Consider the following 57,025-nt stretch of genomic DNA (forward strand, 5'->3'; position numbering starts at 1 on the left):
GTCCGATTCGCCGAGTGAGAAGGGCGTGGCATAGCGTAGCCAGAACTGATTGGCGTCTTCATCGCTCTCGGTCAGGTCCGGGATGTAATAATTCTGCAGATTGAATGCCGTCATGCTGGCCAGTGGATTGTTGGCCTGAGCCGCCGAACCGCCGCCGCCTTCCTGGGCCAGTACTGTGTGGCTGGCGATGGTGCCGCCAATCAGCATCGAGGTGGCGATAAATCGGGTCATGTGTTGCATTGTCATATCTCCTTTGCACTGTAGGTAGAGCCAATCCCTGCCCCTTGCCTGATGGATACGCCAGTGAGCGATAATCCGGGCATGGCCCTTGATCAGAAGTGGAACGAGTAAGCTAACAACGGACCTTCGTAGGTCACCTCATCCAGGTACTTGCTGTCGCTATCGAGCTGCCAGTTCATGTAGCGATAGCCTCCAGAAACTGTGTTGGGTCCCCAGCTGTAGCTGACTGCACCGTAGGCTTGCCAGGTGAGGTCGGAGCCACCGCCGCCGACGTCGACCAGGAAGGGGAAGGCCCAGTTCTGGTCAATCGTGTAGGCTCCACGCAACCCCACTATCACATCCGTCGGGTCCTCTTCGATATCCAGACGGTAGGAGACCCCCGCGTCATCCGCATCGGTCTTCAAGGTGGTATCGAAATTGGCATAGCGCAGGCCACCGGTACCATACAGCTCCCAGTTACGATTCTTCACCAGGCGATAGCCGGCGTAGCCTGAGAGCACGGTGGTGCTTGAATTGACATCGGTGTCAGCGGTTACCGAACCGCCGTCGATGGGAACATCGAGATTCTCGGACTTGCCGACATCGGCGTAGACAACATCGAAGCCATACAGCCAATTACCACGACGATGCTCGAGGTTGCCCTCGAAGGCGAAGTCGAGATTATCGAGCATCGTGCTGTTGTCGATATCGACCTCGGCACCGTTGGTCAGTTTTTCATTGACGTTGGTGACCCATAGATAGATGGACGCCGTGGTTTCCGGTTGCTGTGCAGAAGCTGAATTGGTAGCCAGCATCGCTCCACTGAGCAGTGTCAGATACAGGACAATACGGGAGTTGATAGGCACCGCACGATCTCGGGTTTTCATGGGGTCAAGTCCTTGTCTGCAGATGTCGGAATGACATGGTTGGCTATGCAAGAGTGACCACTACTGCAAGACAGCATTTCCCGTTCTGCGCGGGAATATCGGGAACTCAGGCGAGAATTCAGGTGTCTCAACCAGCGACGAACTCAGATAGCCAGCTATCTGTTGTGGCCATGCGCTCCAGAGAAACGGGAGCGGCGGCAGACTGTACTGATTCAGTACGCTGGATATATACATGGTTTGCCCGATCCGTAGCGGTGACCAATGTGGAGCTATAGCTCCTGCGGGGTAGAGAAATGGCTGAGTCTCCATAAGCCCTGAACTGTGCGTATAGCCGTATCTTGTGGGTGGGCGGCCACGATCCTTCACGCAATGTCATGGAAACTGGCAATACTCCGAGCGTTGCACGGACTCTCTTGCGTGTGACATTGCGGCGATGTTCGCTTGTTGGCTCACGGTCAAGCGCGCAGCGGGTGATCACTACCCCCTCCAGTGTAGACTCAGTTGCCACTTTTGTGCCGTATCGAGAGGTCGGCGACGATGCTGATCATTACCAATTGCTGATGTGTTTTTTATATCATTGATTTGGCAGGATAAAATCGGCTTTCGCGGTGTTTTTACCCGCTGCTGAAGATGGCTTCAGTGGCAGTTTATTGATCGAGAGAGATGCAATGAAAAAGACGATTTTGATGGGAACTGTACTGAGTGCCGCGGTGCTGGCCGGTTGTTCTTCCAGTGACGAGCTGCAGGCCAGCAGCGATGAGAGTGTTGGTATGCCGAACCCTGCCGCAGTGCACTGCGAAAGTAAGGGCGGCACCCACGAGATCCAGAAAACCAATGAAGGTGACATTGGTATCTGCCACCTACCCGACGGCACCTCTGTCGATGCCTGGCAGCTGTATCGTGATGATATGGGCGAAACTCAGCAGTGACCCGCGCCCCCTTCCGTCATGCTGTCGCGCCCTCCGGGCACGACAGCTAGCGGTTGACCACCCTGGTCGTCTTCTGCTGCCTGGTCCACTTCCCTTCCGCCTTGTCGATGTATTGAAAGTATTCGTTGGTAAATGTCCCCTGTATACAGGCTGCCTTGTTGGGGATCGCGGGTACCTCTTGCGGTGAAATAGCCTGGTTTATTGCGCCAGGACCGGTCATGTCGAAAACGCCATTAATCCTGTTTTCGCGAATATTTTTCACAACCTCGTCAATCGCCTTTCCGATATCCGAGTCATTTGGCTGGGCGGCCAGGAAGTAATTGGTCAACTTGCCGTTTCTGGCGAGTATGAACAGTTTCTCGTGGTGACCGGTGATTGCACTCAGCGGCCATACCGCATGGGCATCGATGTCCATATAGACCCCGCCTTCTCGATATAGCACCAGAAGCCGCCATAGATCTGCCTGAGCGGCACCAATCTGTAGCTGGCAATAGCAGTCAAATATTTCATTCGGGAAATGCTGCTTGATGTAGCGTGCTCTGGCTTCGGTCGTCATGAAGCGGTAGGTAAAGTCTCGGCTCATCAGCCTGTTGACCAGGTAGTTGAGATAGACCGGTAGAGTCACCTTGTCGGTGTAGTTGGTTTGCCAAAGTACCCGAGGAATCCCATGGGAGGTTGCTCCTGGCGGTGTCTTCAATATGGCATCAGCATGACCAGGGAGGTGGAATCTCATGTGTGGCAAGGCGAAGTGGAAGGCGTAGGAGAATGCCTTGCAGAGCGTGCCAATGAATCTAAGGATTCTGCCTGAGGTAATTCGGAGTGCGTTTTTCATGAAGTTTTTTCCGTCACCGCTGATCGGTTACGCGTCTACCTGCTTGCCGCATGGGATCGTCGGCCTCCTGGCCCCTGCCTGAGAGGCAGAGGCGGGCCAGCGACAGGTCTCGGAGTAAGGGATATCGCCACGTCAATCAACATCAGCAATAGACCGATGATATGCAGGCCAGATGAACGGCACATGAACAGGGGATTCATTGCAATGACAGTGCATGCTGTCAGCATCAGGACCTACGGAAGGCGTCAGAAGAGCTCGCTGCAGGCGCCCCTCGGCCACTGAAGGTGTCCTGGAGGCATGCCGAGTTGGTGGGCTCTACCGCCCAGTGGCGTTCATTCAAGCAACAGGACGACATATGCTGAAGCCAATGCAACACGCGGTAATGACCGGACTGACCCTTTGTATGTTGGGGGGTGTGGCCGTAGCCGAGGAAGACAGTGACACCTGGGGCTGGGTTGAGAAAGCGACGATCGAGCCGTCCTGGGGGCCTGAAGTCAAGGCCAAGCTCGATACCGGCGCACTGACATCTTCCATGCAGGCGGAGAATATCGAGGAATTCGAACGCGGCGATGAAGACTGGGTGCGTTTCGAGGTCGAAGTGGAAGATGAGGCCAGCGGCGATGTGGTGTCGAAGACCTTCGAGCGCGAAGTCGTGCGCAACCTGGTCCTCAGCGGCGCCGGAGGGGAAGATCGTCGGCCGGCAGTGCTTATGACGCTCTGTATGGGTAATGAGCTATATGAAGAACAGTTCAGCCTCCGTGACAGGGACGACCTTATCTATCCGGTGCTGTTGGGCAGAAGGGCCATCCAGGAACTGGGGGCTGTCGACGTCACCAGGACCTTCACTCACGATGCCGACTGTAACGATGACTCACCGCGACACAGCTATGAAGATAAAGAGTACGACGAGGATATCGGGGTGTAGCGAATACTCTGATCGAGCTACGAGCGCAGCATTGCATTTGTCGAGTGCCCAGACACTCGCCGGATCCTCAGGTACCAGAAAGCACCCTCTTGGGTGCTTTCTTCATGGATATTGGTGAAGTCGGCGGGGATCGAACCCTGGTTTTGCAGAGAGCGCCGACACTCGCCTGCTCTTGCCCCGACTTCGCGGCACAAGAAAGGCACCCTTGCGGATGCCTTCTTCGTAGATATTGGTGTAGGCGGCGGGGATCGAACCCTGGTTTTGCAGAGAGCGCCGACACTCGCAATCCTCAGGCACAAAAAAGGCACCCTTGCGGATGCCTTCTTCATGGATATTGGTGAAGTCGGCGGGGATCGATCCCTGGTTTTGCAGAGAGCGCCGACACTCGCCTGCTCTTGCCTCGACTTCGCGGCACAAGAAAAGCACCCTTGCGGATGCCTTCTTCGTAGATATTGGTGGAGGCGGCGGGGATTGAACCCTGGTTTTGCAGAGAGCGCCGACACTCGCCTGCTCTTGCCCCGACTTCGCGGCACAAGAAAAGCCCTCTTCTTGGCCTAACTTCGAGACACAAAAAAAGCACCCTTAGGTGATTGATTTGTATAGCGAATTGGTGGAGGCGGCGGGGATCGAACCCTGGTTTTGTAGAGAGCGCCGACACTTGCCTGCTCTTGCCCCGACTTCGCGGCACAAGAAAAGCCCTCTTCTTGGCCTAACTTCGAGACACAAAAAAAGCACCCTTAGGTGCTTGATTTGTATAGCGAATTGGTGGAGGCGGCGGGGATCGAACCCGCGTCCGCCGACACTCGCCCATCGGCTCTACATGCTTAGTTCCGTTGTTTGATTTAACACTCGGGACTCCAACGGGCAGGATTCCAAAGTGCGATTTCTCTAAAGTTTAACGTCTAGCGCGAGAACAGAACTAAACGCGATCCTGGCTATACGAGCTCATGTCCCATCGGCAACGACCAGGCGCGTTGCTTCCGGGTAGGGCACAGACAGTGTTTAAGCTGCCAGAGCGCCCTGAGCGTAGTTTTCGTCGTTTGCGACTATTCAATTGTGATGTGGTATTTACGAGATACATCACGCTCTCGGCATGCACCTAAGGGGTTGTCATCAGCGTCGAAGCCATGTCGCCCCCAATAACGCTTTTCCAGTGTACCAGACGTGTCGCGACAAGCGCTAGAGCCTGGGGTTGATGAAATGTCAGGAGCGGTTCTGGTCGCGCATGATACGGCCCTTCTGGCGTTGCCAGTCACGATCCTTCTCGGTAGCACGTTTGTCATGCTGCTTCTTGCCCGTTACCAGAGCCAGTTCGCATTTCACCAACGGACCTTTCCAGTACAGCTTGAGCGGCACACAAGTGTGGCCCTTATCCTGGGTACGCGAGAAGATCCTGGCGATTTCCTTGCGGTGCAACAGCAGCTTGCGCGTGCGTGTTGGATCAGCCAACTCATGCGTGCTGGCGGTGTTGAGTGGCGTAATGTGGCTACCCAGCAGCCAGGCTTCGCTGTTCTTGATCAGAATGTAGGTATCGGTCAACTGCGCCTTGCCGGCGCGTAGACTCTTGACCTCCCACCCGGACAAGGCAACGCCCGCCTCGAATACCTCATCGATGTGGTACTCGAAACGTGCCTTCTTGTTCTGGGCAATAACGTTACTGCTGGGACCTTTTCCCTTTTTATTGGCCATGGAACCTCTTGGTGTACAAACCCTGTTTTAGGCCTTGATCAGCGCTGTCCGTAATGCCATCGGAAACTCGGCTTGGCGTTGACGCAATGACCCGCGGCTGAGGGAGTGGCATTCCGTTGACTTTCCCCCGTCTGCAGTCAGTCGACTATTGCGTGCGCGGGATCAGTGCTGTGCTGGCGTCCACTTCGATATGGGGCGAAGCATGGTACCATTCAAGGCTGAAATAACCGCTCATGATACGCCCTGGGCCACGTGAAGTCAGCGGAGAGGTCAATGCCAACGGTCAATCGTTCCGCCATGGTGCGGCACACCCCGAAACAGATGTTCGATCTGGTCAACGATTTCGAACGTTACCCGGAATTCCTGCCAGGTTGCGTGCGGGCACGGTTGTTGGAGGAGGACTCGTCTCACCTTGTCGGTGAAATGACCCTCGGGCGAGCCGGAGTCGAACAGACCATTGCCACGCGCAACGACCTTCATGAGCCTGAGCTGATTGAGATGTCCCTGGTCCGAGGACCATTCAAGCGTATGACTGGGCGTTGGAAGTTTACGCCAATGGGCGAGAATGTGTGCAAGGTCAGTCTGGAAATGGACTTCGAGTTCTCCAGCCGTCTGCTGGGTATGGCTTTCGGCAAGGTGTTTCAGCAGATTGCCGGTCAGCAGGTTGATGCTTTCACCCGCCGGGCGGATCAGCTCTATGGTCGTTGATCAGCCATCTGGTTCTCTCCACATTGAAGTGGCGTATGCGCTGCCGGACAGGCAGCACATCGTCAGCCTCACTGTGTCGCCAGGTACCACTGCGACTCAAGCTGTCGCTATGTCACGTCTTGACCTGTTGTTTCCCGAGATACCGGCGGCGACGTTCAGCGAGGCGGCTATCGGTGTCTTCGGCAAGACGTTGCGCAACCCGCAACAGCATGTACTGCACGACGGGGATCGCGTCGAGGTCTATAGGCCACTGAAGATTGATCCCAAAGTCGCTCGCATTGCAAGAGCACGTAAAGGCCAGACGTGATTGTTGCCCCGACTCTCGTCATCGGGCACGACCGCGCACGTTCGGCTGAAAGCCATCCACAGCACTTCCGCCACCGCCTGTCAGCCGGTGGCACAAGTAGAGGCGCGATCTGTCTACCATCTGGCTCTACCAGATAGCGCCTCGCCTGGAGCGTTGTAGTTACCGGTTCAGTCTGGGGTCATCGATGGTGCGGTTGTAGATCGGTTCGATCTCACCGCTTTCGAGATCCGGGGCGCCGCCGCTGCTCGGGCCAACGCCTTCTTCATGGCGATCGGCAACCGGGGTCGTCGAGAAGCTGCCTTCACGCTGAATATTGGTCAGTTGGTCACCGGCGAAGGTCAGCGTCATACGGCGCTGCTTGATGTCGCCATAAGCCTCATCAACGCGATAGATGTAGTCCCACTGAGAAGCATTAAACGGTGCTTCCAGCAGTGGAGCGCCCATCACATCAATGACTTGCTGGCGAGACATGCCCGGATGCAACTGATCCGCCATGGCTGCCGTCACCAGGTTGCCCTGGGTAAGGTCGCGCTTGTAAACGCTGAAATAAGTACAGCCGCTGGTCAGGGCCAGGGCCAGTGAAAGGGTGACAATTCCAGTCAACTTTTGCATTTGCGCCTGTTCTTCACTATCGTGGGGTCGGTCGATCATACCCGACCCTACCTGATACTGCGAAGAGCAACCATGGCCGACAAGAACCATGAATTGCGCAAAGCCGGCCTGAAGGTCACGCTGCCGCGCGTAAAGATCCTGCAGATCCTGGAATCTGCCACCGATCAGCACCATCTCAGCGCCGAGGATGTCTACAAGACATTGCTCGAAGCTGGTGAAGATGTGGGGCTGGCGACAGTCTATCGAGTGTTGACTCAGTTTGAGTCAGCAGGCTTGGTGATCCGACATAATTTTGATGGCGGGCACGCAGTCTTCGAACTGTCCCAGGAAGAGCACCACGATCACATGGTGTGTCTGGAAAGCGGTGAGATCATCGAATTCTTTGACGACACCATCGAGCGGCGTCAGCAAGAGATAGCCAATGAACACGGCTTTGAACTTGTTGACCATGCATTGGTGCTGTATGTCCGCCCCAAGGGCTCCAAAGCGACTCGCCAGGAAGGCATCGCCAGGAAATAGTGCCCAGCCAGGCTTCTGGACCAGCGCCATTGCTGCTGGGTGGGTACGGTTTGCCTGGTGATGGCGGTGGTTCTGGCATTGCTACTGGTGCTGAAGTTTATATTGCTCCTGATAGTTGATGCAGGTGCGATGTCGAGAAAGGCCCCGAATCTCAAGATTCGGGGCCTTTCTGGTTTTCAGCTCGGTCTTTCGGCATGGAAGTTTCAAACCGAAGTGATGAAGTTGATCCTGGGTGGCGCTGATCGATGACGAAGCAAGTCAGTGGTGAGGTGACTGGCTTGCGTTGAGCATCTCCCGGGCATGGGCCAATGTCTGGTCAGACAGCTTCACACCGCCAAGCAGACGCGCAAGCTCGCCAACGCGGCCGGCTTCATCCAGCAGAGTCATGCGTGTCAGAGTGGTGTCGTTCTCGTCCTGTTTGTGGATATGCAGGTGATGATGGGCCTGAGCAGCAACCTGTGGCAGGTGGGTAACGGTCAATACCTGTCCTTTCTTGCCGAGTCGGCGCAACAACTGGCCGACTATCTCTGCTGTGGCTCCTGACACGCCGACATCGACTTCATCGAATACGAGGCTGGGGATGGTCGAGTGCTGTGTGGCAATTACCTGAATCGCAAGGCTGATCCGCGACAGTTCACCGCCTGAAGCGACCTTGGCCAGCGGTCTTGGAGGCTGTCCTGCGTTGGCGGCGATCAGGAAGCGTACGTAATCCATGCCTTCCGGTGCAGCACTGTCACGACGGCTGACTTCGACCTCGAAGGTGGCCTTGCCCATGGCGAGAAAGGCCAGCTGTTGCTGTACTTCTTCGGCAAAGCGGGTGGCCGCAGCCTGCCGAGCCTGGCTGACTGTCTCGGCGAGCTCGCGCCACTGTGCCTTGAGTGACTCTGCCTCTTCGGCAAGTGTCTCGAGGTCGTCTTCGTCATCTTCCAGGCTGGCCAGTTCTGTAGTGAGTCGCTGATGCAGGGCTGGGACTTCTTCCGGCATGACATGATGCTTGCGTGCGATGCGGTGAACTTCCGCGAGGCGCTGCTCGACCCAGGCCAGGCGTTCGGGGTCGAGCTCGACATCGCCCATCACCTGGCCGAGTTCGCGTGACGCTTCCTCAAGCTGGATACAGGCATCGCCAAGCAGACTGATGGCATTGGCCAGGCTTCCTTGTTCGCTGCCATGCAGTTCGCCAAGGCGCTGTACTGCCTGGTGCAGCAAGGGGAGGGCGCCGCCGTCTTCTCCATCGCAGCAGTCGATGGCGAACTGGGTCTCTGCCAGGCGAGTTTCGGCATGAGCGAGGCTTCCCTGTTCTTCCTCGAGACTGAGCAATTCATCCTCAACCAGCCCCAACTGATCAAGCTCTTCGACTTGATAGCGCAGGAGTTGCCGTCGGGCTCGCTGCTCATCTCCGTCATCCGCGATTCGCTTGAGTTTGCGCCTTGTGGTCTGCCATTGGCGATACAGTTCGCCGAGCTGGCTGACGCTTTCACGATGCCCGGCCAGGTCATCGAGTAGTCGTAGATGGGTTTCTTCGCGGAGCAAGGCCTGGTGGGCATGTTGGCCATGGATTTCGATCAGTGTCTCGCCGAGAGACTTGAGGTCGCCAATGGTCACAGGTTGCCCGTTGATCCAGGCCTTTGAACGACCGCTTTTGGTCACTACTCGACGCAGCAGGCAATCGTCGCTGGGTAATTCCCGGCAGGCCAACCAGTCGCGAGCTGCCGGTAGGGCGCTGATATCGAAACGTGCTGAAAGGTCGGCACGAGCCTGTCCGTGGCGGACGCTGCCGGCATCCGCACGCTCTCCGAGGCAAAGCCCCAGTGCGCCGAGCAGAATTGACTTGCCGGCCCCGGTTTCTCCGGTGATGGCGGTCATGCCGGTATCCAGCTCCAGCTCCAGCTGGTCGACAATGGCGAAATCAGAAATGGCGAGCTCGGTCAGCATTCAAGCCTCCTTGCGCCCTGCTTCTGGAACCTGGCGCGCGATGACAGAAAACACCGGATAGTTCATTCCCGGTCTGTGTGTTTATACAGTGGGTATGTGTGTTTATACAGTAGTCGGAGGTCCTGCTCAATGCACGTTCGAGAATGCTGAAAAACTACTACGTTCGACTGTGTGGCGTTGAGTCGAATTACAGCGGAGAAAACAACCGAGTGGCGAGCGCAGCGAATCACCCCTCCTGAAAACGCTCATGCCTGCCTTGTAAGCCACGATTTTTCCGTGAATTTCGCCAGGCCTGATCATCTCATGCTGAGCTTTTTGAGCTGCCTCGCTCTACGACTTTTGTACACCAATCTACCCGGCTTACCTGCTTCGGGCCTTGAGATTGTGACGGACATCCCCATATAGCCTCCAATCGCGCCGCGACGGGCGCTTGGATTTTTCCAGACAACCCCGGTTCCAGCACTCAGGAGGCTGATATGGCCAAAGATTCACAGACCCCGCTCGACGATGAACAGGCAGCTCAGCAGACGGCGGAAAACGCCGAGTCTGTCGAGACTGAGCTCGAAGGGGTGGTGGAGCAGACTGATGACGATGCGGTAACGCTCGAAACAGCAGATAACCCGGAGGCGGAAGTTCTCGCCGAGCGCGTTGCTGAGCTGGAACAGAGTGTTGCCGAGGCGAAAGACCAGGCCCTGCGTGCTGCTGCTGAGGCGCAGAACGTACGTCGTCGGGCTGAGGCCGAAGCGGAGAAGGCACGCAAGTTCGCTCTTGAGAAGTTTGTTAGGGAGCTGTTGCCGGTAGTCGATAGCCTGGAAAAGGCGCTCGAGGCTATGGGTGACGAAGCCTCTGAAGTACATCGTGAAGGTGTGGCGATGACACTCAAGATGCAGATGGATGTGCTTGGCAAGTTTGGGGTGGAAACCGTGGAGCCCCACGGCGAGCCCTTCGACCCCCAACACCACGAAGCCATGGCCATGGTGCCCAACCCTGAGGTCGATCCCAGCACGGTGATTGACGTTATGCAGAAGGGGTACCTGCTGAATGGACGCCTGGTGCGTCCGGCGATGGTGGTGGTGAGCCAGGCAGCAGGCTGACACGCCTGCGCCACCAACGGCATCTGGGCAGATCTGGTTGCTCGGGGCGTGCAGATCGGGACTTGAAAATGCTCGACAGGCCCCCCACATAGTTGGCAACCCCGCGGTGAAGGCCGCCAGAGTGACATCAGGCTTTTAACAGCAAAGTTTTGGCAAGATACTGAATTCGAGGATTTCCTATGGGACGCATCATTGGTATTGACCTTGGTACTACCAACTCCTGTGTGGCGGTACTGGACGGCGACAGCGCCAAAGTCATCGAGAACGCTGAAGGCGGTCGTACGACTCCTTCCATCATCGCCTATACCGACGATGGTGAAACGCTGGTGGGACAGTCGGCCAAGCGCCAGGCAGTGACCAATCCGGAAAACACCCTGTACGCCATCAAGCGTCTGATCGGTCGTCGCTTCAAGGACGATGTTGTCCAGAAGGACATCAAGATGGTGCCTTACACCATCACTGAGGCCGATAACGGTGATGCCTGGGTTGAGGTCAAGGGCAAGAAGCTGGCTCCGCCCCAGGTCAGCGCGGAAGTGCTGAAGAAGATGAAGAAGACTGCCGAAGATTATCTCGGCGAGACGGTCACCGAAGCGGTCATCACCGTGCCGGCCTACTTCAACGACAGTCAGCGCCAGGCGACCAAGGACGCAGGTCGTATTGCCGGCCTCGAGGTCAAGCGCATCATCAACGAGCCGACTGCTGCAGCGCTGGCCTATGGCATGGACAAGTCGCGTGGCGACAAGACCATCGCTGTGTATGACCTGGGTGGCGGTACCTTCGACATCTCGATCATCGAAGTGGCCGACGTCGATGGCGAGACTCAGTTCGAAGTACTGGCGACCAATGGTGATACTTTCCTCGGTGGTGAGGACTTCGACCTCAAGCTGATCAACTATCTCGTTGACCAGTTCAAGGCCGATAGCGGTATTGATCTGTCCGGTGACAACCTGGCCATGCAGCGTCTCAAGGAAGCTGCCGAGAAGGCCAAGATCGAACTGTCCAGCGCTCAGCAGACTGACGTCAACCTGCCGTACATCACTGCTGATAACACTGGTCCCAAGCACCTTAACGTCAAGGTGACCCGTGCCAAGCTGGAGTCGCTGGTTGAAGATCTGGTTGCACGCTCGCTGAACCCGTGCAAGACCGCACTGGCTGATGCCGGCCTGTCTGCTTCCGAGATCGACGATGTGATCCTGGTCGGTGGTCAGACGCGTATGCCGATGGTTCAGGCCAAGGCTGCCGAGTTCTTTGGCAAGGAAGCGCGCAAGGACGTCAACCCGGATGAAGCCGTGGCCGTCGGTGCTGCGATCCAGGGTGGCGTACTGGGCGGCGACGTCAAGGACGTGCTGCTGCTCGACGTAACTCCGCTGACCCTGGGTATCGAGACCATGGGTGGCGTGATGACCGCGCTGATCGAGAAGAACACCACGATTCCGACCAAGAAGACTCAGGTGTTCTCGACCGCTGACGACAACCAGACGGCCGTGACCATTCACGTGCTGCAGGGTGAGCGTAAGCAGTCCAGCGGCAACAAGTCGCTCGGTCGCTTCGACCTGTCCGACATTCCGCCGGCACCGCGTGGTGTGCCGCAGATCGAGGTTGCCTTCGATCTCGACGCCAACGGCATCCTGAATGTCTCGGCCAAGGACAAGGCTACCGGCAAGGAACAGTCGATCGTGATCAAGGCCTCCAGCGGTCTGTCGGATGATGAGATCGACCAGATGGTGCGTGACGCCGAGGCGCATGCCGACGAAGACAAGAAGTTCGAGGAACTGGTCCAGCTGCGCAACCAGGCCGATGGCATGATTCACGCCTCGCGCAAGACCGTCGAGGAAGCTGGCGACAAGGCGACCGATGAAGAGAAGCAGGCCATCGAGACCGCTGCCAGCGAGCTGGAAGAAGCCGTCAAGGGTGATGACAAGGATGCCATCCAGGCGAAGCTGGATGCGCTGACCGAAGCCTCTGGCGCACTGGCGCAGAAGATGTACGCCGAGCAGGCTGACGCTGCACAGCAGGCGGGTGGTGACGATGCCAACGCCAACGCTGGTGGCCGTCCGGAAGATGATGTGGTCGACGCCGAGTACGAAGAAGTCAACGACGACCAGAAGAAGTAATACATCACGATATCTGAACCTCGGTTGACGCCAACGCGGGAGCTGGACTCCCGCGTTGGTGTTCATGACAAGGCTCGATCCCCACTGGGACGGGTCTGGCCGAGGGGCGACGGAGGCGGACGGACACATGTCCAAAAGAGACTACTATGAGGTGCTGGGCGTAGAGCGCGGCGCTGACCAGAAAGACATCAAGAAGGCCTATCGCCGCCTGGCCCAGAAGTATCATCCAGACCGCAATCCCGGAGATGATACCTCCGCCGAGAAGTTCCGCGAGGTTTCCGAGGCATACGAAGTTCTTGCCGATGGTGAGAAGCGCGCAGCCTATGACCAGTTCGGGCATGCCGGTGTTGATGGCCAGGCAGGTGGTGGCTTCGGTGGTGCCGGTGCTGGTGGCTTCAGCGATATCTTCGGTGATGTGTTCGGCGATATTTTTGGCGGTGGCGGTGGTCGACGCAACCCCAATGCTCCGCAGCGTGGTAGTGACCTGCGCTACAACCTCGAGTTGGATCTCGAGAGTGCTGTAGCCGGAACCAGCGTCGATATTCGTGTGCCACGCCATATAGAGTGTGAGCGCTGCGATGGCGATGGTGCCGAGCCGGGATCGAGCAAGGAAACCTGCCCGACCTGTCATGGGCATGGTCAGGTGCGTATGCAGCAGGGCTTCTTCGCCGTGCAGCAGACTTGTCCGACCTGTCACGGCAGCGGCCAGCACATCAAGGTGCCTTGTCACAAGTGCAACGGCGAAGGCCGAGTGCGCGAGACGCGGACCCTGTCAGTGAAGATTCCGGCGGGTGTCGATAGCGGTGATCGCATTCGCCTCAATGGTGAGGGCGAAGCGGGTATCAACGGCGGACCCCAGGGCGATCTGTACGTACAGGTAGCGATCAAGCCGCACCATATCTTCGAGCGTGATGGTCGTCACCTGCAATGCGAAGTGCCAATCAACTTCGTGGATGCGGCGCTTGGCGGTGAGCTGGAAGTGCCGACCCTGGATGGTCGCGTCAAGCTCAAGATTCCGCCTGAAACCCAGACTGGCAAGCTGTTCCGTTTGCGTGGCAAGGGCGTAAAACCGGTGCGTGGCGGCCCTCCCGGTGATCTGTTGTGCCGTGTGGTGGTCGAGACTCCGGTCAAGCTTGATGAAGAACAGAAAGGTCTGTTGCGCCAGTTCCAGGATAGCCTGGGCGGCAGCAATAGCCAGCACTCACCGAAGAAGTCGAGCTTCTTCGACGGTGTGAAGAAGTTCTTCGAGGATATGAAGCTGTAAGGAGCTGCTTTCTCGGCAGCGCCTGTTGTTCTGCTGGCCACCGCTGAGCCGATGATTGCCACATCTGAATGTGGTGCCGTTGGCTTGGTGGTGGCCAGGCTGTGTTCGGACCACTGGTGTTCCACGCCATGCCCGTGCATGCCACGGCTGCGCCTCACGGCTCTCGTTACTCCGGCTTCTTTTCGTCGCATGCGTTATACCCGCTGTCTTGCCTCAGCCAGGTTTTCTCACTTCATATAAATCTTCTTGTACAAGAACAGGGAACGCTGCAATGACAGACAGCATGGATCGAACTGGCCTGGGCATCGCGCTGCGAGTACTGTCGGGGCTTTTGTTCACGGGTATGCTGCTGTGCGTGAAACTGCTCAGTGATGTGGTGCCCCTCGGGCAGATCGTTTTCTATCGTTCGCTGTTCGCCCTGTTGCCGATTGTGGTGTTCCTGATGTGGCGTCGCGAGTTTCCTGCCGGGCTGGCAACGCGACGCCCGCTGGGTCACCTGTTGCGTTCAGGACTGGGAGCGGCGGCGATGTTTGCTTCCTTTGCAGCGGTCGCGCGGCTGCCGGTGGCAGAAGCCACACTGTTGGCACAGCTTAGTCCGGTGATCATGGCGATAGGCGCTGTGTTGCTGCTGGGAGAACGTTTGACGCTGCATCGAGTGCTGGCGCTCGGACTGGCATTGTCTGGCGTGGTGGTGTTGGTGTTGCCGGGGTTGGGCGATGCCACCGGCCAGGCGTCGGGCTATCTGCTTGGCGTGTTGGCGGCGGTGCTTACCGCGGGCGCCTTGCTGACGGTACGTCGTATTTCGCGTACCGAGACACCCGGTGCGATTGCTTTCTACTTCGTGGTGGCCTCTGCAGTGGCGGGGCTCGCCACATTGCCGCTGGGCTGGGCTTCGGTGACCACCGAACAACTACTGTTGCTGATTCTGGCTGGCTTGTTCGGTGGCGCGGGCCACATTGCCATGACCCTGGCACTGCGTTTTTCCGAGGCTTCGCGACTGGCACCCTTCGAGTATGTGGCACTGATCTGGCCGGTGCTGGTCGATCTGTTGGTGTTTGGCCTGCCGTTGTCGGCAGGCTTCCTGATGGCACTGCCATTGATCGTCGCTGGTGCTGCGCTTGCCGCCCTGGAAGGGCGGCGCTTCAGACGGCAGCCTCGACAATGAGTTGTGGCTGTCCCCTTGAACAGGTCTCGACGCGAGCGATGACCTGGTAGACATCGCGCAGCATCCCGGCGGTGACCACCTGAGGAGTGGGGCCACAAGCGATGAAGCGTCCGTTGGCGATGATCAGTGCCTGGTCGGTGAAGCGCAACGCATGGCCGATATCGTGAATGGCAACGATGACCAGCATCTGGCGCTCCTTCGCCAGACGTTGAAGGATCGATAGCAGGTCAATCTGACGATGCAGATCGAGGGCCGAGGTGGGCTCGTCCAGCAGCAGGATTTCAGGGTCCTGCACCAATGCCTGAGCGGCCCCCACCATTTGTCGTTGGCCACCGCTTAGATCGCCGATATCCCTTTCGCCCAACGCCAGGATGCCAAGCTCACGCAGTGCGTGCTCGACGGCATCAAGGTCATCCTGCTGCACCTTCAAACTGCGCCCTTGCATGCGTGCCAGCAACACACTTTCGTAGACCGTAAGCACGGCGTTTACGCCGGTCTCCTGGGGCATATATGCCACAGGGCGGCTGGAGCAGGCGCCTTCAATGGTCACTTCCCCGGGCCCTTTCAGCAGGCCGAGAATGCGCCGAAACAGCGTCGACTTACCGGCGGCGTTGGGGCCGAGCAGGGCGACGACCTGTCCGCCTTCGAGGGTGGGGGTCGTGATGCCCGACAGGATCTGGCGGCGGCCATAGCTGGCACCGACTTCGTGGAGCTTGAGCGTTACCATGATGCCTTCCTGCGGCTGAGAATGAGGAACAGGAAGAAAGGGATGCCGACCAGCGAAGTGATGATGCCAATGGGAATCACCGTACCAGGCAGCACAATCTTCGAGATGACCGAGCCGATCGACAGGATCAGGGCACCGCATAACGCCGAAGCCGGTAGAAAGAAGCGTTGGTCTTCACCGACCAGCATGCGTGCAATGTGTGGGCCGACCAGGCCGATGAAGCCGATGGTGCCGACAAAGGCCACGGCCATGGCAGACAACAGCGATACCAGTATCAACACTTCAAGACGCAGGGCACGTGGTTTGACGCCGAGGCTCTCGGCCTTGGCCTCGCCTAGACGCATTGCGGTCAGTGCCCAGCCGTGGCGGGCCAGCAGGGGGATCACCACGCACAGAACGGCGAGCGACATCCACAGCTTGGGCCAGGTGGCCTTGGTCAGACTGCCCATGGTCCAGAAAACCACTGCCGCGACGGCCTGCTGACTGGCGAAGAACTGGATCAGTGCCATCAGTGAGTTGAAGATGAACACCATGGCAATGCCCAGCAGCACGATGGTCTCGATGGTGACGCCGCGCCGCATACTGAGAGCATGAATCAGGAACGAGGTCAGCATGGCCATCAGGAATGCATTCAGCGGAATCACATAGTCGATGGCAGCGGGAATCAAGGCCACACCGAAGGCCAGGGCCAGGGCCGCACCGAAGCCTGCACCGGCGGAAATGCCGAGAGTGAAAGGGCTAGCCAGAGGGTTGCTGAGGATGGTCTGCATCTGTGCACCGGCGATCGATAGACTGGCGCCGACCACCAGCGCCATCAGTGCCACCGGCATGCGAATTTCCCACAGGATCACGCGTATCTGATCACTCACTGCGTCGGGAGTGATCAGTGCGGTGACGACCTCACCGAGGCTGTAGCGCGCAGGGCCCAGTGCCAGGTCGACACACAGGCTTGTCAGCAACGCCACAAGCAGCGCGGCGAGGATCAGTTGGCGGCGCACCACCAGTGCGCGATAGAAATGTCGCTCACTGGCTGGAGAGGTAATGGCTGTCGTTTCTTCAGTCATGCAGAGACACCCAGTAGCCCGGTACATAGTCCACTGGCAGGAAGCGCTCATGAAGCTCGATCATGGTCGCTTCGGGATCGAGGTCGGCGAACAGTTCCGGGTGGAACCAGCGTGCCATCTGCTGAATGGCGACAAAGTAATAGGGGCTGTTGTAGAACTGATGCCAGATGGCATGCATGTTGCCATTCTTGACCGCGTCGATGCCGGTCATGGCGGTGCGTTCGGTCAGCGCTTCCAGCTTGTGACGTGCCTCGTCCATATCTGCTCCAGGCCCCACACCTACCCAGTTACCGCCGGGAACATAGGCCTCCCAGCTGCCGCCGGTGACCACCACCTGCTGCGGGTTGGCGGCAATGATCTGCTCCGGGTTCAGCGTGCCGAAGGTCGATGGAATGATGTCACGGGCAATATTGTTGCCGCCGGCCAGTTCCACGTACTCACCAAAGTTGCCGGGGCCGAAACTCATGCAGCAGTCATCGGAATAACCGCCGGCACGATCGATGAACACCTTGGGGCGCTCGATGTCCTCGGCCGCGAGCCGGTCGGTGACCTTGGCCATCTGTGCCTCGGAGAAAGAGATGAAGTCCTCGGCTGCCTGCTGTTCACCGAGCAGTTCGCCCATCAGGCGCATCGACGGTGTGGTGTGAGCGATCGGATCTTCACGGAAGTCGACGTAGACGATGGGAATATCCAACTCCGCCAGCTTGGCGTCATAGCCGGCATCCTCCGTGGCCGCTCGCGCTTCCAGATTCATCAGAATCACGTCGGGCTGCAGGGCCGCGGCCTGCTCGACATCGAAGGTGCCATCCTTGAAACCGCCGAAGGTAGGAATGTCCTCAAGCTCGGGAAACTTCTCGGCATAGAGCGCATAGTTATCCGGGTCTGCCTGGGAGAAGTCCTCGCGCCAGCCCACGACATGTTCAAACGGATCTTCCGGTTGCAGCGCACCAAGTAGATAGATCTGGCGGCCTTCACCGAGAATCATACGCTCGACAGGAGCGTCGACAGTGACTTCACGGCCGGCGACATCGGTAACGGTGATGTCTGCGGCTGCAGCGGCTCCGCTCAGCGCCAGGGCCGATCCAAGTGTGACGAATCTCATGACTGAGGGCATAAGTGAGGGCATATCGGAAGCCTTGATGATTCAGTTGTTGTGGGGCGCCTGGCTGTGTGAGCCTGCTGAAGCGAACGCCGCGTTGCGTATTCGGGACTGATCGAGGTTGGCATTATATGCGTATCATTAACATTTGTATTCATGAGGATTGGGTATGCACAACACCACTGCACAGGTGATGACCCCTTCAGGGCAGCGCTTGATCAACCGGCTCTGCAAGCACTGGGCGCACAAGCTTGAAGTCGATATTGAACAGGGGCGGGTGGTCTTCGAGGGCGGCGTTTGCCTGATGCGTGCCGATGACGCATCTCTGCAGGTGGACCTGCAGGCTGAGAATGCAGAGCTCCTTGAGCGACTCAAGGGTGTCGTCGCCAGCCACCTGGAGCGTATGGCTGGAAAGGAGACTTTGGTGATCAACTGGCAGTAGCCGCGACTTCGCGCCACGCGACGGGGCCTTGAACTGATCCGCTATCGAACGTCGCTGTGATGGTGGGTGAGCGTGCTTGCATGTATGGCTTCGAGCATATATCTTCAAGTAAAGATTCTTTTGCTCGAATCAAATGCTGGAAACGAGCTCTCGAAAATGAGCCGTTGCCGAAGGTGACCGTCATGTCTGTACCTCCGTTGGAGAAAGCAATGCCGCGCGATGCCATTGATCGCCTGATCGCGGAATGGAGTCGTGTCCTGCCGGATCGAGATTCCTCGGACATGGGCATCTTCACTCGGCTATATCGCGCTTTGAAGCATGTGGATCGTCGGGTAGCGGCGGTATTCCGGAGCTATGGGCTACGCGAGGGCGAGTTCGACTTGCTGGCGACGCTGTATCGTCGCGACTCTCCGCAGGGAATGACGCCCAATGCGCTGTGTGAGGCGGTGGTGTTGAGCTCGGGGGCGATGACCAATCGCCTGGACCGCCTGACAGAGCGTGGTCTTGTCGAGCGCGTTGCCAATCCCGAGGATCGCCGCAGTGTATTGGTCAGGCTGAGTGACAGTGGGCACGAGATGATGCCGGACCTGCTGGACGCCTATCTGGCAGAGTTGAAAGCCATGCGCAGTGCGCTGGGTGCTGACCAGGCTGAAGCGCTGACTACGGGATTGCGCGCCCTGTTACTGGCGCTGGAAGGAGAATCTCCGGGAGCTGATTCATGAACATCAGAACGGGGGGTGTCTGGGGGGCTCATCTCGGCATGCTGGTATGGGCGTTGCTGGTGGGACTATCGTTCCCGGCGGTGGGGCTGTTGAGCGAAGGGTTGCCGCCCTTGCTGTTGACGGCGATGCGTTTTGCCATCGCCGCCCTTGCGGTATTGCCACTGGTCTGGGGTGCGCCGGGTCTGGTACCCAGTCGTCCCGGCGCTTGGCTGTATGCCTTGATGGGACTATGCCTTGCAGGTTTCTTCGGTACCATGTTCTGGGCCGCGCATCGCACTACGGCGCTTTCCATGGCCACGCTCTACGTTAGTGTTCCACTGCTGGCTTATATGCTTGGACGCATGATACGTGTCGAACAGCGTGCCCTTGGGCTGTTGGCTTTGCTGCTGCTTGGCGCGCTGGGTGCCCTCGGGTTGGCCTGGGCGGAAGCGAAGGGGGATCTGAGTCGGATGCAGCTTGGGCCTGGAGAGGCAGGGTTCTTCGTCGGCTGCATGGCGTCGGCACTGTATCCGGTGTTGTCGAAGTTCGGGCTGGTGCGGGGTTGGTTGTCGCCACATGCCGGAGTCAGAACCTTGTGGAGTCTGGTGCTGGGTGGGGTGCTGATTGCGCTGTTGGGGCTGATCTTCAACAGCCCAGCAGCGATGGCTCGCATGACACTGAGTGACCTGCTGCTGGTCACTTACCTGGGAATGTTCTCGAGTGGTGTAACCTTCTGGTTGCAGCAACGAGCAACGGCGACGCTGACTCCGGCGGCGGTCACCGCCTATGGTTACCTGGTGCCTTTCGTCTCGATGCTGTTGTTGTTTATCCAGCAGCCACAGGCTCTGTCGCTGGTCTGGTTGCCTGGTGGTGTGATGGTGATGGCCGCCATTCTGTTGCTGCTGCGCCGTGATGTGCGGATGCGCAGCCCTGTGGCGATGAGTCACTGAGTCTCAGGACGCAGACAGGCCAGCAGCGAACGCTGCAGTCTGCTGAAATTGTTGTCACTGAGCATCAGGAAACTGCCGTCGGGTAATGCTGCCAGTCCTTCCATATTGTCGAGTCGCCAGCCATCGGCGCTGGAAAGGCTGGCGACAGTAGTGGTGTTGACATCAGGAGGGGCCAGCAGCTGTGTGCGCTTGAGGGTGATCACCAGCGGGTGGGGTGGTGCATAGGCACGCTCGAGGGTCAGCAGGGTGTCCGGAGTGTCCGGCCATGGCGCCATATCGGTCAGTGAGCTTCCGGTGGCGTCCGCCAATGGGTAACCCCACTGATGTCTGCCGTCGAGGCTGAACAGCCGCGTGACTTTCGCATCACTGCCCGGCGGTGGGGATTCCAGGCCGATGAGCACGCCCAGGTCGGGGAGTTGTGTCATGGCCTCCATTCCCCTGTTGTTTCCTGAACCGGTTTGCCCTGCTCTCTGAGCCTCGCTCGGGTGCAGGGCGTCGCCGTTGGGGTAGCCTTCGGTAGTGAATGACTGCAGGCGGTGGTCGCGTTCGAAGGCGATCAGTAGTGCGGTATTGCCGCGCTCGCCATCCTCGGCATTATCAAGCACCACGGCTTCGGCATCACCATCTCCACCTGTCAGAGGCTGTCCGCTGCTGTCCTTGAGGGTGTGGCTGGATATCACTGCCAGATCGATCAGTTGGCCATCATCGAATAGCGGCCGAGTTTGATGCAGGCGGCCACGATCCGAGATCAACCACAGGCTCTGTTCGTCATCATCCCAGGCCAGTGCTGATAGGCCGCCGAGCGGTTGCCCCGACGCCAGGCTGTCGGCGGGCCATTGGCTGGGTAGCTTCAGCGTGCCACATAGCTCGAGACCGGGAATGGTAGGTGTCTTTCCGTCAATGGCGTTGGCTCCGGCCAGGCTGGCGAGCTGTACATTGTGGGCACAACCGGGCAGTGACCACAGCAGGCCTGCCAGAGCGAGAGTGTGCAGAGGCTTGAGCATGGAAATTCCCTTTCGAGGCGAGAGTTGGACGCCGCCAACACACGATGATCGCATATTGCAGTGACAGAGGGATGGCATCTCTGATGCACAGACGACGCTATTTCGCACTGGTATACTGGGCGCTGTCTTGATGCTTGCCGTATCTCGACCTGAGGCCGCTTCCATCTGTTACCCGTTCCGCAGGACAAGGACTTTGCCGCATGACTTCTGCATCCCCCCGTATTGCCATTGTTGGTGCCGCTGGCCGAATGGGTCGTGTGTTGATCGCCGCTGTCAACCAGGACGCTGAATCGGAGCTGGCGGCAGCCACGGTGAGGCCGGGTAGCTCTCTGGCGGGCGCTGACCTGGGTGAACTGGCTGGCGTCGGGCGCCTGGGCATTGCTGCCGTGGATTCACTGGAAGCCGTGGTCGACGATATCGATGTGCTGATCGATTTCACTACGCCGCAGCTGACCCTGTCGAATCTGGCTTTTTGCGCGGAACACGGCAAGGCCATCGTGATCGGTACCACCGGGCTGAGCGACGCGGAACTTGATGAACTCGATAGTTATCGCGACCAGGTGCCGATGGTCTTCGCGCCGAACATGAGCGTTGGTGTCAATCTGACGCTCAAGTTGCTGGAGATCGCCGCGCGTACCCTCGGCGATGAAGGTTACGATATCGAAGTCATCGAGGCCCACCATCGTCACAAGGTCGACGCTCCTTCGGGGACAGCCCTGCGTATGGGGGAAGTCGTGGCCGCAGCGGTGGATCGTAACCTCAAGGAACATGGGGTATTCGAGCGAGTTGGCCAGTGTGGTCCACGTGATGCGAAGGAGATTGGTTTTGCCACGGTGCGTGCGGGCGACATTGTCGGCGAACATACCGTGATGTTTGCCACCGAAGGTGAGCGCATCGAGGTGACTCACAAGGCGTCCAGTCGCATGACCTTCGCTCGAGGTGCGGTGCGTGCGGCGCGCTGGGTCAGTGGTCGCAGTGCAGGTCGTTATGGCATGGATGATGTGTTGGGGCTGGAGGATATCAGCGGGGCATGATGCACCGCCCCCAGCACTTGCTCATAGGGGGTGGTCAGATCGGCGTATATCCTGTAACATCTCAAAAATTTTGGCCGGGCACGAACCGTTTATGACGCCTTGCGCAGCGCTTGTGACGTCCTGTTCATAAGCGAGTGAAGCGGCAGACATCGGCTCAGACATTCCGAGCGCAAGACAAGAAGCATAACAAGCGGGATGAAACCGGTCTTTATCGGGTTTCGTCCCGCTTTTTTACGGCCCGGCTCCTTGTGCCTTTCATGACGCAGAGAGCCGGGTCGATGCCGACTGGATGCAGCCGTTTCCGGTGGTAGGTGGTTTGAGTAGGCAAGTGGTAGTGGCAGTTACCTTGACGAGCATTGGGAGGACGTAGCGTTGAACAAACCCGCAATTCTGGCCCTGGAAGATGGCAGTGTGTTCCACGGCGTAGCCATTGGCGCAGATGGGCAGACCAGTGGTGAAGTGGTGTTCAATACGGCCATGACCGGCTATCAGGAAATTCTCACCGACCCTTCCTACTCCCGACAGATCGTCACACTCACCTATCCCCATATCGGCAACACCGGCATCAACCCTGAGGACGTGGAATCCTCCAGCATCGCTGCTGCTGGGCTCGTCATCCGCGATCTGCCGCTGGTTGCCAGCAACTTCCGCTCTACGCAAAGCCTGTCTGATTACCTGGCCTCCAGCAATGTGGTGGGTATCGCCGATATCGATACCCGTCGCCTGACTCGCATCCTGCGTGACAAGGGGTCGCAGAACGGTGCCATTCTTGCCGGTGCCGAGGCTGAAGGGGCGGATGCCGAAGCTCGCGCACTGGAAGCCGCACGTGCCTTCCCCGGACTCAAGGGCATGGATCTGGCCAAGGTGGTTTCCTGCACCGAGCAGTACGAGTGGAGTGAAGGTGAGTGGGCACTGGGCGAAGGTTATGCAGACGCCGCTGCTACTGAACGTCCGTTCCATGTGGTCGCCTACGACTACGGCGTCAAGTTCAATATTCTGCGTATGCTGGCCAGCCGCGGTTGCCGCCTGACGGTGGTGCCGGCCCAGACGTCTGCGGCCGAGGTGCTGGCGATGCAGCCGGACGGTATCTTCCTGTCCAATGGCCCCGGCGACCCCGAGCCCTGCGACTATGCGATCAAGGCGATCGGCGAGATTCTCGAAACAGATACGCCACTGTTCGGCATCTGTCTGGGCCACCAGTTGCTGGCGTTGGCCAGTGGCGCGAACACCGTCAAGATGGGCCATGGTCACCACGGTGCCAACCATCCGGTGCAGGACCTGGATACCGGCTATGTGATGATCACCAGTCAGAACCATGGCTTTGCTGCTGACGAAGCGACACTGCCGGAAACGCTGCGTGCCACACACCGTTCGCTGTTCGATGGCACCCTGCAGGGGATTGAACGTACCGATCGCCCCGCGTTCAGTTTCCAGGGCCATCCGGAAGCCAGCCCGGGGCCGCGGGATGTCGCCCCTCTGTTTGACCGCTTTATCGAGATGATGCGCAGCCGCCGTTAACGCGACTCCTGACGCGCCCCAGCGGATATACCCAACACGCTCACTTCGATTCATCGTCAAAATTTCAAGCGGGAAGCATCATGCCCAAGCGTACAGATCTCAAAAGCATACTCATCATCGGCGCCGGTCCTATTGTCATCGGTCAGGCGTGCGAATTCGATTATTCCGGTGCCCAGGCGTGCAAGGCTCTGCGTGAAGAGGGTTATCGCGTCATTCTGGTCAACTCCAATCCGGCCACGATCATGACCGACCCGGTAATGGCCGACGCTACCTACATCGAGCCGATTACCTGGCAAGCGGTGGAGAAAATCATCGAGGCCGAGCGCCCTGATGCGGTTCTGCCGACCATGGGCGGCCAGACTGCGCTGAACTGCGCCCTCGACCTGGACCGGTATGGCGTGCTCGACAAGTACGGCGTAGAAATGATCGGTGCCAATGCCGATACCATCGACAAGGCCGAGGATCGTGACCGTTTCGACAAGGCGATGAAGAACATCGGCCTGGCCTGTCCGCGGGCCAAGGTGGCCCACAGCATGGACGAGGCCTGGGAGATTCAGGCCGAGCTCGGCTTCCCGGCAATCATTCGTCCGTCCTTTACCATGGGCGGTTCCGGTGGTGGCGTGGCCTACAACAAGGAAGAGTTCAAGGAAATCTGCCACCGCGGATTTGAGCTCTCGCCGACTCGTGAACTGTTGATTGACGAGTCACTGTTGGGCTGGAAGGAATACGAGATGGAGGTCGTTCGTGACAAGAACGATAACTGCATCATCGTCTGTGCGATCGAAAACTTCGACCCGATGGGCGTGCATACCGGTGACTCGATTACCGTCGCCCCGGCGCAGACGCTGACTGACAAGGAATACCAGATCATGCGCGACGCCTCACTGGCGGTGTTGCGTGAGATCGGCGTCGAGACCGGTGGCTCCAATGTGCAGTTCGGTGTCGATCCGCAAACCGGGCGCATGGTGGTTATCGAAATGAACCCGCGGGTGTCGCGCTCCTCGGCGTTGGCGTCCAAGGCGACCGGCTTCCCGATTGCCAAGATCGCCGCCAAGCTGGCGGTGGGCTACACCCTCGACGAGCTGCAGAATGACATCACCGGGGGGCACACTCCAGCGTCCTTCGAGCCGTCGATCGACTATGTCGTGACCAAGATTCCGCGCTTCACCTTCGAGAAGTTCCCGCAGGCCAACGACCGCCTGACGACACAGATGAAGTCCGTCGGTGAGGTGATGGCTATTGGTCGCACCTTCCAGGAGTCGCTGCAGAAAGCGCTGCGCGGCATGGAAACCGGCAATGATGGTCTTGACCCCGTCGTCACTGAGTTCAGCGATGAGAACATGGCGCTGATCAAGGGTGAGCTGCAGGCTGCCGGCGCCGAGCGTATCTTCTACATCGCTGACGCGATGCGTTCGGGCATGAGTGTCGAGGATGTGTTCACGCTGACCAATATCGACCCGTGGTTCCTGGTGCAGCTCGAGGACCTGGTCAAGACCGAACAGCAACTGACCCAGCGTTCACTGTCTGAGCTGGATGCGCGCGAACTCTTCCGCCTCAAGCGCAAGGGCTTTGCGGATGCTCGACTGGCGAAGCTGCTGGGTGTGTCCGAGAAGGATTTCCGCAGTACCCGCCAGGCCGCCGGCATTCGTCCGGTCTACAAGCGTGTCGATACCTGTGCCGCCGAGTTCGCATCAGATACCGCCTACATGTACTCGACCTACGAGGAAGAGTGCGAGGCCGAGGTTTCCGATCGCCAGAAGATCATGGTGCTGGGTGGTGGTCCCAACCGTATCGGCCAGGGCATCGAGTTTGATTATTGCTGTGTGCATGCGGCCTTTGCCATGCACGATGATGGCTATGAAACCATCATGGTCAACTGCAACCCGGAAACCGTCTCTACCGATTACGATACCTCTGACCGGCTTTACTTCGAGCCGGTAACGCTGGAAGACGTGCTGGAAATCGCCGACAAGGAGAAGCCGGTCGGTGTGATCGTGCAGTTCGGTGGTCAGACGCCGCTCAAGCTGGCGCGTGATCTCGAGGCTGCCGGTGTGCCGATCATCGGTACCACCCCGGATGCCATCGATCGTGCTGAGGATCGTGAGCGCTTCCAGCAGATGATCGACAAGCTGGGTCTCAAGCAGCCGCCCAATGCCACCGCGCGCAGCTTCGAGGAAGCCTTCGCCAAGGCTGAGGTCATTGGCTACCCGCTGGTGGTGCGTCCGAGCTATGTGCTGGGTGGTCGGGCGATGGAAATCGTCTACGATGCCTCTGAGCTCGAAAACTACATGACCCACGCGGTCAAGGTCTCCAATGACTCGCCGGTGCTGCTGGACCACTTCCTGAATGCCGCTGTCGAGATCGATATCGATGCAGTTTCCGACGGTGAGCAGGTGGTCATCGGCGGCATCATGCAACATATCGAGCAGGCTGGCGTACACTCCGGTGACTCCGCCTGTGCGCTGCCGCCCTATTCTCTGCCGGCGGATGTGCAGGACGAGATGCGTGAGCAGGTCAAGCGCATGGCGGTGGAGCTGGGCGTCAAGGGCCTGATGAACGTGCAGCTGGCGTGGCAGGACGGTGAAATCTACGTCATCGAAGTCAATCCGCGCGCCTCGCGTACCGTGCCCTTCGTCTCCAAGTGCATCGGTATCTCGCTGGCTCAGATTGCGGCGCGTTGCATGGCGGGCAAGACGCTGGCCGAGCAGGGCTTCGAGAAGGAGATCGTGCCGCATTTCCACAGCGTCAAGGAAGCGGTGTTCCCGTTCAACAAGTTCCCTGGTGTCGATCCGATCCTGTCGCCGGAGATGAAATCTACCGGTGAGGTAATGGGCTCCGGTGAGACCTTCGCCGAAGCCTTCTACAAGGCGCAGCTGGGTGCCGGTGAGGCGATTCCTCCGTTGACGGGGGAGCGCAAGGCATTCCTGTCCGTTCGTGAGCCGGACAAGGCTGGTGTTATCGAAGTGGCACGTTCTCTGGTAACATTGGGTTTTACACTCTGCGCAACCCGTGGCACGGCGGCGGCACTGGAAAGTGCAGGCCTGTCGGTAGAGGTCGTCAACAAGGTTTATGAAGGCCGGCCACATATCGTCGATTCGATCAAGAACGACGAAATTGCCTATATCGTCAATACCACCGAGGGTCGTCAGGCGATCAATGATTCCTCGGTGATCCGTCGCACCGCGCTTGCCCACAAGGTTCCCTATGCCACGACTCTGGCAGGGGCCAGTGCTGTTTGTATGGCGCTGGAATACGGCAATACGATTACTGTGCGGCGGTTACAGGAACTGCATGCAGGAGCGAATAAATGAACAAGGTCCCGATGACCGTCGCTGGTGAGCAACGCCTGCGTGATGAGCTGGATCAGCTCAAGAGCGAGGCTCGCCCGAAGGTAATCGCTGATATTGCCGAGGCGCGTGAGCATGGCGATCTCAAGGAGAATGCCGAGTACCATGCGGCCCGCGAACAGCAGGGCTTCATCGAGGGGCGTATTCAGGAAATTGAAGGCAAGCTGTCCAATGCTCAGGTTATCGATGTCACCAGGCTGCCCAAGAGTGGCAAGGTGATTTTTGGGGTTACCGTTGAGCTGCTCAACCTCGAGACCGATGAGGAAGTCACCTACCGCATCGTCGGCGAGGATGAGGCGGACATCAAGCAGCGTCGTATTTCCGTTACTTCGCCTATCGCTCGCGCCTTGATCGGCAAGGAAGAAGGCGAGATCGTGGTCGTGCGTACGCCGGGCGGCGAAGTCGAATACGAGATCAGCTCCGTCGAGCATCTGTAGGCTACGAGCTACGAGCTACGAGCTACGAACAAGAACACCCCGCCGATTTTTTCGGCGGGGTGTTCTTGTTGGGGCCAAGGCCTGGGTAGGGCGCGGAAAGAATGAAAACCATCCACAGGGATGGCTGGCAGCGTGGTTGTGGATAACAGGGGTTGGGAAGGACAATCCTGCTGCGATTCCCGGATGGCGCTTGCTCTGGTCATGAAAAAACACCCCGGCAGCGGTGGCTGACGGGGTGTCTCGTTTCGGCTTACGACGCGAAGCGTGTTATTTCAGCGCTTAGTGCCTACCGTGGTGATCCTTGAAGCGACTCACGTTGGAGAGCTTGGGGTTTGCCTTGGGATTGTGGCGGTACAGCAGGGCAACCTTGCCGATCTTCTGGACAACCTCAGCGCCGCTGGCGTCTGCCAGCTCGTCGATGACGGCGGCACGGTCGTCGCGCTCGGTAAGAGCGAGCTTTACCTTGATCAGTTCGTGATCATTGAGCGCTCGCTCGAGCTCGGCCAGCAGGCCCTCGGAGATGCCGTTCTCGGAGGCAGTAACCACTGGATCGAGGTGATGGCCGATGCTGCGGAATGCTTTCTTTTGTGCCTGTGACAAGCTCATGGTATCTTGATTCTTCCCGAAAATGGCGCGCAATGGCACATGGTACGGCGAATCCGGCCAGCATGAAAGCGTGCTTCTCCATTGTCGCTTCATGGTTCATGGATGATGGCTCCAATGGATTGTGCTTCCATAAGTTGTTGCCCCATGAATTGTACCCCATATCCTGCGGTCAACCTTCGCTGAAGGAGCAACTCACCATCGGTGAGTCACGTGGCCCGCAGTCAGCGTTTCAGGTGATCTCGTGGCATCTTCCCGTTCTTCCCGGCCTTCCTCGTCTGCTGGCAAGCAAGCATCATCGGCCAACAAACGTGGCTCAGGCAGTGCCGGGGCCAGCAAGACCAGTGCCAGTTGGCTGAAGGAGCACTTCGATGATCGCTATGTTCAGCAGAGCTGGCAGGATGGCTATCGTTCACGTGCCAGCTATAAACTGATCGAGCTCGATGAAAAGGATCGCCTGTTCAAGCCGGGCATGACCGTCATCGACCTTGGTGCTGCGCCGGGCGGCTGGAGCCAGATTGCGGCCGAGCGAGTGGGTGATAATGGCGTGGTGATCGCTTCCGATATCCTGGAAATGGATGCATTGGCGGGCGTTGACTTCATTGCTGGCGATTTCACCGAGGAACAGGTGCTCGAGGAAATCCTCAGTGTGCTGAATAATCGTCCCGTGGACCTTGTGATGTCAGACATGGCCCCCAATATGAGTGGTATGGCTGCCATTGATCAGCCTCAAGCCATGTATCTGGTGGAATTGGCGCTGGACCTGGCGCGTCAGACGCTGCGCCCGGGCGGTCGCTTCCTGGCCAAGGTATTTCAAGGTGAGGGTTTTGATGCTTACCTGAAGGATCTACGAGGCAGTTTTCAGCGGGTAGTAACACGTAAACCGGATGCCTCGCGCGCTCGCTCGCGTGAAGTCTATCTGCTGGCAGAAGGATTCAAGGGTTGAGCCCCGACAGTTCGCTTGGGGGTAGCTCGGCATGACATCATGGGATCGGAGGCTGGTAGATAGTGCCTACCGACTCGATACGCGGACAATATCGTTAGAGTGTGACAGAGTGTAGGAAGCGGAGCCTGGCAGGTCTATACATAGAGTGAGAGGTAACGGGCTGCACTCGAGAAGCTGGCATGCAGCGCACGATCTGCGTGCTATTCCCGGGCTGGCTGAACAAGGCTTGCTCCTGTAGTGTCAGAGCTCCAGAGGCACCTGAAGCCGACAGATTTCTGTAATTGAGGGTAGTCCCTTGAATGACATGGCAAAGAACCTGATCCTGTGGTTGGTCATCGCAGCGGTGTTGCTGACGGTGTTCAACAACTTCAGCGTCGAGAATGCACCCAATACGACAAACTACTCCCAGTTTGTCCAGGAAGTGCAGAATGAGAAGGTGCGTAGTGTAACTATCGATGGCTACACCATTAACGGTGAGCGCAGTGATGGCAGCACCTTCCAGACCATACGCCCTTCGGCGGAAGACCCCAAGCTGATGGATGATCTGCTCTCCCACAATGTGACGGTGGTAGGCAAGAAGCCGGAGCAGCAGAGCCTGTGGATGAGGCTGTTGATTGCCAGCTTCCCGATTCTGTTGATTCTCGCCATCTTCATGTTTTTCATGCGGCAGATGCAGGGCGGCGGCGCAGGTAAGGGCGGGCCGATGAGTTTCGGCAAGTCCAAGGCCAAGCTGTTGTCTCAGGATCAGATCAAGACCACGTTTTCTGACGTGGCCGGCTGTGATGAAGCCAAGGAAGAAGTTGAGGAACTGGTCGATTTTCTGCGCGACCCAACGAAGTTTCAGCGTCTGGGCGGCACCATTCCGCGTGGTGTGTTGATGGTCGGACCTCCGGGAACTGGTAAAACGCTGCTGGCCAAGTCGATTGCCGGCGAGGCCAAGGTACCTTTCTTCTCGATTTCCGGCTCCGACTTTGTCGAGATGTTTGTTGGTGTGGGTGCGTCTCGTGTGCGTGACATGTTCGAGCAGGCCAAGAAGCAGGCTCCCTGCATCATCTTCATCGATGAGATTGATGCGGTGGGTCGTTCGCGTGGTGCTGGCATGGGCGGTGGTAACGACGAGCGTGAGCAGACACTGAACCAGTTGCTGGTGGAAATGGATGGCTTTGAGGCCAATGAAGGCATCATCGTCATCGCTGCTACCAACCGCCCTGACGTACTGGATCCGGCGCTGCTGCGTCCGGGCCGTTTTGATCGTCAGGTCGTAGTGCCGTTGCCCGATATCCGTGGTCGTGAACACATTCTGAATGTTCACCTGCGCAAGGTGCCGCTGGCCGACGACGTCAAGCCGTCCTTCATTGCTCGTGGTACGCCCGGTTTCTCTGGTGCCGACCTCGCCAACCTCGTTAACGAGGGGGCGCTGTTCGCAGCGCGTCGCAACAAGCGTCTGGTGGGTATGGAAGAGCTGGAGATGGCCAAGGACAAGATCATGATGGGCGCCGAGCGTCGTTCCATGGTCATGACCGAAAAGGAAAAGCTCAATACCGCCTATCATGAGGCGGGGCATGCGATCATTGGTCTGGTGATGCCTGAGCACGATCCCGTGTACAAGGTCACCATCATTCCGCGTGGTCGCGCTCTGGGTGTGACCATGTTCCTGCCCGAACAGGATCGCTATAGCCTGTCACGTCAACAGATCATCAGTCAGATCTGTTCGCTGTTCGGCGGTCGTATTGCCGAAGAGATGACGTTGGGGCCGAATGGTGTTACCACCGGGGCTTCCAACGATATCAAGCGGGCCACTGAGCTGGCGCACAATATGGTCGCCAAGTGGGGGCTGTCCGAGGAAATGGGCCCGATCATGTACGACGAGGACGAATCGCACCAATTCCTCGGTGGCGCGGGCCAGAGTGGCGGCAAGCTCAAATCCGGCGAGACCACCACGCGTCTCGACAAGGAAGTGCGCAAGATTATCGATGGCTGCTACGCCCAGGCGGAACAGATTCTCTCTGACAATCGCGACAAGCTGGACGCCATGGCTGAAGCCTTGATGCAGTATGAGACCATCGATGCCGACCAGCTCAAGGACATCATGGAAGGTCGCTCGCCTCGTCCGCCGAAGGATTGGGATGACCGTGGCTCCAATGGAGGGTCTCCGGTAAGCGGTACGCCGGCAGAGGAAGAGCCGGAGGCTAGCTCCAATGCGGACAGCGACGATGCCAGTGGCGGTGATGAAGAAGACGATGATGCGCCTGATCGTCGCCCCTCCGATCCTCTCGGCGGTCCCGCCGGAAGCTGACACATGATCAGCCCTGACGTCAGAGGCGCCCTGCGGGGCGCCTTTGGCGTGACGCAGCGTGGCTCTGTCATGCAACTTCCGATATCAGGACCTTTCTCAACATGGATTCGAGTGCTTCCTTGACCCTCGCCTGTGGCCGTCACCGGCTCGACCTTTCCTACCCGCGGATCATGGGCATTCTCAATGTTACCCCTGACTCGTTCTCTGACGGTGGTCGCCATCTGTCAATGGATGATGCGCTGAAGCGTGCCGAGCAGATGCTGGCAGAAGGTGCAGCGATCATTGATGTGGGCGGAGAGTCTACTCGCCCCGGAGCGGAGCCGGTCAGCGTGCAGCAGGAGCTGGACAGAGTGGTGCCGGTGGTTGAGGCATTGGTACGTGAGCTCGATGCGTTGGTGTCGGTAGATACATCGACACCAGAAGTCATACGTGCTGTCGGCCACGCTGGAGCAGGCATGATCAACGACGTGCGCAACTTGCGTCGTGAGGGAGCGCTTCAGGCAGCGTCGGGCACTGGTTTGCCGGTGGTGTTGATGCATATGCTCGGTGAGCCCGGAAACATGCAGGATGCGCCGCACTATGCAGAGGCTATCGAGGATGAGGTGCTGGGGTTTCTCGAGCAGCGCATAGCAGCTTGTGAAGCGGCTGGGTTGCGTCGTGACAGACTGCTGTTGGATCCGGGCTTTGGTTTTGCCAAGACCGTGGAACATAATCTGCGTCTTTTGCATCGTATGGAAAGGTTGCGTGAGCTGGAGTTGCCGTTGTTGGTGGGCATGTCACGCAAGAGTTTCATCGGCAAGGTCCTGGAGCGTCCCGTGGAAGAGCGCCTCGCGGGTGGTCTCGCATTGTCGGCGCTAGCGGTTGAGCGTGGTGCACGCATTCTGCGTGTCCACGATATTGCTCCCCATGTGGATGCCGTGAATATGGCCTGGGCGGTGTTTGAAGAGGGCGTTGAACAAGGAGAAAACCGTGGCTAGACGCTATTTTGGAACCGATGGGATTCGTGGAACCGTCGGGCAGGCACCGATCATGCCCGATTTCATGCTCAAGCTGGGCTGGGCTGCTGGACGTTGCATCGTGCCGCGTCGTCAGCGCGCTCGCGTGCTGATCGGTAAGGATACGCGCATCTCTGGCTACATGTTCGAGTCGGCGCTTGAAGCAGGGCTCTCCGCGGCTGGCGTCGATGTCATGCTGCTTGGCCCGATGCCGACGCCTGGAATTGCGTACCTGACGCGGACCTTCCGTGCCGATGCCGGTATCGTGATTTCCGCCTCGCACAATGCCTTTCAGGACAACGGCATCAAGTTCTTCTCCGCAGAGGGCGCCAAGCTGGGCGACGAAATCGAGGAGCGTATCGAGGCCGCGTTGGAAGACACTCTGACCACGGTGTCGCCTGATGAGTTGGGCAAGGCAACGCGTGTTGATGATGCGGCGGGTCGCTATATCGAATTCTGTAAGTCAACGATTCCGGAGCGGGTCAACCTCAACGGCCTCAGAATTGTTCTCGACTGTTCCCATGGTGCGACTTATCACATAGCTCCTAGTGTTTTCAAGGAGTTGGGTGCGAAAGTGTCGTTGATTGGAGCCGATCCTGACGGTCTGAACATCAACCATGAGGTCGGATCAACACATCCTGCAACGCTGCGGGCGGCCGTCATTCAGCAGGGCGCTGATCTTGGCATCGCCTTTGATGGTGATGGTGACCGAGTGTTGATGGTAGATGCCGACGGCCATGAGATCGATGGCGACGACATGCTCTATTTGATTGCCCGTGACCGCCATGCGCGTGGCGAGTTGGGCGGTGGCGTGGTCGGAACACTGATGAGCAATTTCGGCCTGGCTGCTGCGTTGGAAGGAATGGGAGTTCCTTTCGAGCGCGCCAAGGTTGGTGATCGCTATGTCATGGAGCGCCTGGCCGCCAACGGCTGGCAGCTGGGTGGTGAGTCATCCGGGCATATCGTTTGTGGCCATGTGCAGACCACCGGCGATGGTATCGTCTCGGCTCTGCAGGTGTTGTCGTATATGGTGCGTGAAGAAGCACCGATTTCACGTCTGCTGCATGGCTACGAGAAGGCGCCGCAATCACTGGTCAATGTACGCCTGAGCCCCGGCGCCGATGCCAAGGCGTTGATGAAGGACAAACGCCTCGCAGATGCGGTTGCTGCGGTTGAACAGCAGTTGGGTGAGGAAGGTCGAGTGCTGTTGCGTCCTTCCGGTACCGAGCCGTTGATCCGCGTTATGGTCGAAGGCCGTCCGCACCTGGATGTGGATGGTCTGGCCCGCAAGCTGGCGGATGATGTGCGCGAACTGCTGTAACGGCAGGTCACGAGTTACGAGTGTGGCGTATGCTGCTGGCTCGTAGCTCGTAGCTCGTAGCTCGTAGCTCGTAGCTAACCATTCGCTCAAAACTTGAGCAAACCTTGCCGCTCCTATAACATTTCGGCCCACCTTGGAAGAGGATGTCTCATGCGTGCCCCCCTGATCGCCGGCAACTGGAAGATGAACGGCTCCCTGGAGCTGGTCGCAACCTTTGCTGAAGAATTGTCGCAGACGGCGCTTCCCGATGGCGTGGATGCGGCGCTGATGGTGCCTTTTCCCTACTTGGGTATTGCGCGAAGTCGGTTGCCTGAAGCGATCAGTATTGGCGCCCAGACACTCAGTGATCAGCCGTCTGGCGCCTTCACCGGCGAGGTGAGCGGCACGATGCTCAACGACCTGGGCGTACAGATGGTGCTGGTGGGGCACTCGGAGCGACGCACGCTGTTCGGCGAGGATGACTCGGCGGTATTGGCGCGGGTACAGGCGGCTCTTGAGGCAGGCCTGGTGCCGGTGCTGTGCCTGGGTGAGACCCTTGAGGAGCGTGATGCTGAACGTACCGAAGCGGTGGTGCTTGGTCAGCTGGATGCGGTGCTGGATGCACTCTCCGCGGACCAGCGTCAGCGCCTGGTGTTGGCCTATGAGCCTGTCTGGGCCATTGGTACCGGCCGCACCGCTACTCCAGAGCAGGCGCAGCAGGTGCATGCGGCGATTCGTGCGCGGTTGGCGAGCTATGATTCTCAGCTGGCCGAAACCATGAAGGTGCTTTACGGAGGCAGCATGAAGCCGAGTAATGCGGCGGAGTTGCTGGCTCAACCCGATATCGACGGCGGCCTGATCGGCGGAGCATCGCTGCAGGTCGACGATTTTCTAGCCATTTGTCAGTCAGCAGGTTGAATACATGCACGTTGCGATTCTCATGATCCATGTGGCGATTGCCATCGCCCTGGTAGCGCTCATTCTGCTGCAGCAGGGCAAGGGCGCTGAAGCAGGGGCCGCCTTTGGTGGCGGTGCCTCCCAGACTGTGTTTGGTTCCCGTGGTAGCGGCACATTCCTGTACCGTGCGACCGCGCTGCTTGCCGTATGCTTCTTTGCTACATCATTGACGCTGGCCTGGTTTGCGTCTCAGGCAGGTGAAGCGACACCGGATATCGGTGTTCCCGATGCGGAAGTGATTGAACAGCAGCAGAATAATACCGCTCCGACTCTTGACGAGTCGCCCAGTGACGTGGATAATACTGCGCCAGTGCTGGAGGAAAGCGGTAACTGAACCTCTCAGCCTCCCCTAGCCGAAGTGGTGGAATTGGTAGACACGCTATCTTGAGGGGGTAGTGACCTAACGGTCGTGCGGGTTCAAGTCCCGCCTTCGGCACCATCGAAGTCTCGCGACATATGTATAGTCAGCGATCTTCTCGCAGGGTTGGCAGCATGGTGAATTGCTTGACGCGTTGGTACTGTCAGCATATACTCACCGGCCTAGATTGATGCGGGGTGGAGCAGTCTGGTAGCTCGTCGGGCTCATAACCCGAAGGTCATCGGTTCAAATCCGGTCCCCGCTACCATTTCACGGCAGGCAGCAAGTATCCTCAAGGGGCGTGCTGTTCTGCTGGTTTGGTAACAGGTTTCTTGTAAAAGCCCCTTCCAGTGAAGGGGCTTTTTGTTAGCAGCCCGCTGACCAACGTGCCAGCGGCGCGCATTGCCAATCAGCCACCTGACTCTCCTGTTCACTCCCGGCCAGGTGCTGATGCAACGGCTGTAGGAGTTTTCATTCGTGGCCATCAAGGATGCTGCGCTACAAGCGCTGATCGAACCGGTGGTAACAGCCATGGGGTTCGAACTCTGGGGCATCGATTACCTGTCTCAGGGCAAACACTCACGCCTGGTGATCTATATCGATCACGACAACGGCGTGAACGTCGATGACTGTGCCGATATCAGTCGGCAGGTCAGCGGTGTACTGGACGTCGAAGATCCTATTGTCGGCGAGTATCGGCTCGAGGTCTCCTCGCCGGGTATGGATCGACCCTTGTTTACTCTGGAACAATTTTCTCGCTATGCCGGACATCAGGTCAGCCTGAAGTTGCGTGCTCCTTATGAGGGGCGTCGCAAATATCAGGGCTTGCTGGCTGGAGTCGAGGGAGATGAGGTGTTGGTCCAGCTTGACGGCGAGGAATATTGCTTTCCCATTGACGGCATCGATCAAGCGCGGGTCATCCCGCAGTTCGGTGAGTGATGTCTCTGTGATCTGGTGTCTGTGAATGCGTGTCTGTGAATACAAGGACAGGTTATCTGGCGAGGCTTTAAGGCATGAGTAAAGAGATTCTGGCGGTCGTTGACGCGATCTCCAACGAAAAGGGGGTTCCCCGCGAGGTCATCTTCGACGCTGTTGAGGCGGCGTTGGCCAGTGCCTCACGCAAGCGTTTCGAAGACGTGGAAGCCAGCGTCCGTGTTCACATTGACCGCGTCACTGGCGAATACGAGACGTTTCGTCGCTGGGAAGTGATTGAGGATGATGACTTTGATGGCCCCGATGCGCAGATCAAGCTGACTTTTGCTCAGCGTCGTGATCCGCCGTTGGGCCTGGGTGATGTAGTCGAGGAGCAGATCGAGAATGCTGCCTTCGGCCGTATCGCGGCTCAGACTGCGAAGCAAGTCATTGTGCAGAAGGTCCGTGAGGCCGAGCGTGCTGAAGTGGTACGCCTGTATGCCGAGCGTGAAGGGGAACTGGTTGCCGGCATTGTCAAGAAGACGACACGTGACGGTCTGATCATTGACCTGGGCGACAACGCTGAAGCATTCCTGCCACGCAGTGAGATGATTCCCGGTGAACGCTATCGTCTCAATGAACGTGTTCGCGCCTTGCTGGTCAAGGTTGATGCAGAGGCGCGCGGCGCTCAGTTGATTCTGTCGCGTACCAATCCGCAGATGATCATCGAACTGTTCAAGATCGAGGTGCCGGAGATTGCCGAGCAGCTGATCGAGATCAAGGGCGCAGCGCGCGACCCAGGCTCGCGGGCCAAGATCGCAGTCAAGACCAATGATCGCCGTATCGATCCAGTCGGCGCCTGTGTCGGTATGCGCGGTTCGCGCGTACAGGCGGTGTCGTCTGAACTGCAGAATGAACGTGTCGATATCGTGCTGTGGGATGACAATCCCGCGCAGTTGGTGATCAACGCCATGGCGCCTGCCGATGTCGCTTCGATTCTCGTCGACGAGGACGCCCATGCGATGGACGTTGCCGTTGCCGAGGACAACCTGGCGCAAGCCATTGGCCGTAGTGGCCAGAACGTGCGTCTCGCTTCCGAGCTGACTGGTTGGCGTCTCAACGTCATGACCGAAGCGGATGCCGAGGCCAAGCGCGATCAGGAAATCGACAGCCTGGTCGAGCACTTCGTTCAGCATCTGGACATCGAGGATGATGTCGCTCGGCTGCTGGTCGAGGAGGGTTTCACCTCGATAGAGGAGGTGGCCTACGTACCGGTCGAGGAAATGCTGGAGATCGAAGATTTCGACGAGGATCTCGTTGAAGAGCTTCGTGCTCGTGCCAAAGACGAGCTCTTGAACCTGGCCATTGCCTCCGAGGAAGAACTGGATGGTGCCCAGCCGGCAGATGATCTGCTGGAGATGGACGGCATGGAACGTCATCTGGCGCTCATTCTGGCCAGCCGGGGAATCAGGACCATGGAGGACCTGGCGGAGCAGTCCGTCGATGACCTGGTGGACATCGAAGGGATGGACGAGGAGCGCGCTGCAGCACTGATCATGACTGCCCGTGCACCATGGTTCGAGAATGAACAGTAACAGGGTCACGGGCTGAGGAGGGTCGTAATGTCAGAGATGACCGTTAAGGATTTTGCAGCAAAGGTGGGGCGCGAAGTGCCACGCCTGCTGGAGCAGATGAAAGAAGCCGGACTCGAACACAAGTCCGAAGGTGATGCCGTATCCGAGGAAGACAAGCGCAAATTGCTTGACTTCCTTACCAGGAGTCACGGTGGAGGCACAGGTCCGGGAGCGCGTAATCGCATCACCCTGACCCGCAAGACACGCAGCAAGATCAAGACCAATGAGCGCGGCAAGACGATTGAGGTGCAGGTTCGCAAGAAGCGCACCTACGTCAAGCGCGATGAGGCTGAAGAGGAGCAATCGACTCCTGTTGAGGATCATGGCCCGCGTCAGTTGGTAGGCGATATGGCTGAGGCGGAAGCGCGTCGTGAGGCCGAGGCCGTTGAGCAGGCAGCACGCCAGGCGGCAGAGAAGGCCGAGCGCGATGCTACCGCTGAGGCTGAAAAAGCGGCGAAAGCTGCGGCCGACAAGAAGAAATCTACTGCTGAAGCAAAAGTGCCGGAAATTCCGGTGCCGGAGCTGGTTGTCAGTGAAGATTCTTCGGGTGATCAGCCTCCTGCTCCGCCCAAGGAAGGTCGTGGTGACGTCCGTCGTGCCGCCGTCAAGAAAGCCGTTGGTGGCAAGAAAGGCCGTGATAGTCGCGATGACGACGACCGCAGCGATCGTGAAGAGCGCCGTCGCGGTGGTGGCAAGAAGGCCAAGCGTGCCGAGCGCCGTGGCAGCCGTCGTGGCTCCAGTCAGGGCGGTGGCAAGCACGGCTTCCAGAAGCCAACACAGCCTATTGTCCGTGAGGTTTCGATCCCCGAGTCAATCTCGGTGGCGGAACTCGCCGACAAGATGTCGATCAAGGCCAACGAAGTCATCAAGGCCATGTTCACCATGGGCGCCGCGGTGACCATCAACCAGACCATCGACCAGGACACCGCGGCGATCGTCGTCGAGGAAATGGGCCACAAGCCCAAGCTGGTCAAGGACGATGCGCTGGAAACTGCGGTGCTCGAGGCGATCTCCTACGAAGGTGAGGAAATCACTCGTTCGCCGGTCGTTACCGTCATGGGTCACGTTGACCATGGTAAGACCTCGTTGCTCGATTATATTCGTCGTGCCAAGGTCGCCACTGGTGAGGCCGGGGGTATTACCCAGCACATCGGTGCCTACCACGTCGAAGACGACAACAACGGTGTGACCTTCCTCGATACGCCTGGACACGCGGCCTTTACCGCCATGCGTGCCCGTGGTGCCAAGGCGACTGATGTCGTTATCCTGGTGGTTGCCGCTGATGATGGCGTGATGCCGCAGACCATCGAAGCCGTGGAGCACTCCAAGGCCGCGGAAGTCCCGATGGTGGTGGCGGTCAACAAGATGGACAAGCCGGACGCCGATCCCGATCGCGTCAAGAATGAGCTGTCTCAGCACGGCGTCATTTCTGAAGAATGGGGCGGCGATACCCAGTTCGTTCACGTATCGGCCAAGACCGGTGATGGTATCGAGACGCTACTCGAAGCCGTTCACCTGGTATCCGAAGTGCTCGAGCTCAAGGCCGTGCCGTCTGCGCCGGGTAAAGGCGTGGTGGTCGAGTCGCGTCTCGACAAGGGTCGTGGTCCGGTTGCTACTGTATTAGTCCAGAACGGTACCTTGAAGAAGGGCGATATCGTGCTGGCTGGCCTGCACTACGGCCGCGTGCGTGCACTGACCAACGAACTCGGCCAGCAGGTCGATGCCGTGGGTCCGGCCATGCCGGTCGAGATCCAGGGTCTCGATGGTACGCCGGAAGCCGGTGATGACTTCATGGTCGTGGCCGACGACAAGAAGGCACGTGAAGTTGCCAACTTCCGTCAGGGCAAGTACCGCGAAGTGCGCCTGGCGCGTCAACAGAAGGCCAAGCTGGAGAACATGTTCTCGCAGATGGGCCAGGACGTTGCCGCCAAGCTCAACATCGTGCTCAAGGCCGACGTACAGGGTTCACTGGAAGCCATCAAGGGTGCACTGGAAGAGCTGTCCACCGATGAGGTGCAGGTCTCCGTGGTGTCCTCGGGTGTTGGTGGTATCACCGGTACCGACGCCAACCTGGCACTGGCCAGTGACGCCATCCTGATCGGCTTCAATGTCCGTGCCGATGCCGCCGCGCGCGAGATCATCGAGCGTGAAGTGCTGGAGCTGCGCTACTACAGCGTCATCTACCAGCTGATCGACGAGGTCAAGCAGGCGATGAGCGGTATGCTCGAGCCTGAGTGGAAGGAAGAAATCGTCGGTGTGGCAGAAGTGCGTGATGTCTTCCGTGCGCCCAAGATCGGTGCGGTTGCCGGTTGTATGGTTGTCGAGGGTAGCGTCTTCCGTAACAAGAAGATCCGCGTGCTGCGCGACAACGTCGTGATCTATGAAGGTGAGCTGGAATCTCTGCGCCGCTTCAAGGACGATGTCCAGGAAGTTCGCAATGGCATGGAGTGCGGCATCGGGGTGAAGAACTACAACGATGTCCAGGTCAACGACAAGATCGAAGTCTTTGATCAGGTCAAGGTCGAGCGCACGCTGTAAGCGTTCGAGGAGCCGTTACCATGCGCGAGTTCAAGCGTACCGACCGAGTCGCCGACCAGCTCCAGAAGGAGCTGGCGGTACTCATCCAGCGCGAGGTCAAGGATCCGCGTCTGGGGATGGTCACCGTCAGTGGCGTGTCTGTCAGTCGAGATCTGGGTTATGCCGATGTGCATATCACCCTACTGGGCGAGCAGACGCCGGAGCGTATCAAGGAAAACCTCGGTGTGCTCAAGCGCGCCTCGGGGTTTCTGCGTTCGCAGATCGGTCGCCGCATCAAGTTACGCCACGTTCCGGAACTGCGTTTCCACTACGATGAAAGCGTGGTACGTGGTCAGCATCTGTCGTCATTGATCGAGGAGGCCGTTGCAACGGACCGCTCGCGAAATGCCGATGATGATACTGACGACGAGGATGGGGCGAAGGACTGATGGGGCGTCGCCGTCGGGGATTACCGATTGATGGCGTAGTGTTGCTGGACAAGCCGCAGGGCATGTCCAGCAATCACGCCCTGCAGCGCGTCCGTCGTCTGTTTCAGGCTCAGAAGGCTGGTCATACCGGCACTCTGGACCCCATGGCGACCGGGCTATTGCCGGTGCTGTTGGGCGAGGCCACCAAGTTTTCTCAGCATCTGTTGGATGCCGACAAGGTCTATCGCACCCGGGTTGAACTAGGCGCGAGCACTGACACCGGCGATGCTGAAGGCGAAGTGGTTGCCAGGTCGGCAGTCCCGACGCTGGAGGAGTCTGATCTTCGTACCATGATGGCGGGCTTTATCGGTGAGCAGCAGCAGACGCCACCGATGTATTCAGCGTTGAAACTCAATGGCCGCAAACTCTACGAACTGGCCCGTGAGGGCAAGAGCGTGGAACGTGCAAGTCGCGCGATTAGGGTGTATGATGCGCGGCTACTTTCGGCCAGCCTGCACGGCGTGTCGCCGAGTTTCGATATCGAAGTTCGGGTCAGCAAGGGCACTTATGTGCGAACGCTTGCTGAAGACATGGCCAAAGCACTGGGTTGCGAAGGACATATATCGCAGCTTCGACGTCTCGAGACGGGTCCCTTCGATGCCAGTGGCATGGTGACCATCGAGATGCTTGAATCCTTGCCGGATCAGAGCGAACGAGAGGCGCAACTGGCGCCGATCGACAGCCTGCTCCAGCACCTTCCCGCCCACCAGTTGAGCGAGAGAGGGGCTCGGGCGCTGACCTTTGGTCAACCCGCACGACAGGAATGGGATTTCTCCAGGGCAGTCGATGCCGGCGAGAATCCGATTCGACTCTACCGCGACGATGCCTTTGTCGGTCTCGGTGTGGTGGAGACGGAGGGGGATATCATCCCTCGCCGATTGCTGAGTTCGTTTGTCGCGGGCTCGGCACAGGACTAGTCGCCCATCAGGGCACGCAAGATGGAGACTGCAAATATGCGTGGTCTCCGACATTCATTATCTAGGCATATTGCTTACTGGAGAGACAGATGGCACTTACCGCCGAACAGAAGGCCGAAATCGTCAAGGAATACGCTCGCGGTGATAGCGATACCGGTTCCCCTGAAGTTCAGGTAGCTCTGCTGAGCGCCAACATCAACGGCCTGCAGGATCACTTCAAGACCAACAAGCAGGATCACCACTCTCGTCGTGGCCTGATCCGCATGGTCAACCAGCGCCGTAAGCTGCTGGACTACCTGAAGCGCAAGGACCTGGGGCGTTACCAGTCTCTGATCCAGCGTCTGGGTCTCCGTCGCTAAGGAAAGGCATTTCGCGCTGGGCTTCAATACCAGCAATGCGAAATGGTTTCGGCCTTGCCAATTGGCATAGCGTCGAGTGGTACTGAAACGGGCAGCCTTCGGGCTGCCCGTTTTGCTTTGTATTGATCGTAGGGAGAAGCACGCTTGTGCGGATATCCGCACAGTACCTGCAGTTGCTCTGTGCGGGTTTACATCCAGAATTGCTGATTGGTCTTGCGACTTTCGTTGCAGTAAAACTTTTTAATTGCATGAAAGATAAGAGCAAAATAGAAAGAGGAATGCGTATTGCTCCTTCTGGGTGGTGCTGAGGTTTCCTGATGCGAATACCACAGTCCCTCACAACACAGCCCCTGGACGGAGATAATATCAATGAAAGTGTCCCTTGCCGGTTTCGGCGTCTTCAGCCTGTTGGCCCTGCTTCCAACATCAGCAATGGCGGATATCGCACCTGAAGTCGTTGCCCTTGAGCATCCCGATCCGCAACAGTTGCTCTATGTCGGCAACAGTTATCAGTATTACAACAACAGCCTGCACAATTACGTCAAACGTATGGTTGCAGCGGCCCATCCCGAGCTCGCTGAACAGCTCAACAGCAAATCCGCGACCATCTCCGGCGCTTACCTGTCGCAGCATGAAGTGAAGAGCTATCTCTATCCGGGAGCGCTGGGGCTGTCTGATCCCTTTGATGCTGTCGTGCTCCAGGGCCACAGCGCTGCCGCTCTGAGTGACGAGAATCAGCAGGGATTTCGTGATGCGGTCATCAGGCATCATCAGGCCATCCAGGCAACCGGTGCGCAAACCGTGCTCTACATGACGCCCGCCTACAGCGAGGATCATGACAATTATGATCCCACCATGATCGACAAGGTCGATGATCTCTACACCGAGGTCGGTAATGAGATTGGAGCGCTGGTGATCCCGGTGGGCCTTGCCTTCCAGAAATCCTACGAGCAACGTCCCGAGCTGGCATTACACGTCGATTACGACGGCAGCCATCCCACTCCGGAAGGTACTTACCTGGCAGCGGCGACCGTCTTCGCTGCGCTCTACGACACATCGGTGGTGGGCAACCCCTACACCTATTACGGACGTATTGATGACGACACCGCCGCCTGGCTGCAACAGGTTGCGGAGGACACAGTCGAGGAATATTACGGCAGATAGGTCGCTTCCATCTCATGCCAGACTCAGGCCGGTCGTTTCAGCCGCTGGTCGAGTCTGGATATGTCTGAACCTGAATAACTCCAATAAAAGAGGCAACGCCGATGCGAATCTGGTTCGCAATGATGCTGCTGTGCCTACCTCTGGCAGTAGAGGGGGCTGATGAGCACACGAGTCTTGTACAAGGTGCGGGGCATTACCTATTTCACGACCCTGTCACTCAGCAGTCGGTCACGGTCTATTACTACCAGCCACATAACTACAGTGCAGAGACGCCGGTTGTTCTCGTGCTGCATGGTCTCCGTCGCGATGCCAGAGAATACCGCGATAGCTGGGCGGAGTATGCCGAGCGTGAAGGCTTGATGGTGCTGGCTCCACGCTTCAGTGCGGAGGTCTATCCGGGAGGCAATGGGTACAATCTGGGGAATGTCTTTCAGGCCACGTCGACACAAGAGATTCGCGGTCGCACAAGGCCGCAGGAGATCAACCCACCTGAAAATTGGGCATTCACGCTCGTCGAACGACTTTTTACTGATTTCCGTATGCACAGTCCGCAAGGCCCTACGACCTATTACCTGTATGGGCATGGTGCTGGTGCACAGTTTGCCCATCGCTTTGCCATGTTCATGCCTGATTCACAGGCACAAGAGATAATCGTTGCTGCAGCGGGGTGGTACACGATGCCGGACCCATCCATCGAGTGGCCTTATGGGACTGGTGGTGTGCCGATGATGGACCCTGAAGCGATCAAGTCTTTCCTGGCTCAACCTCTTCTACTGCTGGCGGGCGGGGCGGACACGACAACGTTGCATACCGTCATGCGCCAGACCCCCGAAGCCAATGCCCAGGGAGTGAACCGGGTCGAGCGAACTCGGAACTATTACGCCTTTGCCGAGCGTCAGGCGCGAGATGCCAAACTCGAGTTCAACTGGCGGCAATGGGTTATGCCAGGCGTGACGCATAGCCCTGAGCAGATGACCCCCTTTGCTGCCCGCTATATCGCCTTGCAGGCGCGTTGATCGTGTGCTGTTGGACCAGATTTATGCGTAAGGCTCCCAACCAGAAACGGAAATCGACCCTCAAGGAACAGGGGAAAATCATGCCGAAACAGATTACTACAGGCGGTGTTGCCGTCCTGTCAGCCACTGCTATTGGGTTGATGCCACTACCCGGTGTCAGCGGCATGGCAGTGGCCAGCGAAGTGACCGCCGCTGAGCTTGCTGAACTGGTAGAGCAACAGTCCGAGATGCTGGAGCGCCAGGCCCAGCAGCTTGAGGCGCTGCAGGCACGTCTGACGCAGTTGGAGTCGCAGACGAGTTCCGGCGAAGCGACGGAGACAATTGCCTCGAGCGCTGCTGGTGGCTCGGTGATGCCAGAGGAGGCTTCCATGTCATCCAGCAATGACCAGACCACAGTGGAAGACAGAGAGTCGATCGAGGAATTACAGAGTCAGGTGGCGTTACTCGAGGCTGCCCAGTCAGATCAGTCACGTATCGATTGGTCGGATGGCGGCCCTGAGTTCATCAGTGCCGATGGCACTCGTCGCCTGCAGATAGGTGGGCGCCTGCAGTATGACGCCTCGACCACCAGCGGTTCCCGATATGATGACTCCAGTGATGAGCGCAATATAAGTGGTAGCGAGGCAAGGCGCTTGAGGTTGGATATCTCCGGACAGTTGTCCGAACGAATCGGTTACAAGCTGGGCTATGACCTGGCGGGAAATGATGCGAGTGTCCGCGACGCCTATATCTCGAGTCGATTCGAGTGGGGCGATGAGGATGTGATGCTTTACGTGGGTAACAAGTACGACGACCGCTCGTTGGATGGCGCGACCTCCTCCAACAACACCTGGTTTATGGAGCGTAATTTCGTCAGTAGTGCTGTTGGTCCAGACCGTGGTTCCTATGGCCTCGGCGTGAAGGGCAAGATCTACGGCGATAGCCGTGATTGGCATACCTCGTTTGCGGTGACCAACGGACGACTCGGGGCTGATACTGACCATTCCGATACCACCACCTACATGACTCGGGCGCACTGGAATCCCTGGCATGATGGCACGGACATGGTGCATCTGGGGGGCTGGGGCTTCTACGAGGATTTTGATCGCAGTGATGATGCGGTCTTCAAGAACATCAATGCTGCCGATCACTTCAACGACAACGTGACGATTCGTAGTCGCAAGCTCAGCGACCCCGAATCGAGTACTGCCTATGGTCTTGAACTGGCAACGTCGCTGGGGTCGTTCGCTGCAGCAGCCGAATACGGGCAGCGTAGCGTGGATCAGCGTGATTCCACCGGCAGCGAGAGCATGAGCTATGACGCCTGGAGTGTACAGGCCAGTTACTTCCTGACCGGTGAGTACCATGCATACTCACGAAAATCTGGAGTCTGGCGCCTGCCGGAGATCAATGATCCGGTCGCGACCGGTGGTCCAGGTGCCTTCCAGCTTGCTGCTCGTTACCAGGAGCTCGACTTCAATGATGCGCCAGACTATCCCGGAGGCAATGGTGACGCGACTACTGTCGGACTGAACTGGTATCCAAATGACTGGTCACGGGTCATGCTCGATTACACGCTCTGGGATACCAACAATCGCAGTGGTGATTTCGAGGGGCCGGATGATGGTAATACGCTGTCTGCTCGAGTGCAGGTAGTGTTCTGATGCCGCACGGTCACAGGTGACTTCGGGTGCCAGCATAGTGGCAAGAGGAAAGGTGGGCCAGCACAGGTAGCTTGCGGGCTAGCTGTGTTGCGTCAGCTTGTCGGCTATCGCGGGAGTCTTGTGTTGGCTTATTTGCGGCAAAAATAGCCTAACTGGTGGCTCTATGCCGCTTGAGCCCCTAAAATGTTGGCCGAGTCAAAAGACCCAAACATTGAAAAGTAAAGGAAGTCACCGTGAATCCGGTCAAGAAGACATTTCAGTACGGTCGTAGCACCGTAACCCTGGAAACTGGGCGTATCGCCCGCCAGGCCACTGGCGCTGTGTTGGTTACCATGGACGACACTGTGGTGCTGTGCACCGTGGTGGCCCGGAAGGAGGCGAATCCGGCACAGCCCTTCTTCCCCCTGTCTGTCCACTACCAGGAAAAGACCTATGCCGTTGGCAAGATTCCCGGTGGCTTCTTCAAGCGTGAAGGACGCCCGACCGAGAAGGAAACCCTGACTTCGCGTCTGATCGATCGCCCGATCCGTCCGCTGTTCCCGAAGGGCTTCATGAACGAAGTGCAGGTCGTCTGTACCGTGCTGTCCACCGATCGCAACCATGATCCGGATATCGCAGCGTTGATTGGCACCTCTGCTGCGCTGGCGATCTCCGGCGTGCCGTTCGGTGGCCCAATCGGTGCTGCTCGTGTGGCTTTCAACGAGGAGCGTGGATATTTCCTCAACCCCACCGTCGAGGAGCTGCAGGGTTCCGAGCTGAACATGGTGGTGGCAGGTACCGAGAAAGCCGTGCTGATGGTCGAGTCCGAAGCCGAGGAACTGCTCGAGGACGAGATGCTGGGTGCGGTGTTGTTTGGTCACCAGGAAATGCAGACCGCCATCAAGGCCATCAACGAGCTGGTTGCCGAAGCAGGCAAGCCGAAGTGGGACTGGCAGCCGGCCGCCGAGAACACCGCGCTCAAGCAAGCACTGGCCAGTGGTTTTGAAGCCAGAGTGGGTGAGGCATATCGTGTTACTGACAAGATGCAGCGTCAGGATGCACTGGCCGCGCTCAAGGCGGAAGCTGTCGAGCAGTTGGCGGGTGAAGGTGAAGGCAAATTCGATGCCTCCGACGTTGAAGGTGCTTTTGCCGGTCTCGAGAAGCGTGTTGTGCGTTCACGCGTGGTCAAGGGTGAGCCGCGTATCGATGGTCGTGATCTCAAGACCGTGCGTCCGCTCGACATCGCCGTTGGTGTGCTGCCCAAGACTCATGGTTCAGCAGTGTTCACTCGTGGCGAGACCCAGGCGATAGTCGTGGCAACCCTTGGCACGTTGCGTGATTCGCAGTTGATCGAGTCGCTCGAAGGTGAGCGCAAGGATCGCTTCATGCTGCACTACAACTTCCCTCCCTATTCCGTGGGTGAGGCAGGTTTCATGGGTGGTCCCAAGCGTCGCGAGATTGGCCATGGCCGTCTGGCTCGCCGCGGTATTCAGGCAATGTTGCCTGCCGAAGATGCGTTCCCCTACACCATTCGTGTGGTCTCTGAAATCACTGAGTCCAACGGCTCCAGCTCCATGGCCTCGGTGTGCGGTTCCTCACTGGCGTTGATGGATGCCGGTGTACCGATCAAGGCACCGGTGGCGGGTATCGCCATGGGTCTGGTCAAGGATGACGATGGTTTTGCCGTGCTGACCGATATCCTTGGTGACGAGGACCACCTCGGTGACATGGACTTCAAGGTGGCAGGTTCTGCTGAAGGCGTCACCGCGCTGCAGATGGATATCAAGATCGAGGGTATCGACGAGCAGATCATGGAAGCGGCATTGACCCAGGCCCATGAAGCTCGTCTGAACATTCTTGATCAGATGAACACCGTCATTGCCGAGAGCCGTGCCGAACTGTCTGATAACGCGCCGTCGATGGGAACCATCAAGATTGATCCGGACAAGATCCGTGACGTCATCGGTAAGGGTGGTGCGACCATTCGCAAGATCTGCGAAGACACCGGTGCCTCCATCGACCTCGACGACGATGGCACCGTGCGTATCTACGCTGAGGACAAGCAGTCGGCGAAGAAGGCTATCGACACCGTTCTGGCAATTACCGCTGAAGCCGAGATCGGCAAACTGTACAACGGTAAGGTGGTGCGCATCGCCGACTTTGGCGCCTTCATCAACATCATGCCTGGTACCGACGGTCTGGTGCACATCTCCCAGATCGTCCCCGAGCGTGTCAACGACGTGCGTGACTTCCTCAATGAGGGCGACGAGGTCGTGGTCAAGGTGCTCGACATCGACAACCGTAACCGCGTCAAGCTGACCCTCAAGGAAATTACCGAAGAGGAAAAGGCAGCGTTCGCAGCCGAGGCGGCAGAAACCGAAAGCTGATTTTCGGTTTTACCCCGCTTGCAACGCCCCCGTCGCTTACGCCTCGGGGGCGTTTTTTTCACTTGGCTGAAGTGGCCGAAGCGGTCGAGAGTTGACGCACTGGGTTTCGGAAGTATGTTTCAGACAGAATGTTTCAGGAAGAACGATGACAGAAGGGACAGGATACCCACCCCGACAGACCACTGAACGACGCGACTGGTGGGGTGTGGTGGCGGTGATGGTAGGGATATTTCTATTGGTTACCGCCGAACAGCTGCCCATCGGGCTGCTGTCGCAAGTGTCCACGGCACTTGAAGTATCTCCCGGCATTGCCGGCTTGATGATCACCGTACCCGGGGTGGTGGCGGCTTTTTCCGCGCCGTTGTTGCCGGTAGCGGTGGGGCGTCTGGATCGACGCTGGATGCTGACGGTATTGATGGCACTGATGACACTTGCCAGCGCCCTGGGCGCGATGGTGGACAGTTTCACGCTGCTGTTGGCCACGCGCATACTGGTGGGCGTGTGCATCGGTGGCTTCTGGGCGATTGCCGGTGGTTTGGCCTCGCGGTTGGTCGCTCTGCCTCAGGTACCGAAGGCGATGGCCGTTATCTTCAGTGGGGTGGCGGGTGCGTCGGTACTGGGTGTTCCTGCGGGTACCTGGTTGGGCGAGCAGACCAATTGGCGCGTGGCCTTTGCAGCCATGTCCGCCGGTAGTGCTGTAGTGACAATAGCGCTGTGGTGGTTGCTGCCGCCACTTCCCGCCAACCAGCCGGTGCGGCTGAGTAATCTATTCGGACAGTTCTCCAGCCGGGGCGTGCGTGTGGGCGTATATGCCACGGCCTTGATCGTAGTCGGCCACTTTGCCGCCTATACCTTCATCAGCCCGATTCTGCAGCAGATCGCAGGCGTTCCGTTGGCCAACGTCAGCACGCTGTTGTTGCTTTATGGTGGCGCGGGTCTGATGGGCAATTTCATTGCCGGAACTGCAGCAGGGCGCAATCCCTGGCGCACGGTGCTGGTGATTCCGATGCTGCTGGCGGTGGCTACGCTGAGTTTTCCGTGGTTTGCGGGACCAGGAATCGCCGGGACACTATTGCTGATGCTGTGGGGCGCGGTGTTCGGCAGCATCTCGGTCAGCCTGCAGACCTGGATTCTGCGAGCAGCGCCCAATGCCGAGGCAGCGACGGCGTTGATGGCCTTTGTCTTCAATATTTCCATCGGCATCGGCGCCATGGCGGGAGGTCAGGTGGTGGATGGCTTTGGTCTGAGTACGGTGCTCTACACCTCGGGCATGCTGTTTATGCTGGCGGCGCTGGTCGTTCTGTGCACGCCAGCATCAGCTGTCGCGGCGACGAATTCCGGGTCACGCTGAACAGCGGCTATGCTGATCAGGCTGAGGTGAACTTTTGCAGGAGGTGGCCGATGCAATGGCGAGCGTTGAAGTACTTCGATACCGTGGCGCGATGCCGTTCGCTGCGCCAGGCTGCTGCGCGTCTGCATGTGGCGCCGACGGCGCTTTCGCGACAGATCGACCAACTCGAGCATCAACTGGGTGCGGAGTTGCTGGAACGCACCCATGAGGGTGTACGACTGACTCCTGCGGGGGAATTGCTCGCCGAGCAGGCCAGCCAGACGCTGCGTGACCTCGAGCGTGTCGAGGCGCGTATCGCCGATCTCCAGGGACGCTGCACCGGGCGAGTGGTGATCCAGGTGTCCGAGGGCGTGGTACCTCAAGTACTGGCACCAGCGCTTGCCAGCCTGCAGACTGAGTTTCCGCAACTCGAGTTCAGTATCAGCATCGCCAGCGCTGGTGGTGTGATCGAGGCATTGCGTACCGGCGAAGCCGATATTGGTCTGGCCTACTTTCTGCCCCAACGTGACGACGTGGTCCGGGTAGTAACGGCGGAGCTGGAGCATTATGCAGTGATGACTCCCGACCATCCTCTGTCCTGGGCAGCACCACTGGCGCTCTCGGATATTGCCGGTTACCCGCTGGCTGTTCCGGATGACACCTTCGGTGTACGTCAGGCATTGGATCGTGCCGCCCGCGACCGGGGCTTGAGTATGCAGATCGCTTTTACCACCCAGTCGTTGGAAACTCAGAAGGCGCTGGCCAGAGAGGGGGCGGCAGTACTGTTGCTGCCGATGATCGCTGTTGCTCGGGAATGTGAGGCTGGTCAGTTGGTTGCGGTAGGACTGCATGCTGGCGAACTGGAGCAGACGCGGGTTGATCTCTGTATCTACCGTCACCGCTCTCCCAGTCTGGCGGTCAGAACGTGCCTGCAGCGGCTGGAGGAAGCCCTCGCTGCACTTTCGCCCTGCGGGTGACCAGTGAACACAATATGTGTGCACGGTGGGAGAGTAATTGCATTGGCTGTAACTGTTGCCGCCTTCCATGCTGATCAGTGATCACAAGGAAAGGAACAACAACAATGCCCGATGTTCTTGGCTGGACAGCTGCGCAGTTGCTGGAGGCCTATCGCTCTCGACAGCTTTCGCCGACAGAATATGCTGACACCCTGATTACCCACGTTGAGCGTCACCAGGGGCAGATCAATGCCCTCTATGACTACGACCCCGAACGCTTTCTCGCCGCTGCAAGAGCCTCGACCGAGCGCTGGACGAAGCAGACTCCCTGTGGACCGCTGGATGGGGTGCCTGTCACGCTGAAGGAACTGATTGCCACGCGCGGAACGCCGGTGCCGCACGGCACCCGTGCCGGAGAACATCCTCCTGCCGATGAGGATGCACCTGCGGCGATGCGCCTCGCCGAAGACGGTGCGCTGTTGCTGGCCAAGACCACCTGTCCCGATTACGGCATGCTGTCATCCGGTCGTTCGTCCTTTCATGGACTGACGCGTAACCCATGGAACCTGGAATATAATCCCGGTGGCTCCAGTTCGGGAGCCGGTGCTGCGGCTGCCGCGGGGTTCGGTACCCTGCATCTGGGCACCGATATCGGTGGCTCGATTCGCTTACCCGCGGCCTGGTGTGGGGTGGTTGGCTTCAAGCCGACCCTCGGCCGGGTGCCCATCGATCCCTATTACGTCGGCCGCTGTGCCGGACCCATGACACGCACGGTGGCCGATGCCGCGCTGATGATGCAATCGATTGCGCGCACGGATCGCCGCGATGCCATGCGCCTGCCGCCGGAGCTGATCGACTGGTCGGCACTGGACATTGACGTGCGCGGGATGCGCATCGGCGTCATGGCTGAGGCAGGCTGCGGACTCCCGGTCGATGAGCAGGTACAGCGGTGCCTCGCGGATGCAGTAAGGCTGTTTGAGCAGGCCGGTGCCAAGGTTATCCCGCTGGAACCGGTACTGACTCGCGAGATGCTGGATGGCCTCAATGACTTCTGGCGGGCACGCCAGTGGAGCGCGTTGATGGAACTGACGACTGAACAGCGCGAATTGATGCTGCCGGAAATTCTCGCCTGGGCGGATGAAGGTCGCAGGCTGGATGCGACCCGAGTGGTACGCGGCTTTGAACAGACGCTGGCCATGCGCCGTTCCACCGAAGCCGCTCTCGCAGAGGTAGATGCAGTGATCTCACCTGTGTCGCCCAATGTTGAGTTTTCTGCCGACTGGCCATCGCCGACCAATGACCCTTCGCGACCCTTCGAGCATATCGTCTTTACTGTCCCCTGGAACATGGGCGAGCAGCCGGCGATTGCGGTCAATGCCGGTTTCAGTCGTAATGGCATGCCGATAGGTGTGCAGATCGTGACCCCGAAATTTGCCGACCTGCGTGCTCTGCAACTGGCGGCGGCGTTCGAGAAGTGGCAGGGTACGCCGTCAAATTGGCCCTGTCAGACCTGAAGCAATATGTAGCGTGTGACGACTACGATAATGGATCTCCACAATCGACAGGATCGGTGACGGGACTGCGGTCACCGATGGATAAGGACACTTCCGATGCGTTCAACCTTCGTACGCCCCTCCAGTTGGAAAGGGTGGCTGATGTTGGTGGCCTTCATCAGCGTAATAGTGGCAGGAATCTGGCCAGTGGTCGGTTGGGTCAACCAGGCGGTGTTGGTGCTCGGCCTGCCGAAGCTTCTGGTCTGGAGTTACATCGTACTGATGTGCTGCACCCTCGTGATGTGGCTGGGCAATATGCTGGTCGGGGAGGGAGAGCATGACTAGCTTGCTTCCGCTGTGGATCACACTGAGCTATATCGTCATCGCCATGCTCATCGGGCTCGCTGCACGTGGCGGCCGAGCCATGAACTCTCTCGAGGAGTGGGGCGTGGCCGGGCGCAGCATGGGGCCGGTGACTCTCTACCTGTTGATTGCCGCGGGCAGCGTCAGTGCCTACACCTTCATGGGAGCGCCGGGCTGGGCCTACGCCAAGGGCGTACCAGTGCTGTATGTGGTGATCTATCTCGGATACCTGGCATTGGTGGCCTGGTATTTCGGTCCCAAGGTGTGGGCATTTGGGGCGAAATTTGGTCATGTCACCCAGGCCAGTGCCATTGCCGACCGTTATCAGAGCCCGGCGCTGGGAGCGCTGGCATCACTGGTGATGTCGGTGGGTTCGATTGCCTATGCGGTACTGCAGACCATCGGCTCGGCCTATATTCTGCTGGTCATGAGCGGTGGCGCGATTCCGGTGTGGGCTGGAGTGCTGCTGGTGCTGGTGGCGATTGCCATCTATCTGTACGTCAGTGGCCAGCGAGCCATCGGCAAGACCAACGTCTTCCAGGGCATTCTGATGTTTGCCGTGGCCTGGATCATTGGACTCGGTGCTGCGCACCATGCAACCGGTGAATGGAGCTTCGCTGCGGTGTTCGCCGAGGTCCAGCAGCGCAACCCCGAGTTTCTGGTGTTGCCCGGTGGCGGCGGTGACATGAGCTTTGCCTTCTGGACAACCTCAATCATCGTCTCGATGTTGTCCTTCATGCCACCGGTGTGGACGCAATGGATGAGCGCCACCTCGGCACGTACCATTCGCCGTAGTGCCACCCTTTTACCGACCTACTACCTGGTGATTCTGCCGATGATCGTGGTCGGCTTCATCGGCATCTACTCGCTGCCGAACCTGGAGCGGGCGGATACGGTAGTTCTGGAATACGCCATGGCCAACCTGCCGGTGGTGCTGGTGGGGTTGCTGGGGGCGGGTACTCTGGCGGCATCCATGTCGTCATCCGAGCCTTTCATTCACTCGGTGGCATTGTCGTGGAGCAAGGATGTGCTGCAGCCTGCGCTCAAGCTCTCCGATGGCAAGGCGGGGCAACTGGCCCGCTGGCTGATCGTGCCGATCATGGCCTTTATCATCGCACCTCTGGCGATTGCCGAGCCCGGTAACCTGGTGATGATTCTACTGATCGGTCTTGGCTTTGCCTCTCAGGTGCTGCCGGCCTTCATTGGTATGTTCTTCTGGACCGGAGCCACAGCGAAAGGCGTGTTTGCCGGCATCGTCACAGGGTTTCTGGTGACCGTGGCGCTTATTACGCTGTGGCCCCATCCGCTGGGCATTCACGGCGGCTTCTGGGGACTGATGATCAACCTGCCGGTGTTCGTGATTGTCTCGCGCCTGACGGCGCCGGTGCCTGCGGATGTCGTGGAGCGCTTCTTCCGTATCGCTGCGCCTTGGCAGCTCTCTTCCCACAAGGCCGAAGGAAGCCCAGTCGCTGTGCATCCAGGCAAGTGATTCGCGGTTCTGAAAAGAAAACCCGCGCCATTCGGCGCGGGTTCGGTGTTGCCTTCCTTCAGTACGTTCGAGTGTTGATCAGCGCTCGATTGCCAGTGCCACACCTTGACCACCACCGATACACAGCGTCGCCAGGCCTTTCTTCGCATCGCGGCGGATCATTTCATGGAGCAGGCTGACGAAGATACGACAGCCGGAAGCACCGATCGGGTGGCCAAGGGCGATGGCGCCGCCATTGACGTTGATCTTCTCGACATCCCAACCGAGTTCCTTGTTGACCGCCAGCGCCTGGGCGGCAAAGGCTTCATTGGCCTCGATCAGGTCGAGATCATCGATGCTCCAGCCGGCCTTCTCCAGGCAACGACGTGTAGCCGGTGCCGGGCCAATGCCCATGATCGCCGGATCGACACCCGCGTTGGCGTAGGCCTTGATGCGTGCCAATGGCTCCAGACCCAGCTCCTTCGCTTTCTCGGCAGAGCACAGCATGACGACTGCAGCGCCATCATTGATCGAAGAGGCGTTGCCGGCCGTTACGGAACCGTCCTTCTTGAAGGCCGGGCGCATGGTACCGAGTTTGTCGGCGCTGACTTCGCGGGGGTTCTCGTCGGTATCAAAGACGACCGGGTCCCCTTTACGCTGAGGGATCTCGATGGGAACGATCTGACCCTTGAAACGACCTTCCTTGATTGCGGCAGCGGCCTTCTGCTGGGAAGCTGCGGCGAAGGCATCCATCTCCTCTCGGGTAATGCCGTATTTCTCGGCCAGATTCTCGGCAGTGATACCCATGTGATAGTTGTTGAAAGAGTCCCACAGGCCATCATGGATCATGGTATCGATGGCCTTCCAGTCACCCATGCGCTGGCCGTTGCGTGAGTTGGGCAACACGTGCGGGGACAGTGACATGTTTTCCTGACCACCGGCGATGATCAGGTCAGCATCGCCGAGGATGATGGCCTGAGCAGCCAGGTGCAGGGCCTTGAGGCCGGAACCACATACCTTGTTGATGGTCATGGCAGGAACCGTATCAGGCAGCCCAGCCTTGATGACGGCCTGACGGGCGGGGTTCTGGCCGGTTCCCGCAGTCAACACCTGTCCGAGCAATACTTCATCAACCTGCTCCGGAGCGACTCCGGTCTGGGTCATCACGTCCTTGATTACAGCGGCGCCAAGGTCGCTGGCCGGAACGCCGGCAAGCGAGCCACCGAAGGAACCTACTGCGGTACGGCGGGCGGCAACAATCACCACTTCTTGCATGGAGAGTCTCCTGAAAATTAGGGGCCTGTCACGTCAGAATAGGGAGCATTGTGCAGTGCGGCAACCCCCCGAAACGTCGATCAGGCGGGGGTATCAGTATAGCGGCTTCGGGCAACTACAAGCGGCACTTGACGAAAAATGCATAGTTTTCCGATGCTTCTCGCCCGCTGAACCCCGGCGACTGCCCGGCTAGAGGATGGCGTCAGATAGCGTAATGGACAGTTTTTCAGCCATCTGCGGGATGAGCTCGGCCAGTTGCTGGGCATGAGTGATGCCGATAGCGCCATCCGGCGTACTTTCCTGATCGGCAAAATGGTTGAGATGGATAACCTGCATTCCGGCCTCGAGTCCGGCCTGGACACCCACCGCGGCATCATCGATGACCACACAGCGTTCGGCGGGATAGCCCATGGCTTCGGCAGCCGCCAGATAGAGCCCGGGATCGGGTTTCCATACCTGCAGTTCATACGCACTGAACAGATTTTCACCGAAATGGTGGGCCAGTCCTGTGGCAGCCATGGCGCACCGGATCTTGGCCAGCGGGCCGTTGGAGACAACGGACTTGGGGAAGTCTCTGAGCGTGGCCAGTGCCTCTGGTATCCCGGCTATAGGCTGTAGCTCGGCGGTCATGCGTTGTTCCATGCGCTGACGCATCAACGCTTCCAACTCACTGCGCCTGGCATCCGTGAGGGGCGTCACGCGCTGCTCGATGGTCAGTACGATATCGAGAAAGCGCACACCTCGGAATTCTTCCATGTATTGCTGTGCGGAGAACGGAAGGCCGAACTCAGGAAGCGTTTCCCCCATCACCTCGGCGAGCAGGATTTCGCTGTCGACAAGGGTTCCGTCGGAATCAAACAGCAGACACAGGGGCGCAGTGATTTCGGGCATGAGGACCTCGACTCGATAGTGATGGTTGGCAGAGACGCTGCCCCAGTGTAGCGGAGATCGCATGGTCTGAGGCGGCTTCTTGCAGGTTGGAGGTATCAATGCCCGGCGGCGCGCTGACGAATCTCCTCGAGGCTCCACTCCCTGGTGACTCGGCCGTTGCGGAATACGGTTACCAGAGCGTTGGAGCGCCCGTCGAGTTCATCCTCGCGCACTGTTCGATAGCCCTGGTCGTCATCGACAAGGGCAAGGCGTCCGCGTTTGGAGCGCTTGCCGGGGGCGGTCACCGGATCCTTGTAGACGTCTCGCCACTGTTCATCAACGCAGATCGCCGAAGCCTTCATGGCGAATTCATGGGTGTCTCGATGGACCTTCTGCATCAGAGCGCCACCCATGCCGAAGGTGATATTGTCGGCACTCAGTTCGCGTTCCTTCATGGCAGCGAGGATCGCTGCGATGGATTGGGCATTGATACCATCACCCTGAATCAGACGAATGCAGTCTGGTAGTACTCGATACCCCTTGCTGTTGGTGCGATATCCGAAGCGAGCCATCAGGCGTTCGATGGCTTCCGGTACCACCTCGACCGGCTCGCCGGAATCCGGGCGCACCACCAGTGTGCCACCGGATGTTTCAATACGTGACTTCAGCTCATCGCCCCACAGGTTGTCGATCGCATTCCACAGGTCCCAGGAATCACTCACTACCGCCAGTATGCGCCCGTCGCCGGAGAACTGGTCGAGCATATTGGTGTAGGCGGCGAGCTCGCCATCCCGCCCCCAACTGGTGATGGTGCTGTGCTCAGCCGCGGGAATGGAAAAGCCCGCCATGTCGGCGGAATAGTAGCGGCGTGCCGCAAGAATGCCGGATAGGGTATCGGTGCCCATGAAGTTGACCAGGTGAGCGGCACCACCCAGCGCAGCACTTTCCTCGGAGCTGGCACCGCGCGCACCGAAGTCATGCAGTTTGAAAGCCAGATTGTCCGTGGTGTCGGAGGTTTGTTCCAGGTAACGCTGGATGATATCGCGGCAGGAGCGGGAGACAGTGGCCACGCTGGTGGGGTACCACACTGCTCGCAGTAGTCCGGTCTCGACATAGCTGGTCAGCCAGGCGCACGCTGGATCGGTGTTCATTACCTGCACCAGGACGTTGCCGGTGGCGATGATCGAGCCTTCGGGCACCGCCTGGATCTCCAGCGGTAGATAGCCGTCATGAGTCTGTAGAATATATTCCCAGCCCTCGCGATTGAACGGCACACCATG

Annotated in this window: 51 protein-coding genes, 2 tRNA genes and 1 other RNA gene (2 of these 54 only partly in view); 39 read left to right on the forward strand and 15 right to left on the reverse strand. The window is 58.5% G+C overall.

The window, feature by feature from the left end; translation table 11 throughout:
- Positions 1–240 carry the beginning of a hypothetical protein gene (locus AR456_RS01085; RefSeq protein ID WP_021819123.1) on the reverse strand. It extends 561 nt beyond the left edge of the window, so 240 of the gene's 801 nt are visible here — the first part of the coding sequence; the start codon lies at positions 238–240; the stop codon falls past the left edge of the window.
- A gap of 92 nt (positions 241–332) precedes the next feature.
- Positions 333–1,106, reverse strand: coding sequence for a hypothetical protein (locus tag AR456_RS01090; RefSeq protein WP_021819122.1), 774 nt, complete (start codon positions 1,104–1,106; stop codon positions 333–335).
- A gap of 668 nt (positions 1,107–1,774) precedes the next feature.
- Between AR456_RS01090 and AR456_RS01095 the strand changes: the two genes are divergently transcribed.
- Positions 1,775–2,035 carry a putative hemolysin gene (locus AR456_RS01095; protein ID WP_035588515.1) on the forward strand — a complete coding sequence of 87 codons (261 nt, stop codon included), beginning with the start codon at positions 1,775–1,777 and terminating at the stop codon, positions 2,033–2,035.
- A gap of 46 nt (positions 2,036–2,081) precedes the next feature.
- Here the strand turns inward: AR456_RS01095 and AR456_RS01100 are convergent, their stop codons facing one another.
- On the reverse strand, positions 2,082–2,867 hold the full coding sequence (locus AR456_RS01100) for a glycosyltransferase family 32 protein (RefSeq protein WP_021819120.1): 786 nt from the start codon (positions 2,865–2,867) through the stop codon (positions 2,082–2,084).
- A 355-nt stretch (positions 2,868–3,222) separates the two neighbouring features.
- Here AR456_RS01100 and rloA3 point away from each other — a divergent pair, with 355 nt between their 5' ends.
- Positions 3,223–3,792, forward strand: coding sequence for a retropepsin-like aspartic peptidase RloA3 (rloA3, locus tag AR456_RS01105; RefSeq protein ID WP_021819119.1), 570 nt, complete (start codon positions 3,223–3,225; stop codon positions 3,790–3,792).
- Between the two features lie 763 nt (positions 3,793–4,555).
- Here the strand turns inward: rloA3 and ssrA are convergent.
- Positions 4,556–4,930, reverse strand: a transfer-messenger RNA (tmRNA) gene (gene ssrA, locus AR456_RS20770).
- Between the two features lie 65 nt (positions 4,931–4,995).
- Positions 4,996–5,481, reverse strand: coding sequence for an SsrA-binding protein SmpB (gene smpB / locus AR456_RS01110; RefSeq protein ID WP_021819118.1), 486 nt, complete (start codon positions 5,479–5,481; stop codon positions 4,996–4,998).
- 273 nt (positions 5,482–5,754) lie between these two features.
- Between smpB and AR456_RS01115 the strand changes: the two genes are divergently transcribed.
- Positions 5,755–6,189 carry a type II toxin-antitoxin system RatA family toxin gene (locus AR456_RS01115; RefSeq protein ID WP_021819117.1) on the forward strand — a complete coding sequence of 145 codons (435 nt, stop codon included), beginning with the start codon at positions 5,755–5,757 and terminating at the stop codon, positions 6,187–6,189.
- A complete protein-coding gene (locus AR456_RS01120) occupies positions 6,179–6,496 on the forward strand; it encodes an RnfH family protein (RefSeq protein ID WP_021819116.1) in 318 nt (105 codons plus the stop codon). Before AR456_RS01115 ends, AR456_RS01120 begins: the two co-directional genes overlap by 11 nt.
- 159 nt (positions 6,497–6,655) lie before the next feature.
- Here AR456_RS01120 and AR456_RS01125 read toward each other — a convergent pair whose 3' ends face one another.
- A complete protein-coding gene (locus AR456_RS01125; protein ID WP_202903948.1) occupies positions 6,656–7,108 on the reverse strand; it encodes an outer membrane protein assembly factor BamE in 453 nt (150 codons plus the stop codon).
- A 72-nt stretch (positions 7,109–7,180) separates the two neighbouring features.
- On the opposite strand from AR456_RS01125, the gene fur reads away from it, so the two are divergent.
- Entirely contained in the window at positions 7,181–7,627 is a 447-nt protein-coding gene (gene fur, locus AR456_RS01130) for a ferric iron uptake transcriptional regulator (protein ID WP_021819114.1), read from the forward strand.
- A 258-nt stretch (positions 7,628–7,885) separates the two neighbouring features.
- Here the strand turns inward: fur and recN are convergent, their stop codons facing one another.
- Positions 7,886–9,559 (reverse strand): DNA repair protein RecN, encoded by a 1,674-nt coding sequence (gene recN / locus AR456_RS01140; protein WP_021819112.1) that lies wholly within the window; start codon positions 9,557–9,559, stop codon positions 7,886–7,888.
- A 476-nt stretch (positions 9,560–10,035) separates the two neighbouring features.
- Here recN and grpE point away from each other — a divergent pair, with 476 nt between their 5' ends.
- The 4 genes from grpE (at position 10,036) to AR456_RS01160 (ending at position 15,196) form a co-directional block, all read left to right on the forward strand.
- Positions 10,036–10,653 (forward strand): nucleotide exchange factor GrpE, encoded by a 618-nt coding sequence (grpE, locus tag AR456_RS01145; RefSeq protein ID WP_021819111.1) that lies wholly within the window; start codon positions 10,036–10,038, stop codon positions 10,651–10,653.
- A 179-nt stretch (positions 10,654–10,832) separates the two neighbouring features.
- Positions 10,833–12,767 (forward strand): molecular chaperone DnaK, encoded by a 1,935-nt coding sequence (gene dnaK, locus AR456_RS01150; protein ID WP_021819110.1) that lies wholly within the window; start codon positions 10,833–10,835, stop codon positions 12,765–12,767.
- Between the two features lie 127 nt (positions 12,768–12,894).
- The gene (dnaJ, locus tag AR456_RS01155; RefSeq protein WP_021819109.1) at positions 12,895–14,031 is read left to right on the forward strand and encodes a molecular chaperone DnaJ; all 1,137 of its coding nucleotides are present in this window, start codon (positions 12,895–12,897) and stop codon (positions 14,029–14,031) included.
- 283 nt (positions 14,032–14,314) lie between these two features.
- Complete coding sequence (locus AR456_RS01160) at positions 14,315–15,196, forward strand: DMT family transporter (protein ID WP_236995528.1); 882 nt, start codon at positions 14,315–14,317, stop codon at positions 15,194–15,196.
- Here AR456_RS01160 and AR456_RS01165 read toward each other — a convergent pair.
- From AR456_RS01165 to AR456_RS01175, 3 genes are read right to left on the reverse strand one after another with little or no spacing between them, the layout of a single operon-like run.
- Complete coding sequence (locus AR456_RS01165; RefSeq protein ID WP_021819107.1) at positions 15,174–15,923, reverse strand: ABC transporter ATP-binding protein; 750 nt, start codon at positions 15,921–15,923, stop codon at positions 15,174–15,176. The genes AR456_RS01160 and AR456_RS01165 overlap by 23 nt on opposite strands.
- On the reverse strand, positions 15,917–16,987 hold the full coding sequence (locus tag AR456_RS01170) for a FecCD family ABC transporter permease (RefSeq protein ID WP_021819106.1): 1,071 nt from the start codon (positions 16,985–16,987) through the stop codon (positions 15,917–15,919). The genes AR456_RS01165 and AR456_RS01170 overlap by 7 nt, the downstream gene beginning before the upstream one ends.
- A complete protein-coding gene (locus AR456_RS01175; protein ID WP_031207891.1) occupies positions 16,980–18,089 on the reverse strand; it encodes an ABC transporter substrate-binding protein in 1,110 nt (369 codons plus the stop codon). Before AR456_RS01175 ends, AR456_RS01170 begins: the two co-directional genes overlap by 8 nt.
- A 166-nt stretch (positions 18,090–18,255) precedes the next feature.
- Here AR456_RS01175 and AR456_RS01180 point away from each other — a divergent pair, with 166 nt between their 5' ends.
- From AR456_RS01180 to AR456_RS01190, 3 genes are all read left to right on the forward strand, one after another.
- Positions 18,256–18,528 (forward strand): DUF2218 domain-containing protein, encoded by a 273-nt coding sequence (locus tag AR456_RS01180; protein ID WP_021819104.1) that lies wholly within the window; start codon positions 18,256–18,258, stop codon positions 18,526–18,528.
- A 182-nt stretch (positions 18,529–18,710) separates the two neighbouring features.
- Positions 18,711–19,250 carry a MarR family winged helix-turn-helix transcriptional regulator gene (locus tag AR456_RS01185; protein WP_202903947.1) on the forward strand — a complete coding sequence of 180 codons (540 nt, stop codon included), beginning with the start codon at positions 18,711–18,713 and terminating at the stop codon, positions 19,248–19,250.
- Entirely contained in the window at positions 19,247–20,179 is a 933-nt protein-coding gene (locus AR456_RS01190) for a DMT family transporter (RefSeq protein ID WP_021819102.1), read from the forward strand. Before AR456_RS01185 ends, AR456_RS01190 begins: the two co-directional genes overlap by 4 nt.
- Here AR456_RS01190 and AR456_RS01195 read toward each other — a convergent pair.
- A complete protein-coding gene (locus AR456_RS01195; protein WP_021819101.1) occupies positions 20,173–21,183 on the reverse strand; it encodes an esterase-like activity of phytase family protein in 1,011 nt (336 codons plus the stop codon). The two genes, AR456_RS01190 and AR456_RS01195, sit on opposite strands and share 7 nt — an antisense overlap.
- 200 nt (positions 21,184–21,383) lie before the next feature.
- Here AR456_RS01195 and dapB point away from each other — a divergent pair, with 200 nt between their 5' ends.
- The 4 genes from dapB (at position 21,384) to greA (ending at position 27,519) form a co-directional block, all read left to right on the forward strand.
- Positions 21,384–22,217, forward strand: a complete 834-nt coding sequence (gene dapB / locus AR456_RS01200) for a 4-hydroxy-tetrahydrodipicolinate reductase (RefSeq protein ID WP_021819100.1) — start codon at positions 21,384–21,386, stop codon at positions 22,215–22,217.
- A 372-nt stretch (positions 22,218–22,589) separates the two neighbouring features.
- Positions 22,590–23,735 (forward strand): glutamine-hydrolyzing carbamoyl-phosphate synthase small subunit, encoded by a 1,146-nt coding sequence (gene carA, locus AR456_RS01205; RefSeq protein ID WP_021819099.1) that lies wholly within the window; start codon positions 22,590–22,592, stop codon positions 23,733–23,735.
- An 80-nt stretch (positions 23,736–23,815) separates the two neighbouring features.
- A complete protein-coding gene (gene carB / locus AR456_RS01210) occupies positions 23,816–27,046 on the forward strand; it encodes a carbamoyl-phosphate synthase large subunit (protein WP_021819098.1) in 3,231 nt (1,076 codons plus the stop codon).
- Positions 27,043–27,519, forward strand: coding sequence for a transcription elongation factor GreA (gene greA, locus AR456_RS01215; protein ID WP_021819097.1), 477 nt, complete (start codon positions 27,043–27,045; stop codon positions 27,517–27,519). The genes carB and greA overlap by 4 nt, the downstream gene beginning before the upstream one ends.
- 279 nt (positions 27,520–27,798) lie before the next feature.
- On the opposite strand, the gene yhbY is transcribed toward greA, so the two are convergent.
- Positions 27,799–28,125 (reverse strand): ribosome assembly RNA-binding protein YhbY, encoded by a 327-nt coding sequence (gene yhbY, locus AR456_RS01220; RefSeq protein WP_021819096.1) that lies wholly within the window; start codon positions 28,123–28,125, stop codon positions 27,799–27,801.
- A 241-nt stretch (positions 28,126–28,366) separates the two neighbouring features.
- Here yhbY and rlmE point away from each other — a divergent pair, with 241 nt between their 5' ends.
- The 23 genes from rlmE to AR456_RS01335 all read left to right on the forward strand — a co-directional run bounded on the left by rlmE (position 28,367) and on the right by AR456_RS01335 (position 53,621).
- Positions 28,367–29,068 (forward strand): 23S rRNA (uridine(2552)-2'-O)-methyltransferase RlmE, encoded by a 702-nt coding sequence (gene rlmE / locus AR456_RS01225; protein WP_021819095.1) that lies wholly within the window; start codon positions 28,367–28,369, stop codon positions 29,066–29,068.
- A gap of 295 nt (positions 29,069–29,363) precedes the next feature.
- Positions 29,364–31,364, forward strand: coding sequence for an ATP-dependent zinc metalloprotease FtsH (gene ftsH, locus AR456_RS01230; RefSeq protein ID WP_031207885.1), 2,001 nt, complete (start codon positions 29,364–29,366; stop codon positions 31,362–31,364).
- Between the two features lie 101 nt (positions 31,365–31,465).
- Positions 31,466–32,341, forward strand: coding sequence for a dihydropteroate synthase (folP, locus tag AR456_RS01235; RefSeq protein ID WP_021819093.1), 876 nt, complete (start codon positions 31,466–31,468; stop codon positions 32,339–32,341).
- The gene (glmM, locus tag AR456_RS01240; protein ID WP_021819092.1) at positions 32,334–33,680 is read left to right on the forward strand and encodes a phosphoglucosamine mutase; all 1,347 of its coding nucleotides are present in this window, start codon (positions 32,334–32,336) and stop codon (positions 33,678–33,680) included. The genes folP and glmM overlap by 8 nt, the downstream gene beginning before the upstream one ends.
- Before the next feature lie 150 nt (positions 33,681–33,830).
- Positions 33,831–34,577: a triose-phosphate isomerase gene (tpiA, locus tag AR456_RS01245; RefSeq protein ID WP_021819091.1), complete on the forward strand. Its 747-nt coding sequence runs from the start codon at positions 33,831–33,833 to the stop codon at positions 34,575–34,577.
- Positions 34,578–34,581: 4 nt separating this feature from the next.
- Positions 34,582–34,950: a preprotein translocase subunit SecG gene (gene secG, locus AR456_RS01250; RefSeq protein WP_021819090.1), complete on the forward strand. Its 369-nt coding sequence runs from the start codon at positions 34,582–34,584 to the stop codon at positions 34,948–34,950.
- An 18-nt stretch (positions 34,951–34,968) separates the two neighbouring features.
- Positions 34,969–35,055, forward strand: a tRNA-Leu gene (locus tag AR456_RS01255).
- A gap of 110 nt (positions 35,056–35,165) precedes the next feature.
- Positions 35,166–35,242: transfer RNA gene (locus AR456_RS01260), tRNA-Met, on the forward strand.
- Positions 35,243–35,451: 209 nt separating this feature from the next.
- Complete coding sequence (rimP, locus tag AR456_RS01265; protein WP_021819089.1) at positions 35,452–35,913, forward strand: ribosome maturation factor RimP; 462 nt, start codon at positions 35,452–35,454, stop codon at positions 35,911–35,913.
- Positions 35,914–35,987: 74 nt separating this feature from the next.
- The gene (nusA, locus tag AR456_RS01270; RefSeq protein ID WP_021819088.1) at positions 35,988–37,481 is read left to right on the forward strand and encodes a transcription termination factor NusA; all 1,494 of its coding nucleotides are present in this window, start codon (positions 35,988–35,990) and stop codon (positions 37,479–37,481) included.
- A gap of 27 nt (positions 37,482–37,508) precedes the next feature.
- Positions 37,509–40,058, forward strand: a complete 2,550-nt coding sequence (gene infB, locus AR456_RS01275) for a translation initiation factor IF-2 (RefSeq protein ID WP_021819087.1) — start codon at positions 37,509–37,511, stop codon at positions 40,056–40,058.
- A gap of 20 nt (positions 40,059–40,078) precedes the next feature.
- Complete coding sequence (gene rbfA / locus AR456_RS01280; RefSeq protein ID WP_021819086.1) at positions 40,079–40,486, forward strand: 30S ribosome-binding factor RbfA; 408 nt, start codon at positions 40,079–40,081, stop codon at positions 40,484–40,486.
- A complete protein-coding gene (gene truB, locus AR456_RS01285) occupies positions 40,486–41,442 on the forward strand; it encodes a tRNA pseudouridine(55) synthase TruB (protein WP_021819085.1) in 957 nt (318 codons plus the stop codon). The genes rbfA and truB overlap by 1 nt, the downstream gene beginning before the upstream one ends.
- An 89-nt stretch (positions 41,443–41,531) precedes the next feature.
- Positions 41,532–41,801 carry a 30S ribosomal protein S15 gene (gene rpsO / locus AR456_RS01290; RefSeq protein WP_021819084.1) on the forward strand — a complete coding sequence of 90 codons (270 nt, stop codon included), beginning with the start codon at positions 41,532–41,534 and terminating at the stop codon, positions 41,799–41,801.
- Positions 41,802–42,170: 369 nt separating this feature from the next.
- Entirely contained in the window at positions 42,171–42,965 is a 795-nt protein-coding gene (locus tag AR456_RS01295) for an SGNH/GDSL hydrolase family protein (RefSeq protein ID WP_021819083.1), read from the forward strand.
- 101 nt (positions 42,966–43,066) lie between these two features.
- Positions 43,067–43,981: an alpha/beta hydrolase family protein gene (locus AR456_RS01300; RefSeq protein ID WP_021819082.1), complete on the forward strand. Its 915-nt coding sequence runs from the start codon at positions 43,067–43,069 to the stop codon at positions 43,979–43,981.
- Positions 43,982–44,061: 80 nt separating this feature from the next.
- The gene (locus tag AR456_RS01305) at positions 44,062–45,624 is read left to right on the forward strand and encodes a porin (RefSeq protein ID WP_021819081.1); all 1,563 of its coding nucleotides are present in this window, start codon (positions 44,062–44,064) and stop codon (positions 45,622–45,624) included.
- Between the two features lie 233 nt (positions 45,625–45,857).
- Positions 45,858–47,990: a polyribonucleotide nucleotidyltransferase gene (gene pnp, locus AR456_RS01310; protein WP_021819080.1), complete on the forward strand. Its 2,133-nt coding sequence runs from the start codon at positions 45,858–45,860 to the stop codon at positions 47,988–47,990.
- 145 nt (positions 47,991–48,135) lie between these two features.
- The gene (locus tag AR456_RS01315) at positions 48,136–49,341 is read left to right on the forward strand and encodes an MFS transporter (RefSeq protein ID WP_021819079.1); all 1,206 of its coding nucleotides are present in this window, start codon (positions 48,136–48,138) and stop codon (positions 49,339–49,341) included.
- A gap of 50 nt (positions 49,342–49,391) precedes the next feature.
- A complete protein-coding gene (locus tag AR456_RS01320; protein WP_021819078.1) occupies positions 49,392–50,297 on the forward strand; it encodes a LysR family transcriptional regulator in 906 nt (301 codons plus the stop codon).
- Between the two features lie 104 nt (positions 50,298–50,401).
- Positions 50,402–51,790, forward strand: a complete 1,389-nt coding sequence (locus tag AR456_RS01325) for an amidase (RefSeq protein ID WP_021819077.1) — start codon at positions 50,402–50,404, stop codon at positions 51,788–51,790.
- A 96-nt stretch (positions 51,791–51,886) separates the two neighbouring features.
- Entirely contained in the window at positions 51,887–52,114 is a 228-nt protein-coding gene (locus AR456_RS01330) for a hypothetical protein (protein ID WP_021819076.1), read from the forward strand.
- Positions 52,107–53,621, forward strand: a complete 1,515-nt coding sequence (locus AR456_RS01335; protein ID WP_021819075.1) for a sodium:solute symporter family protein — start codon at positions 52,107–52,109, stop codon at positions 53,619–53,621. Before AR456_RS01330 ends, AR456_RS01335 begins: the two co-directional genes overlap by 8 nt.
- A 78-nt stretch (positions 53,622–53,699) precedes the next feature.
- Here AR456_RS01335 and AR456_RS01340 read toward each other — a convergent pair whose 3' ends face one another.
- The 3 genes from AR456_RS01340 to AR456_RS01350 all read right to left on the reverse strand — a co-directional run.
- Positions 53,700–54,875, reverse strand: a complete 1,176-nt coding sequence (locus AR456_RS01340) for an acetyl-CoA C-acetyltransferase (protein ID WP_021819074.1) — start codon at positions 54,873–54,875, stop codon at positions 53,700–53,702.
- A gap of 189 nt (positions 54,876–55,064) precedes the next feature.
- A complete protein-coding gene (locus tag AR456_RS01345) occupies positions 55,065–55,766 on the reverse strand; it encodes an HAD-IA family hydrolase (RefSeq protein WP_035588526.1) in 702 nt (233 codons plus the stop codon).
- Between the two features lie 95 nt (positions 55,767–55,861).
- Positions 55,862–57,025, reverse strand: the 3' portion of a protein-coding gene (locus AR456_RS01350) for a nicotinate phosphoribosyltransferase (protein WP_021819072.1). Its footprint extends 213 nt past the window's final position; the window shows 1,164 of its 1,377 coding nt (coding positions 214–1,377); its start codon lies beyond the right edge, outside the window; the stop codon is at positions 55,862–55,864.

This window comes from Halomonas huangheensis (assembly GCF_001431725.1).
Lineage (GTDB): Bacteria > Pseudomonadota > Gammaproteobacteria > Pseudomonadales > Halomonadaceae > Halomonas > Halomonas huangheensis.

What these genes read in the sequence shown, in the direction of transcription:
- AR456_RS01090 (WP_021819122.1), bottom strand. Translation starts at nt 1,106, where the DNA reads ATGAAAACCCGAGATCGTGCGGTGCCTATCAACTCCCGTATTGTCCTG.
- AR456_RS01095 (WP_035588515.1), top strand. Translation starts at nt 1,775, where the DNA reads ATGAAAAAGACGATTTTGATGGGAACTGTACTGAGTGCCGCGGTGCTG.
- AR456_RS01100 (WP_021819120.1), bottom strand. Translation starts at nt 2,867, where the DNA reads ATGAAAAACGCACTCCGAATTACCTCAGGCAGAATCCTTAGATTCATT.
- rloA3 (WP_021819119.1), top strand. Translation starts at nt 3,223, where the DNA reads ATGCTGAAGCCAATGCAACACGCGGTAATGACCGGACTGACCCTTTGT.
- smpB (WP_021819118.1), bottom strand. Translation starts at nt 5,481, where the DNA reads ATGGCCAATAAAAAGGGAAAAGGTCCCAGCAGTAACGTTATTGCCCAG.
- AR456_RS01115 (WP_021819117.1), top strand. Translation starts at nt 5,755, where the DNA reads ATGCCAACGGTCAATCGTTCCGCCATGGTGCGGCACACCCCGAAACAG.
- AR456_RS01120 (WP_021819116.1), top strand. Translation starts at nt 6,179, where the DNA reads ATGGTCGTTGATCAGCCATCTGGTTCTCTCCACATTGAAGTGGCGTAT.
- AR456_RS01125 (WP_202903948.1), bottom strand. Translation starts at nt 7,108, where the DNA reads ATGCAAAAGTTGACTGGAATTGTCACCCTTTCACTGGCCCTGGCCCTG.
- fur (WP_021819114.1), top strand. Translation starts at nt 7,181, where the DNA reads ATGGCCGACAAGAACCATGAATTGCGCAAAGCCGGCCTGAAGGTCACG.
- recN (WP_021819112.1), bottom strand. Translation starts at nt 9,559, where the DNA reads ATGCTGACCGAGCTCGCCATTTCTGATTTCGCCATTGTCGACCAGCTG.
- grpE (WP_021819111.1), top strand. Translation starts at nt 10,036, where the DNA reads ATGGCCAAAGATTCACAGACCCCGCTCGACGATGAACAGGCAGCTCAG.
- dnaK (WP_021819110.1), top strand. Translation starts at nt 10,833, where the DNA reads ATGGGACGCATCATTGGTATTGACCTTGGTACTACCAACTCCTGTGTG.
- dnaJ (WP_021819109.1), top strand. Translation starts at nt 12,895, where the DNA reads ATGTCCAAAAGAGACTACTATGAGGTGCTGGGCGTAGAGCGCGGCGCT.
- AR456_RS01160 (WP_236995528.1), top strand. Translation starts at nt 14,315, where the DNA reads ATGGATCGAACTGGCCTGGGCATCGCGCTGCGAGTACTGTCGGGGCTT.
- AR456_RS01165 (WP_021819107.1), bottom strand. Translation starts at nt 15,923, where the DNA reads ATGGTAACGCTCAAGCTCCACGAAGTCGGTGCCAGCTATGGCCGCCGC.
- AR456_RS01170 (WP_021819106.1), bottom strand. Translation starts at nt 16,987, where the DNA reads ATGACTGAAGAAACGACAGCCATTACCTCTCCAGCCAGTGAGCGACAT.
- AR456_RS01175 (WP_031207891.1), bottom strand. Translation starts at nt 18,089, where the DNA reads ATGAGATTCGTCACACTTGGATCGGCCCTGGCGCTGAGCGGAGCCGCT.
- AR456_RS01180 (WP_021819104.1), top strand. Translation starts at nt 18,256, where the DNA reads ATGCACAACACCACTGCACAGGTGATGACCCCTTCAGGGCAGCGCTTG.
- AR456_RS01185 (WP_202903947.1), top strand. Translation starts at nt 18,711, where the DNA reads ATGTCTGTACCTCCGTTGGAGAAAGCAATGCCGCGCGATGCCATTGAT.
- AR456_RS01190 (WP_021819102.1), top strand. Translation starts at nt 19,247, where the DNA reads ATGAACATCAGAACGGGGGGTGTCTGGGGGGCTCATCTCGGCATGCTG.
- AR456_RS01195 (WP_021819101.1), bottom strand. Translation starts at nt 21,183, where the DNA reads ATGCTCAAGCCTCTGCACACTCTCGCTCTGGCAGGCCTGCTGTGGTCA.
- dapB (WP_021819100.1), top strand. Translation starts at nt 21,384, where the DNA reads ATGACTTCTGCATCCCCCCGTATTGCCATTGTTGGTGCCGCTGGCCGA.
- carB (WP_021819098.1), top strand. Translation starts at nt 23,816, where the DNA reads ATGCCCAAGCGTACAGATCTCAAAAGCATACTCATCATCGGCGCCGGT.
- greA (WP_021819097.1), top strand. Translation starts at nt 27,043, where the DNA reads ATGAACAAGGTCCCGATGACCGTCGCTGGTGAGCAACGCCTGCGTGAT.
- yhbY (WP_021819096.1), bottom strand. Translation starts at nt 28,125, where the DNA reads ATGAGCTTGTCACAGGCACAAAAGAAAGCATTCCGCAGCATCGGCCAT.
- folP (WP_021819093.1), top strand. Translation starts at nt 31,466, where the DNA reads ATGGATTCGAGTGCTTCCTTGACCCTCGCCTGTGGCCGTCACCGGCTC.
- tpiA (WP_021819091.1), top strand. Translation starts at nt 33,831, where the DNA reads ATGCGTGCCCCCCTGATCGCCGGCAACTGGAAGATGAACGGCTCCCTG.
- secG (WP_021819090.1), top strand. Translation starts at nt 34,582, where the DNA reads ATGCACGTTGCGATTCTCATGATCCATGTGGCGATTGCCATCGCCCTG.
- nusA (WP_021819088.1), top strand. Translation starts at nt 35,988, where the DNA reads ATGAGTAAAGAGATTCTGGCGGTCGTTGACGCGATCTCCAACGAAAAG.
- infB (WP_021819087.1), top strand. Translation starts at nt 37,509, where the DNA reads ATGTCAGAGATGACCGTTAAGGATTTTGCAGCAAAGGTGGGGCGCGAA.
- rbfA (WP_021819086.1), top strand. Translation starts at nt 40,079, where the DNA reads ATGCGCGAGTTCAAGCGTACCGACCGAGTCGCCGACCAGCTCCAGAAG.
- truB (WP_021819085.1), top strand. Translation starts at nt 40,486, where the DNA reads ATGGGGCGTCGCCGTCGGGGATTACCGATTGATGGCGTAGTGTTGCTG.
- rpsO (WP_021819084.1), top strand. Translation starts at nt 41,532, where the DNA reads ATGGCACTTACCGCCGAACAGAAGGCCGAAATCGTCAAGGAATACGCT.
- AR456_RS01295 (WP_021819083.1), top strand. Translation starts at nt 42,171, where the DNA reads ATGAAAGTGTCCCTTGCCGGTTTCGGCGTCTTCAGCCTGTTGGCCCTG.
- AR456_RS01300 (WP_021819082.1), top strand. Translation starts at nt 43,067, where the DNA reads ATGCGAATCTGGTTCGCAATGATGCTGCTGTGCCTACCTCTGGCAGTA.
- AR456_RS01305 (WP_021819081.1), top strand. Translation starts at nt 44,062, where the DNA reads ATGCCGAAACAGATTACTACAGGCGGTGTTGCCGTCCTGTCAGCCACT.
- AR456_RS01315 (WP_021819079.1), top strand. Translation starts at nt 48,136, where the DNA reads ATGACAGAAGGGACAGGATACCCACCCCGACAGACCACTGAACGACGC.
- AR456_RS01320 (WP_021819078.1), top strand. Translation starts at nt 49,392, where the DNA reads ATGCAATGGCGAGCGTTGAAGTACTTCGATACCGTGGCGCGATGCCGT.
- AR456_RS01325 (WP_021819077.1), top strand. Translation starts at nt 50,402, where the DNA reads ATGCCCGATGTTCTTGGCTGGACAGCTGCGCAGTTGCTGGAGGCCTAT.
- AR456_RS01330 (WP_021819076.1), top strand. Translation starts at nt 51,887, where the DNA reads ATGCGTTCAACCTTCGTACGCCCCTCCAGTTGGAAAGGGTGGCTGATG.
- AR456_RS01335 (WP_021819075.1), top strand. Translation starts at nt 52,107, where the DNA reads ATGACTAGCTTGCTTCCGCTGTGGATCACACTGAGCTATATCGTCATC.
- AR456_RS01340 (WP_021819074.1), bottom strand. Translation starts at nt 54,875, where the DNA reads ATGCAAGAAGTGGTGATTGTTGCCGCCCGCCGTACCGCAGTAGGTTCC.
- AR456_RS01345 (WP_035588526.1), bottom strand. Translation starts at nt 55,766, where the DNA reads ATGCCCGAAATCACTGCGCCCCTGTGTCTGCTGTTTGATTCCGACGGA.